This window comes from Alishewanella sp. WH16-1 (genome assembly GCF_001441695.1).
Lineage (GTDB): Bacteria > Pseudomonadota > Gammaproteobacteria > Enterobacterales > Alteromonadaceae > Alishewanella > Alishewanella agri.
Window position 1 is genome coordinate 57,672 of the sequence record NZ_LCWL01000078.1, and the last position, 57,671, is coordinate 115,342.

The 57,671-nt window shown below is 51.8% G+C and carries 39 protein-coding genes (2 of these 39 cut by a window edge); 22 read left to right on the forward strand and 17 right to left on the reverse strand.

Translation table 11 applies throughout. From position 1 onward, the window contains the following. Positions 1-809, forward strand: partial view of an NRAMP family divalent metal transporter gene (locus AAY72_RS07410; RefSeq protein ID WP_369815339.1) — the 3' portion only. It extends 436 nt beyond the left edge of the window; the window shows 809 of its 1,245 coding nt (coding positions 437-1,245); the start codon falls outside the window, past its left edge; it ends in the stop codon at positions 807-809. Positions 810-874: 65 nt separating this feature from the next. On the opposite strand, the gene ilvN is transcribed toward AAY72_RS07410, so the two are convergent. Next, the gene (gene ilvN, locus AAY72_RS07415; protein WP_008606421.1) at positions 875-1,366 is read right to left on the reverse strand and encodes an acetolactate synthase small subunit; all 492 of its coding nucleotides are present in this window, start codon (positions 1,364-1,366) and stop codon (positions 875-877) included. 2 nt (positions 1,367-1,368) lie between these two features. After that, positions 1,369-3,111 carry an acetolactate synthase 3 large subunit gene (locus AAY72_RS07420; RefSeq protein ID WP_082628961.1) on the reverse strand — a complete coding sequence of 581 codons (1,743 nt, stop codon included), beginning with the start codon at positions 3,109-3,111 and terminating at the stop codon, positions 1,369-1,371. Positions 3,112-3,397: 286 nt separating this feature from the next. Between AAY72_RS07420 and AAY72_RS07425 the strand changes: the two genes are divergently transcribed. After that, entirely contained in the window at positions 3,398-4,243 is an 846-nt protein-coding gene (locus tag AAY72_RS07425; protein ID WP_008950522.1) for a tetratricopeptide repeat protein, read from the forward strand. 9 nt (positions 4,244-4,252) lie between these two features. Further along, a complete protein-coding gene (locus AAY72_RS07430) occupies positions 4,253-5,479 on the forward strand; it encodes an SAM-dependent methyltransferase (protein WP_057786448.1) in 1,227 nt (408 codons plus the stop codon). On the opposite strand, the gene AAY72_RS07435 is transcribed toward AAY72_RS07430, so the two are convergent. The 3 genes from AAY72_RS07435 to speA all read right to left on the reverse strand — a co-directional run bounded on the left by AAY72_RS07435 (position 5,450) and on the right by speA (position 9,267). Then, on the reverse strand, positions 5,450-6,382 hold the full coding sequence (locus tag AAY72_RS07435; RefSeq protein ID WP_057786450.1) for an acyltransferase: 933 nt from the start codon (positions 6,380-6,382) through the stop codon (positions 5,450-5,452). The two genes, AAY72_RS07430 and AAY72_RS07435, sit on opposite strands and share 30 nt — an antisense overlap. A 15-nt stretch (positions 6,383-6,397) precedes the next feature. After that, the gene (locus AAY72_RS07440) at positions 6,398-7,291 is read right to left on the reverse strand and encodes an acyltransferase (RefSeq protein ID WP_057786452.1); all 894 of its coding nucleotides are present in this window, start codon (positions 7,289-7,291) and stop codon (positions 6,398-6,400) included. 89 nt (positions 7,292-7,380) lie between these two features. Continuing rightward, on the reverse strand, positions 7,381-9,267 hold the full coding sequence (gene speA / locus AAY72_RS07445; RefSeq protein WP_057786454.1) for a biosynthetic arginine decarboxylase: 1,887 nt from the start codon (positions 9,265-9,267) through the stop codon (positions 7,381-7,383). Between the two features lie 133 nt (positions 9,268-9,400). Between speA and speE the strand changes: the two genes are divergently transcribed. Continuing rightward, positions 9,401-10,261 (forward strand): polyamine aminopropyltransferase, encoded by an 861-nt coding sequence (gene speE / locus AAY72_RS07450; RefSeq protein ID WP_057786534.1) that lies wholly within the window; start codon positions 9,401-9,403, stop codon positions 10,259-10,261. Positions 10,262-10,333: 72 nt separating this feature from the next. Here the strand turns inward: speE and AAY72_RS07455 are convergent, their stop codons facing one another. After that, on the reverse strand, positions 10,334-10,972 hold the full coding sequence (locus AAY72_RS07455) for an OmpA family protein (RefSeq protein WP_057786456.1): 639 nt from the start codon (positions 10,970-10,972) through the stop codon (positions 10,334-10,336). Between the two features lie 178 nt (positions 10,973-11,150). Here AAY72_RS07455 and proB point away from each other — a divergent pair, with 178 nt between their 5' ends. Beyond that, positions 11,151-12,260, forward strand: coding sequence for a glutamate 5-kinase (gene proB, locus AAY72_RS07460; RefSeq protein WP_057786536.1), 1,110 nt, complete (start codon positions 11,151-11,153; stop codon positions 12,258-12,260). A 47-nt stretch (positions 12,261-12,307) separates the two neighbouring features. Here proB and AAY72_RS07465 read toward each other — a convergent pair whose 3' ends face one another. Next, entirely contained in the window at positions 12,308-13,612 is a 1,305-nt protein-coding gene (locus tag AAY72_RS07465; RefSeq protein ID WP_057786458.1) for a hypothetical protein, read from the reverse strand. A 191-nt stretch (positions 13,613-13,803) separates the two neighbouring features. On the opposite strand from AAY72_RS07465, the gene AAY72_RS07470 reads away from it, so the two are divergent. Next, positions 13,804-14,871 (forward strand): glycerol-3-phosphate dehydrogenase/oxidase, encoded by a 1,068-nt coding sequence (locus AAY72_RS07470; protein ID WP_057786465.1) that lies wholly within the window; start codon positions 13,804-13,806, stop codon positions 14,869-14,871. Between the two features lie 17 nt (positions 14,872-14,888). Here the strand turns inward: AAY72_RS07470 and argA are convergent, their stop codons facing one another. The 4 genes from argA to AAY72_RS07490 all read right to left on the reverse strand — a co-directional run bounded on the left by argA (position 14,889) and on the right by AAY72_RS07490 (position 18,562). Continuing rightward, on the reverse strand, positions 14,889-16,208 hold the full coding sequence (gene argA / locus AAY72_RS07475; protein WP_057786538.1) for an amino-acid N-acetyltransferase: 1,320 nt from the start codon (positions 16,206-16,208) through the stop codon (positions 14,889-14,891). 142 nt (positions 16,209-16,350) lie between these two features. After that, the gene (locus AAY72_RS07480; protein ID WP_057786467.1) at positions 16,351-17,502 is read right to left on the reverse strand and encodes a glutathionylspermidine synthase family protein; all 1,152 of its coding nucleotides are present in this window, start codon (positions 17,500-17,502) and stop codon (positions 16,351-16,353) included. Between the two features lie 3 nt (positions 17,503-17,505). Continuing rightward, a complete protein-coding gene (locus AAY72_RS07485; protein ID WP_057786469.1) occupies positions 17,506-18,126 on the reverse strand; it encodes a DUF1190 domain-containing protein in 621 nt (206 codons plus the stop codon). Between the two features lie 22 nt (positions 18,127-18,148). Then, positions 18,149-18,562 (reverse strand): DUF350 domain-containing protein, encoded by a 414-nt coding sequence (locus tag AAY72_RS07490; RefSeq protein WP_057786471.1) that lies wholly within the window; start codon positions 18,560-18,562, stop codon positions 18,149-18,151. Positions 18,563-18,764: 202 nt separating this feature from the next. Between AAY72_RS07490 and AAY72_RS07495 the strand changes: the two genes are divergently transcribed. Beyond that, a complete protein-coding gene (locus AAY72_RS07495; RefSeq protein ID WP_057786473.1) occupies positions 18,765-20,825 on the forward strand; it encodes a M13 family metallopeptidase in 2,061 nt (686 codons plus the stop codon). Between the two features lie 59 nt (positions 20,826-20,884). Here the strand turns inward: AAY72_RS07495 and AAY72_RS07500 are convergent, their stop codons facing one another. After that, positions 20,885-21,460: a porin family protein gene (locus AAY72_RS07500; protein WP_057786475.1), complete on the reverse strand. Its 576-nt coding sequence runs from the start codon at positions 21,458-21,460 to the stop codon at positions 20,885-20,887. A gap of 247 nt (positions 21,461-21,707) precedes the next feature. Between AAY72_RS07500 and AAY72_RS07505 the strand changes: the two genes are divergently transcribed. Further along, entirely contained in the window at positions 21,708-24,128 is a 2,421-nt protein-coding gene (locus tag AAY72_RS07505; protein ID WP_057786477.1) for a prolyl oligopeptidase family serine peptidase, read from the forward strand. Positions 24,129-24,570: 442 nt separating this feature from the next. On the opposite strand, the gene AAY72_RS07510 is transcribed toward AAY72_RS07505, so the two are convergent. Both AAY72_RS07510 and malQ read right to left on the reverse strand, forming a co-directional pair. Next, positions 24,571-26,472: a glycoside hydrolase family 13 protein gene (locus AAY72_RS07510; RefSeq protein WP_231728921.1), complete on the reverse strand. Its 1,902-nt coding sequence runs from the start codon at positions 26,470-26,472 to the stop codon at positions 24,571-24,573. A gap of 111 nt (positions 26,473-26,583) precedes the next feature. Then, a complete protein-coding gene (gene malQ, locus AAY72_RS07515) occupies positions 26,584-28,722 on the reverse strand; it encodes a 4-alpha-glucanotransferase (protein WP_057786479.1) in 2,139 nt (712 codons plus the stop codon). Positions 28,723-29,094: 372 nt separating this feature from the next. Between malQ and AAY72_RS07520 the strand changes: the two genes are divergently transcribed. Both AAY72_RS07520 and AAY72_RS07525 read left to right on the forward strand, forming a co-directional pair. Beyond that, on the forward strand, positions 29,095-31,800 hold the full coding sequence (locus tag AAY72_RS07520; protein ID WP_057786481.1) for a TonB-dependent receptor: 2,706 nt from the start codon (positions 29,095-29,097) through the stop codon (positions 31,798-31,800). Between the two features lie 70 nt (positions 31,801-31,870). Continuing rightward, positions 31,871-33,370, forward strand: coding sequence for a tryptophan halogenase family protein (locus AAY72_RS07525; protein WP_082628962.1), 1,500 nt, complete (start codon positions 31,871-31,873; stop codon positions 33,368-33,370). Between the two features lie 43 nt (positions 33,371-33,413). Here AAY72_RS07525 and AAY72_RS07530 read toward each other — a convergent pair whose 3' ends face one another. Further along, positions 33,414-34,829, reverse strand: a complete 1,416-nt coding sequence (locus AAY72_RS07530) for a hypothetical protein (protein WP_057786486.1) — start codon at positions 34,827-34,829, stop codon at positions 33,414-33,416. 267 nt (positions 34,830-35,096) lie between these two features. Between AAY72_RS07530 and AAY72_RS07535 the strand changes: the two genes are divergently transcribed. Further along, positions 35,097-37,949 carry a TonB-dependent receptor gene (locus AAY72_RS07535; protein ID WP_057786488.1) on the forward strand — a complete coding sequence of 951 codons (2,853 nt, stop codon included), beginning with the start codon at positions 35,097-35,099 and terminating at the stop codon, positions 37,947-37,949. Between the two features lie 54 nt (positions 37,950-38,003). Next, complete coding sequence (pulA, locus tag AAY72_RS07540; RefSeq protein WP_057786490.1) at positions 38,004-41,993, forward strand: pullulanase-type alpha-1,6-glucosidase; 3,990 nt, start codon at positions 38,004-38,006, stop codon at positions 41,991-41,993. Between the two features lie 243 nt (positions 41,994-42,236). Here the strand turns inward: pulA and AAY72_RS07545 are convergent, their stop codons facing one another. Further along, entirely contained in the window at positions 42,237-43,934 is a 1,698-nt protein-coding gene (locus AAY72_RS07545) for a GDSL-type esterase/lipase family protein (protein WP_057786492.1), read from the reverse strand. A 1-nt stretch (position 43,935) separates the two neighbouring features. Continuing rightward, positions 43,936-45,741: a hypothetical protein gene (locus tag AAY72_RS07550; protein WP_231728922.1), complete on the reverse strand. Its 1,806-nt coding sequence runs from the start codon at positions 45,739-45,741 to the stop codon at positions 43,936-43,938. A 139-nt stretch (positions 45,742-45,880) separates the two neighbouring features. On the opposite strand from AAY72_RS07550, the gene AAY72_RS07555 reads away from it, so the two are divergent. The 10 genes from AAY72_RS07555 to AAY72_RS07595 all read left to right on the forward strand — a co-directional run. Next, a complete protein-coding gene (locus tag AAY72_RS07555; protein ID WP_057786496.1) occupies positions 45,881-47,719 on the forward strand; it encodes a carbamoyltransferase in 1,839 nt (612 codons plus the stop codon). 20 nt (positions 47,720-47,739) lie between these two features. Then, positions 47,740-48,147, forward strand: coding sequence for an SxtJ family membrane protein (locus tag AAY72_RS07560; RefSeq protein WP_057786497.1), 408 nt, complete (start codon positions 47,740-47,742; stop codon positions 48,145-48,147). Continuing rightward, the gene (locus AAY72_RS16815) at positions 48,147-48,299 is read left to right on the forward strand and encodes a DUF5989 family protein (protein ID WP_008606468.1); all 153 of its coding nucleotides are present in this window, start codon (positions 48,147-48,149) and stop codon (positions 48,297-48,299) included. The genes AAY72_RS07560 and AAY72_RS16815 overlap by 1 nt, the downstream gene beginning before the upstream one ends. Before the next feature lie 109 nt (positions 48,300-48,408). Beyond that, positions 48,409-49,665, forward strand: a complete 1,257-nt coding sequence (locus AAY72_RS07565) for a DEAD/DEAH box helicase (RefSeq protein ID WP_057786499.1) — start codon at positions 48,409-48,411, stop codon at positions 49,663-49,665. A 100-nt stretch (positions 49,666-49,765) separates the two neighbouring features. Next, positions 49,766-49,933: a hypothetical protein gene (locus tag AAY72_RS16710; RefSeq protein WP_008606470.1), complete on the forward strand. Its 168-nt coding sequence runs from the start codon at positions 49,766-49,768 to the stop codon at positions 49,931-49,933. 212 nt (positions 49,934-50,145) lie between these two features. Beyond that, complete coding sequence (locus AAY72_RS07575) at positions 50,146-52,059, forward strand: alpha-amylase family protein (protein WP_057786504.1); 1,914 nt, start codon at positions 50,146-50,148, stop codon at positions 52,057-52,059. Beyond that, positions 52,059-54,509, forward strand: coding sequence for a TIM-barrel domain-containing protein (locus AAY72_RS07580; RefSeq protein ID WP_057786506.1), 2,451 nt, complete (start codon positions 52,059-52,061; stop codon positions 54,507-54,509). Before AAY72_RS07575 ends, AAY72_RS07580 begins: the two co-directional genes overlap by 1 nt. Before the next feature lie 12 nt (positions 54,510-54,521). Beyond that, a complete protein-coding gene (locus tag AAY72_RS07585; RefSeq protein ID WP_057786508.1) occupies positions 54,522-56,396 on the forward strand; it encodes a glycoside hydrolase family 13 protein in 1,875 nt (624 codons plus the stop codon). 60 nt (positions 56,397-56,456) lie between these two features. Next, positions 56,457-56,870, forward strand: a complete 414-nt coding sequence (locus AAY72_RS07590; protein ID WP_082628964.1) for a penicillin acylase — start codon at positions 56,457-56,459, stop codon at positions 56,868-56,870. A gap of 90 nt (positions 56,871-56,960) precedes the next feature. Further along, positions 56,961-57,671 carry the 5' end (the start) of an MFS transporter gene (locus tag AAY72_RS07595; RefSeq protein WP_057786510.1) on the forward strand. It continues 786 nt past the right edge of the window, so only the first 711 of its 1,497 coding nucleotides appear in the window; the start codon lies at positions 56,961-56,963; its stop codon lies beyond the right edge, outside the window.

The window sequence follows — 57,671 nt, forward strand, 5'->3', positions numbered from 1 at the left end:
ACCGGGTGTCGAAAGTGATTATGCTGTTGCTGACACTCACCACCTTAGTGGCGGCAGCAATAGCCTTTAATAATGGGCCTACCGCGCCGGCAGGTTTTCAGGGCCCCTCTCCCTGGCAATTGGCGATGTTGGGATTCTTGGTGGCACTGATGGGCTGGATGCCGGCACCGATTGAAATTTCGGCCATCAGTTCCCTCTGGCTAAAAGCCAAGCAGCGTCAGCTGCCGGTGAGTCAGCGGCAGGGACTATTCGACTTTAACCTCGGCTACTGGCTGACCACTTTTTTAGCACTGGTGTTTGTGACCTTGGGTGCGCTGGTGCAATACGGTAGCGATCAGCCAATAGCGCTGGCGGGTGCAGCCTTCGCTCAGCAACTGGTGGAAATGTATGGTCAAACTATCGGTAGTTGGGCCAAGCCATTGGTATCACTGATTGCGTTTTTATGTATGTTCGGTACCACCATTACGGTGTTAGACGGTTATGCCCGCACCTTACATGAGTCAGGACGTTTACTGGGCTGGTATCAGGCTGATAACCGCCGGATAGCGGCGTTATGGTTGTTATTGCAAGCGCTGGCAGGTATGGCGTTGATCTTGTTTTTCCGCTCTGCGTTATCGCCGATGCTCACTTTCGCCATGACGCTGGCGTTTTTAACCACTCCGGTCTTTGCCTGGTTAAATTTTAGTTTGTTGCGAGGTCAGCCTAACCAGCCACTGCCATTCTGGCTTAATACCCTAAGCTGGCTGGGTTTGGTCTATCTGTTTGGTTTTGCCCTGTTATATCTGGCCTGGTATCTATTTTGGCGCTAAGCCGCGCTCAAAAGCTAACGGCGACCTGAGTCGCCGTTAGCAGCTGTATCGAACGCGAATGAGGCTCAAAGTGCCAGTGTCTTTTCGCCGCGGGAGATACCAGAGACGCCGCTGCGCACTACTTCCAGGATCTGGGTACCGCTTAAGGCCTGAATAAAGGCATCCAGTTTGTCGCTGGTGCCCACCAGTTGTACGGTATAAGTAGTGGCAGAGACATCGACGATCTGGCCACGGAAGATATCGGCACTGCGTTTCACTTCATCCCTCTGCTCGCCGACCGCTTTCACCTTAACCAGCATCAGCTCGCGCTCGATATGGGCAGCCTCGCTCAAATCCGTCAGTTTTACCACTTCAATCAGTTTATGCAGTTGCTTGGTAATTTGCTCGATCACCTGATCATTGCCATGGGTCACCAGCGTTAAACGCGACAGCGTGGGATCTTCTGTCGGCGCCACGGTCAGAGAGTCGATATTATAGCCACGCTGGGCAAACAGGCCGACCAAACGCGCCAGGGCACCGGATTCGTTTTCCAGTAACACAGAAATAATATGCCGCATGCTTAAGTCCTCTCTGTCTTACTTAAAAACATCTCATTGACCGCACCGCCCGGAATCTGCATCGGATAAACGTGCTCCTTCGGATCGATATGGATATCCAGAAACACCAGCTGATCTTTGAGCTCGATAAAGGCGCGCTGCAGGGCCGGTTGCAGCTCTTCCGGTTTGGTAACCCGGATGCCAACATGGCCATAGGCTTCAGCCAGTTTGATAAAGTCAGGTAACGAGTCCATATAGGAGCTGGCGTAGCGGGACTCATAGTTCATATCCTGCCACTGCTTAACCATGCCCAGATAGCCATTATTCAGGTTAATAATCTTAACCCCCAAACCATATTGCTTGCAGGTCGACAGCTCCTGAATATTCATCTGAATTGAGCCTTCTCCGGTGACACAGACCACATCCGCCTGCGGGAAATTCAGCTTGACACCCATCGCTGCCGGCAAGCCAAAACCCATGGTGCCAAGGCCGCCGGAGTTGATCCAGCGGTTTGGTTTATTAAATTTGTAGTACTGGGCGGCAAACATCTGATGCTGGCCGACATCACTGCAGACAAAGGCTTCGCCTTTAGTGATCTTGCTGACCTGCTCTATCACATGCTGGGGCTTTAATAGTGCAGAGGTGGTGTCATAGCGGCCACCATGTACAGCGCGCCAGTCATTAATCTGCTGCCACCATTGCTCCAGCGCACTGCTATCCAGCTTTTTCTTTTTCTGCTTCACAGTCGCCAGTATTTCTTCCAGCACTGGCTGTACCAGGCCAACAATAGGGATATGGGCATTAATGGTTTTTGAGATACTGGCCGGGTCAATATCGATATGGATAATGGTGGCATCCGGGCAGAATTTTTTGGTGTTGTTAGTGACCCTGTCGTCAAAGCGGGCGCCGACCGCCAGGATCAGATCGGCATGGTGCATGGCCTGATTTGCCTCATAGCTGCCATGCATCCCCAGCATACCGATAAACTGCTTATCCTCACCCGGATAGGCACCCAGCCCCATTAGGGTATTGGTCACCGGCAGGTTCAGGTATTGCGCCAGTTCGGTCAGCTCGGCGGCAGCGCCACCCATAATCACACCGCCGCCCGAGTACAGCACCGGCTTCTTTGCTGCCAACAGGGCGCTAACCGCTTTTTTAATCTGGCCGCTATGGCCTTTTAGTTTTGGCTGATAAGAACGTAGCTTAATTTCGTCCGGATAATGATATGGAAACTTATTGCTCGGAATCGTCATATCTTTCGGGATATCCAGCACCACCGGGCCCGGCCGGCCGCTTTGCGCAATGTAAAACGCCTTCTTAATCAGGTACGGAATTTCCTCGGGGCGGCGCACCGACATATTGTGTTTCACAATAGGGCGGGAAATGCCCAGCATATCGGTTTCCTGGAACGCATCTTCACCAATCAGATGGCTCATCACCTGGCCGGTCAGCACCACCATCGGGATTGAGTCCATATAGGCAGTAGCGATACCGGTTACCGCATTAGTGGCACCCGGGCCGGAGGTAACCAGTACCACGCCGGCCTTACCGGTGGCACGGGCATAGGCATCGGCCATATGGGTCGCGGCCTGTTCGTGGCGCACCAGCACGTGTTTTACTTTATTTTGCTGAAATAACGCATCGTAGATATGCAATACAGCGCCACCGGGATAGCCATAGACGTATTCTACCCCTTCATCGGCCAGCGCACGGATCACCATTGCTGCGCCCGATAACATCTCGGCATGTTTGGATTGGCTTGTCATAGTCAGGTCTCATCATTTTACTGAGGTCAAAGCGCCTGTTTTTCGGGTACAGAACGCTGTTGGCAGCCTAAATGCTACCTTGTGCTACGTGGTTGGCTGAACGGTATTGGCGAACCTTACCGGCGCTTTAGTGGTTAGCTCTGAGGCTTTTATAGTGCGCCTGTTTAATTTACGGTAATGGCCGCGGAAAGTCGATGCCTTTTTCATGCTTTTAGACTTCTTTACTGCTTTGAAAAGCGGCACGTCGCCACCATAGTACAGGAAGTTAAAGCTAAGGAAGTGAAGTATGCAAAACCCTATTGTTGATGTCAGCCTGATGAATGCCCGCGAAGTGCTGGACCGTTCGTTACAGCAGCTGGTGATCTTCCAGTTCTGGTCGGCGCGCAGTGCGCTTTGTCAGCAGTTAAGTCCGGTATTGGAGAAAATTGTGCGCCAGTACCCACAGCAATTGTGTCTGGCCAAAGTAAATTGCGATCAGGAGCAGGACTTGGCGATGCAGTTTGGTGTGCAATCATTGCCTACCGTCATGCTGATTAAAGATGGCCGGCCGGTCGATGGTTTTGCCGGTGCTGAGACCGAGCAGCAAATTCTGACCCGGCTGGCGGCTTATCTGCCAAAACCGGAAGATGAGCTGATTGCCAAAGCGCAGCAATATTTGGCACAGCAGCAACTCGCAGAAGCTTATCCGCTGCTGGCCGAAGCGCTGACGCTGGCGCCAGAGCGGGTAGAAGTTAAACTCTGGTTGGCCGATACCGCTATTGGCCTTGGCCAGTTAACTCAGGCTGAAAAGCTGTTGGCCGAAGTGCGGCTGGCCGATCAGGACGCCTTATATAAAACCGTACTGGCCAAGCTGGAGTTGGCGCAGCAGGCCAGCAATACACCGGAGATCCAAGCACTGGAAGCCCGGCTAGCAGCAGCACCGGCAGATAACAGTTTAAAAGAGCAATTAGCTGTGCAGTACCAGGCCGTATTGCGCTCAGAAGAGGCATTAGCGTTGCTGCTGCAGATTCTGCAGCAGGATCTGAACTTTGGACAAAGCAAAAAGCTGTTTTTAGATATTCTGGCGGCTTTGCCTAAGGGCGATCCGCTGGCCAGCCAGTACCGGCGTAAACTCTATGCACTGCTGTACTAAGGCTGATTTTTGAGTGTCTTTGCCTGCAGTGGCGCTGAGCTGGGGAAGTTGTTTAGCCAGGTTGCCGCTGTGCTTAAGCGTTATCAGCGCTATTGGCAGTTACAGCCGATGGCGCGCTCGGCCTTACCCTTTGACGCTGCACTGAATAGCCTGCTGCAGAGCTTATCGCTTACTGAGCTGGCGGCACTGGAAGATAATCCTGAGCAGCAACAGCAGCTGTTTGGCGGCTTTTTCCCCGAACGCTTTGCGCTACCGGCGACCAGTCAGGCTGAGCCGGCAGAGGCCTTACCCGAGTGGCCATTTTGGCTCACCAATGGTATTGGCGGGCGTAAACTCTCGCAAATCCAGCATTTTTGTCAGCAGCTCGCCCCGTCGGAGCTGCCGCTGTTGGAATGGTGTGCCGGCAAAGGGCATTTGGGGCGATTGTTAGCGGCGCAGGGCCGGCAGGTGACCAGTATTGAATGGCAGGCCGAACTGTGCCGGCAGGGTGAGGCACTGGCAGCGCAATTTCAGTTGCCGCAGCGCTTTGTCTGTGCCGATGTGTTGACGCCGGCGGGACGGGCAGTGTTGTCGCCACAGCAACAGCTGGTCGCTTTACATGCCTGCGGTGATTTACATCTACAGTTAATCAAACATGCGGTTGCCGTCGGCACGCACGCCTTACAGCTGGCGCCTTGTTGTTATCATCTGATTGCCGCTGAACATTATCAGCCGTTATCGACGCTGGCGCAGCAGCATAATCTGCAGCTGAGCCGACAGGATCTGAAACTGGCGGTACAGGCTCAGGTTACCGGCGGTGAACGGGTCGCGCGGCTGCGGCAAACCGAAGTCAGCTGGCGTCTGGCGTATCAGTTATTGCGCACTGAACTGATGGCTGATGCCCGCTATCAGCCGCTGCCATCTTTACCTAAGCACTGGTTTAGCGGTGACTTTAATGCCTTTTTGGCCTATGCGGCGCAGTTGCAACAACTGCCATTACCGACGCTAATCGATGGTGAGGCTTTGTTAGCGAAAGCTGACGAGGCGTATTTACAGCTGCAGCGTATTGATGCGGTGCGGCATCTGTTTCGCCGACCATTAGAGTTGTATCTGGTGCTGGATCGGGCGCTATACCTGCAACAACAGGGTTATCAGGTACAGCTGTCGGTATTTTGTGCTTATCAGATCACGCCGCGAAATTTTTTAATCCGGGCCTGGCGTGATACGTCAGCTTTGGCTGACCGGTGTAGCCTGTAAGCTGCGTTGGTTCTGCTTCAGATAGCACTCAATTTGCTGGTCTTTACGCTGCCAGCGCTGGTTCAGCCACTGCTGGAAGTTATCGCGAAATGCCGGGTCATTAAAATAATCACCAATGACTGCGGCATCGACCGGCAGGATTTCGGCCTGGATCACCACCCGTTTTAACCGTCCCATTAGCATATCCAGCGCAATATGCTGGGTGTTATCCGGGTAAATCAGCGTGACGTCCAGGATGGCATTAAACTGCTCGCCCATACTGGCCAGCGTAAAGGCAATACCGCCGGCTTTAGGTGGCAGCAAATGGGTAAAAGGGCTGTTTTTAGCGCGCTGTTTTTCCGGCGTACAACGGCTGCCTTCTACAAAGTTGATGATGGTGGTTGGCGTATGCACAAACTTAGCACAGCTGTTACGGGTGGTTTCGATATCCTTGCCTTTAAGTTCAGGATGTTTGGCCAAAGTCGCGGCGCTATAGCGTTTCATATAGGGCATATCCAGCGCCCAGCAGCCGGTGCCAAGGAAAGGTACCCACTTTAATTCATCTTTTAAAAAGAATTTTGGCTCCGGGATCAGGTGATAAGCAAAGGTACTGACCACCGGAATATCAACCCAGCTCTTATGGTTGGCGATCAGCAAATACCAGCTGTCTTTATCCAACTGCTGCTGACCACTGATTTGCCAGTCGACATTATTAAACAGGTTAATTAAAAAGGTGTTCACCGCCGTCCAGCCCCGGTAGCAGCGCCGGCCAAGAGCGGCTATCAGCCGGTGCGCAGCTTTAAAAGGTAACAGCAGTTTCAGGATGCCAAGCGGGGTGACCACTATGCCCCAGAATGCCAGATTTAATGCAAACAAACTAAAGCTAATGGGTAACAGTAAAAATCCGGGTAAAAAGCTTAACATCGTTGACACACTCCGTTATTTGCCTGCGCCTGTCTCTAGCCTGGCCAGTTGCTGGTCTTTCTCTAACCACAACTGATTTAACCACTGCTGAAAGCGCTCACGATAAGCCTGATCGTGGTAGTCACCTATTAACTCTTTGGCAATAGGCAGTACCTTAATATTGACAGTTATAGCATGAACCTTGCCGGAAATATAATCCCAAAAGGTGGGAATGCCGCCGGGATAGTGAATGGTCACATCCAGCAATTTATGTAATTGTTCGCCCATGGCCCCCAGTACAAAGGCAGTACCGCCGGCCTTGGGTTTTAACAGATGTTGAAACGGCGACTGCTGGCGATCGTGCTTATCTTGGGTAAAGCGGGTGCCCTCGACAAAATTCATTATTGATACCGGCTTAAAGCGGAATTTAGCACAGGCTTTACGGGTGGTCTCGATATCTTTGCCTTTCAGCTCAGGGCGCTTTTGCAGCAATTTTTTGCTGTAGCGCTTCATAAAGGGGAAATCCAGCGCCCACCAGCAAAGCCCCATAAAGGGCACATACAGCAGTTCTTTTTTCAGAAAGAATTTAATAAAGGGGATCTTGCGGTTAAAAATATTCTGCAGAATTAAAATATCGGCCCAGGATTGATGGTTGGCGATAATCAAATACCAGTCTTTACGCGACAGTTTTTCCAGTCCTTCAACCCGCCACTTGATCGAGGTAAAAATACGGGTCGTCAGGTTATTAACACTGATCCAGGCTACCGCCATCGCATCCAGCAGATAGGTCATCCAGGCTTGCCAGCGTTGGATTGGCAGAAGTTTCAGAATCGCCAACAACATAATGGGTACAAACCAAAACAAAGTATTGACGACATACAGCAGAAAGGAAAGCGACCCCTTTATTGGGTGCGGTAACCAATTTAACATAAGGCACTTATCTCATTTTCAGGTGGCGAAACCACCGGCTAAATGGGGAGGTGTAAGTGGTTACACCTCCGATCAGTGCCTATTCTAGCTTAATCTTCGAAGTAGGTGTAACCATAAACGCCGGCTTTCAGTTCATCCAGCAGCTCATCTTTACGTTCGTCCTGCATGTCCAGTTTAGCCAGTTGCTTGGTGTAAGAGGCAATCAGCTTTTTGGCATCAAACTGCACGTAGCGCAGCACATCGGCTACCGTATCACCCTTGATAATATTGGTCAGCTTGTAACTGCCATCTTCGGTCAGTTCGACATGCACTGAATCGGTATCACCAAACAGGTTGTGCAGATCACCCAGAATTTCCTGATAGGCGCCGACCATAAACATACCGAGCAGATATTGCTGATCGTCTTTGTATTCCGGCAGCGGCAGGCTGGATTCGATACCATTGCCATCAGCATAGCTTTTCAGCATACCGTCTGAGTCACAGGTAATGTCCTGAATAATGGCGCGGTGATTCAGTGGCTCCGTCATCCGCTCCAGTGGCATCACCGGGAACAGCTGATCAATACCCCAGGCATCCGGCATGGACTGGAACAGCGAGAAGTTAACGAACAGCTTATCGGCCAGTTTTTCATTTAACTCATCGTGAATCGCGCGGTGTGAGCGGGCATTCAGATCCAGATTCGCCCGTACCTTATTAATGGTGGCGAAGTACAGCTGCTCTAACAGTGACCAGTCCTGTAAGGTCAGCAGGCCATGCACATACTGGGCATGGGCATCGGTAAAGTAGTGGACAGCATCATGGTAGGACTCGACGGCACTACGTGGCGTAACATTGTTGTAGGCGTCCCACATCCCTAAAATGACCGTCGGCGCGTCTTCGCTTGGCTCTGGCAGATTCACTAAACCAGGCGCCCGTTCGATATCAATAGCATCGGTTACCAGCACCGCATGGTGTGCGGTCATCGCCCGGCCTGACTCGGTAATAATATTCGGATGTGGTAAGTCGTACTCGTCACAAACTTCTTTTAAACCATTAACCACGTTACGGGCATATTCGTACATGGTGTAGTTCATCGAACAGGCAGAGCGCGATTTCGAACCTTCGTAATCGACACCTAAACCGCCGCCGACGTCTACTGTGGTAATAGGCACGCCGAGGGTCCGCAGTTCAGCATAGTGACGGGCACATTCGCGGATCGCATTGTGAATATCGCGGATATTGGCAATTTGCGAGCCGATATGGAAGTGCACCAGCTGCAGCAGGTCTAACTTGCCGGCATCACGCAGAATATCAATGGCTTGCAATACCTGAGTGGCGGTGAGGCCAAATTTGCCTTTTTCCCCACCGGTATTTTGCCATTTGCCTTTGCCGACCGAGTTTAAGCGAATACGAATACCAATACGCGGTGCCGCACCCAGATTATCGATTTCGCGCAGCAGGGTTTTTAGCTCTGACAGCTTTTCAACGACCACATAGACAGTATGGCCCATCATTTGGCCAATGGTCGCCAGACGCAGGAATTCGCTATCTTTATAACCGTTGCAGACGATTTGCAGCGGCTGCTCGGTTACACCGAGGATCGCCATCAGCTCCGGCTTACTACCGGCTTCCAGACCCACTTTACCGCTGTCGTGGCTAATCAGGCGTTTAACTACTGAGAATTGCTGGTTTACCTTGATTGGATAGACCGCGGTATAGTTACCCTGATACTCTTTTTCGGCTTTGGCGCGTTGGAAAGACTTAATTAAGGTATCTACCCGATGCTGCAGAATATCGGTAAACCGCACCAATACCGGCAGCGTCAGGCCTTCTTCCTTAAAGCGTTGCGTCAGCTCAGGAAAGCTAATACCTGGCTTACTGTGATCCTGATCCGGGTAGGCAATCAGGTCGCCGTCCTTATTCACATCAAAATAGCCTTCGCTCCATACGGCTACGTTGTAAATAGAACGCGCCTTCTCAAAACCCCAGTCTGCCATTGTCTTTCCTCAAAAAAATTAACTGCTATAGTTTAAAGCCATTAGCCGCAAGGTGCAGCAAAAAAGCCGAAAAATTTGTATGTCAGCGCTGTCGCAGGCAAAATACGCGCCTTATACGTTGCAGGGGGTAAAAATGTCAGTATTTGATGACAAAAAGTGGCTAACCGAGGTGTTTGCCGACAGCGGTAGTGTGTTTGGTCTAGCCATTACCAGGAAACTGGACGAAGTTCAGTCACCCTTTCAGAAAATTGCCATGTATGAAACCACTCATTTCGGCAATTTAATGGTGATTGATGATGTGATTATGCTTAGCAGCCGGGATAACTTCCTGTATCACGAAATGCTCAGTCATCCTGTGCTGTTTACCCATCCGAACCCGAAGAATGTGGTGATTATCGGCGGCGGTGATTGCGGTACCCTGCGCGAGGTGTTAAAGCATCCTGGCGTAGAGCGCGTAACGCAAATCGATATCGACGAGCAAGTGACCCGGATGGCAGAAAAGTACTTTCCGGAGCTGTGCGCATCAAACAATGACCCGCGCGCAACGCTGAAGTTTGAAGACGGTATTAAATTTATGCGCGAAGCTGCGCCGGGTTCTATCGATGTGATTATTGTCGATTCGACTGATCCTATTGGCCCGGGCGAAGGCCTGTTTAACCGCGCCTTTTATGCCAGCTGTGTCGCGGCCTTAGCCAACGACGGCATTCTGGTGCAGCAGAGTGAATCACCGCTGATCCATATGCCGCTGTTAAAAGCGATGCGTCAGGCAATGAGCGATGCCGGCTTTGCCAGCCTGCAAACACTGAATTTCCCGCAAATGGTGTATCCATCAGGTTGGTGGACCTGTACGCTGGCGAAGAAAAGCGGTGAATTTAACGGTTTCCGCGAAGCCGATGCGGCGGCTGCGCCCTTTAGTACCGAGTACTACAATGTTGAGGTACATAAGGCGGCCGGCGCCCTGCCAAATTTTGTAAAAAAAGCCTTTGCTGAATAGTCAGCGGTAAAATAGACAGCTGTAAAACACAACGCCCGGCTTAGCCGAGCGTTTTGCCTTTAGCACAACAAATTACTCGACGACCGGTTCAATATGGATTTCTACCCGGCGGTTCTGCGCACGGTTAGCGTCAGAGGTATTAGGTACCGCCGGATAATCCGGGCCATAACCAACCGTTTCAATCCGGATCGGTTGTACCCCTTGGGCTACCAAATAAGTTTGTACTGATTCGGCGCGGGCTCGCGATAAATTCATATTGTACTGGTAAGGTCCGGTATCATCGGTATGGCCAGCTACCACCAGCATGGTTTTCGGATAATCACGCAGTACCTTAGCGATATCGTTTAACACCGGATACAAGCTGGCGCGGATATCCGAGCGATTGATATCAAAGGTGAGCTGCGCCGGAATATCTAACATCAGCTTGTCGCCGTTACGAATCACTTTCACGCCAGAGCCGGTCAGCTCCTCGCGCAGTGCTTTTTCCTGCTTGTCCATATAGCTACCGACAGCGGCTCCGGCTAAAGCACCCACCGCAGCGCCAATAACCAGTCGCTTATTCTTGTGGTTACCGGTAGCCTTACCAGCGATGGCACCAGCTACCGCACCAATGGCAGCGCCTCGGGTCGTATTTTGATTATCGGTAGTAGCACAACCGGCTAATACCAAACTGCCTGACATCAGGGCGACTATCGCAACTTTTGTTTTCATCTCAATTCTCCATTTCGCCGATGGCGCTTAGTATAGAGTAGTTTAGCTGTGACGTATGAATCATTGCTGAATTACCGGAGTCTGACCAGACAAATAGCATTAGACATATAGACTGCCAAAGCTTAAGCTTTGCGCAAAATCTAATTCAGCATGGCGGTTGGAGCGGCGGGTACCTGATATGGCAGTATGTGGCTGGAAACGAATCGTATTAAAGGTGGGCAGCGCACTGATTGCACCGAATGCAGCCGGTTGCTCGACGCGGTATCTGTTGTCGATTGCCCGTTTTATCGCCGAATGCCGGGCAGCAGGAACAGAGGTAGTGTTGGTGTCGTCGGGCAGTGTCGCCGCAGGTCGCAATGCCATTAGCTATAAGCAGTTGCCGTTGCCAATTAATGTGAAACAGGCAATGGCGGCGGTAGGTCAGAGCCGGATGATGGCAAGCTGGGCACAATTATTTGATTTTGACTGTGCGCAAATCCTGCTCACTCACGATGATTTAAAGGATCGTCGTCGTTATCTGAATATCGACAATACCCTGCGCACTCTGCTGGCGAACCAGGTGTTACCTATTGTTAATGAGAACGATACCGTTGCCACAGCTGAATTAAAGGTCGGTGATAACGATAATCTGGCGGCGATGGTGGCGATTCTGGCCGATGCTGATGCCTTATTAATCTGTTCAGATATTGATGGTCTTTATACCGCCAATCCACGCGCTGAACCTGATGCGGTATTGGTGCCGCAGGTTGCACAAATTACGCCGCAGATTTATGCGATGGCCGGTGGCAGCCACCATGCTATTGGCACCGGCGGTATGCAGACAAAAATTCAGGCCGCCGATAAAGCTACCCGCGCCGGTATTGATACGCTGATTATCAATGGCCAGAAAGCGGCAACCTTTGATGAATTACTGGCCAACCGGCATTGTGGCACGCTGTTCCACAAGCAACAGGAAAGAGTCAGTGCTAAGAAACACTGGTTACGCCACAGTCTGAAGCCGCGCGGTCAACTGGTCATTGATGAAGGGGCCGGGCAGGCGTTACTGAGCCGCGGCGCTTCGTTATTACCGTCTGGGATTACCGCTATTAATGGCGATTTTGAAAAGGGTGATGCAGTACTGGTGCAGAGTACTACTGGCCAGACGTTGGCTCAAGGTATTAGCCAGTATAGTAGCCCTGAACTGAACAAAATTCGTGGCGTTCATAGTCAGCAAATAGCCAACATCCTGGGATATTGCCCCAGTGAAGTGGCTATTCACCGCGATGATTTAGTACTGTTTCGGGACTAGTTCTATACTGGTCCCGCTGGTGTCGATTTTTTAAATTATATGGCGCTCTAGGGGTCAAGTTGTGCGAGTAGTTGACTCTCGCGACCCAGGATACTGTGCTGCTCATGGATCCGTCGTTGCAGTTGGTCGATACGCTGGCGTAATTCGTTGAGCTGGTGATTATTATCGGCTAGCAACGCTTGGTGTTTGTTGCGAGCGCTTTGTAATTCGCTTTGCTGATCGCTGCCGGCCTGTTGTTGTTGCTGCGAAGCTTCGCTGCGAGCAGCTGTTAGCTGTTCATTTTGCTCAGCCGATAGCGCATCCACTTGTTGGCGATAGGTCGTAGCGAGCGCAGCAAGGTCTGCGCGACGTTTATCGGTGACAACTTTTTCAGCCGCGGCAATTTCCTGTACCCTGGTGTTATGGGTCTGGTCGATCTGTTGATATTCAGCCCGCAGCTTTTCGTCAGCTTGAGCTTTAAAGAGGGTATAGTCTGCTCTTTGCATAGTACTTCTGGCGCTCTGAGTTTCAGCCGCATGTGCTTTGCGGGCAGCATTACGTTGTTCAGTACGAAGATCCTGAGCTTTGGTGCGAGCCGCTTTAAACTCGGCAGACTGCAGGCGATACGCACTTTCAATTTCAGCAGCCTGCTTATCATGTATTTGCCTGAATTCCGCCGCTTTAGCTTGTCGTTGCTGTTGCAACTGATTGCGTAACTCGACGTTCTGACTACTTAGCTGTTGTGCCAGCTGGTCCCTTTGCTGATAGCTTTGTTGCTGCAGGGTATTTAGTTGCTCGCTGGATTGTTGCGCTTTAGTTTGCAGCTCCTGCTGTAGTTTGTTGTACTCAAGCAGCAGCTGCTGAAATTGTTGCTCGTCGGTGGCAATCTGCTGCTCAATTTTTTGTTGCGCTTCTTTGGCTGTTTTCAGCAGCTTTTTATAATCACTGCTGCCAGCTATCACATGTTTGTCGGGAAAGCGACTCAGAGGCATGCCGAAAGAGATGGGTTGCACCAGATTCAGATCCATACCAACCTGCCATTCACCGTTATAAAGCGCAGAATTTGCCAAACCGTTCAGTTTGAACTTCTCATTTTTCTTCTGCGTCACCTCCAGAATATCCACTTCCTGTAAACGACCAATTCGGTGGTGCATTGCTTCTGTTGGGGCAATTTCCGCATTAAAGCGGTATTGCCAAACAGGGCTGACTTTAGTCCCGGTTTCTTCCTCAGCCTCTACGTTAAAGCTGGTGACTTGCCATTGCTCGGGTATTTCTGCTTGCAGTTGTTGTTTGACGGCTGCCAGTTGTGGTGCATCACTGCAGGCAGTAAGCCACAGCATCGGTAGCAAGATTAGGATTAATGAATACTTCATTTGTATGACTCCGGTTAGTAACCGGGCGGCAGCTTAGCCGGTCGCCGGTTGGTTATTGAAATCAACCCGAAGTCGCGTGCACGGCGTTGCGACCCACAACAGAGTTATGGCTGTTATAGTGTAGTTGGTAGCGAGGGAGAGTGGTAAGCTGTTAGTGTAAAAAACAGGCAGAAAGCGCTCGGGGAGACAAGATGCAAATTGCGGTTGTGGGGGGTGGCATTAATGGCCTGTGCAGTGCCTGGCAGCTGGCCCTGGCTGGTCATCAGGTTACTTTGTTTGAACGCGACCAGTTAATGCAAGCCACCAGTGCGGCCTCATCTAAATTGTTACACGGTGGCTTACGCTATCTGGAGCAAGGTGAGTTCCGACTGGTGCGTGAAGCCTTGCAGGAGCGACGCTGGTGGCTAAAGAAAGCGCCGCAGTTGACCCGCCGCTTACCCATCCTTTATCCACTCTATCAGGATTCGCAACGAGCGCGCTGGCAGCTGAAAATCGGACTCTGGCTTTACGATAGCTTTGCCGGTAAAAAACGTATAGGCCGGCATCGCTGGTTAACGGCGGCGCAGACGCTACGCTGCTCACCGCAGCTAAAAGCCGAAGGGTTATTGGGGGCTTATTTGTTTTTTGATGGTCAGATGGATGATCAAAAACTTGGGCTCTGGATGGCTGAGCAGTGCCGCAAAGCGGGTGTTAAAATTGTTGAGCACAGCCCGGTAATAAAGATTCAGCCAGATGGCGAACTACAGCTCGGCAGTGGCAAGCTGAAATTCGCCAAAATTATCAACGTTGCCGGTCCCTGGAGCAGTGCTCTGTTACAGCAATCCGGCCTGTCCGCGGCGCCCCTTGATCTGGTGCGGGGTAGTCATTTGTTGCTGCCAGCGATTAGCCGCTATGGCCATATGCTGGAAGTGCCGGGCGAGCGGCGTATCGTGTTTGCTTTACCTTATCAACAACAGTGTTTGCTGGGCACGACCGAGGTGCGGCAGCAACTAGATGAACCTGTACAGTGCTCACCAGCTGAACGCGACTATTTACTCGATGTTTACGCACATTACTTTACGCCAGCCGTTGCGCCAGCGCAGCTCTTAGGCAGCTTTGCCGGCGTCAGGCCGTTATTGGCGGGAAGTGCGGATGCCAGTCGCGCCAGCCGCGAATATCAGTTTCACTGGCAGGGCAACATTCTGACGGTCAGTGGTGGCAAATGGACCACAGCGCGGGCTTTGGGGCAACAGCTGGCGGCTGAGGTCAACCGCCGCTGATAGCCTGGGCTCCGGACTTACAGATCCAAAGCCAGGATTTTTGAGCGGCGCTGATAGTTATACAGCTGCTTTTTCTGGGCCGGCAGATCATCGACGGTCACCAGTTCAAAACCCTGCTCTAAAAACCAGTGAATGCTGCGGGTCGTTAATGCAAACAGCCGGTCGTACTTACGCTGCCGGGCCTGCTGGATGACGCTTTTGAGCAGGGTAGTACCACGATCGGCATCGCGGTAATCCGGGTGTACCGCTAAACAGGCAAATTCGCCAACATTTTCTTCCGGAAACGGATAGAGCGCGGCACAGCCGATCACCAGACCATCACGCTCAATCAGCGTAAAGTAGTCGATTTCCATCTCCAGTTGTTCGCGCGAGCGGCGTACCAGTAAACCTTGCTGCTCCAGCGGCCGGATCAGATCCAGAATACCACCGATATCGCTGATTACCGCGCGGCGTAGTTTTTCTGCCGATTCAGTAACGATCTGGGTACCGATACCATCGCGTGAGAACAGCTCCTGCAGTAATGAGCCATCTTCGGCATAGCTGACTAAGTGACAGCGTGGCACGCCGGCGCGACAGGCGGTAACAGCTGCGCGTAAAAACGCCGCTGTGCCGACGCAGTGGTCCTCCTGCTGCTCCAGTTCATACAGAATATGTTCTGCCATATTCGGCATCAACTCTGCAGTGATTTCGCCATTTTCGCCGACAATACCGCCAACATCGTTAAAGCCAATCATCTTGTCGGCTTTCAGCCGAATCGCGACCTGGGTGGCAATTTCTTCCGCCGTTAAATTAAAGCTCTCCCCAGTGACCGACGCGGCTATCGGCCCCATTAGCACGATACCGTTATTATCAAGCTGCCGGCGGATACCAGCAGTATCGATACGGCGCACCTTACCGCTATGGAAATAATCCACGCCTTCATCGACGCCGAGTGGCTGAGCAATGACAAAGTTACCGCTGACCACGTTAATCTGTGCGCCCTGCATCGGCGTATTGCTTAAGCTCATCGATAAGCGGGCGGTAATATCCAGCTGTAAAGCACCGGCAACCTGTTTGATCAGCCGGAACGAATCATCATCAGTGACCCGGATCCGGTTATGGTACTGCGGCTCCAGCCCGGCATTGTGCAGCGCCTGATTGATTTGTGGCCTGGCGCCATACACCAGTACGACTTTGATCCCCAGACTGTTCAGCAGCGCAACATCATTGATAATGCTGCGAATGCCGGGTTGCATAATGGCTTCGCCCCCCAGCATCACCACAAAGGTTTTGCCACGGTGGGCGTTAACATAGGGGGCAGATTGGCGGAAACCGCTGACGAGTTCAGTTGTACGCACGGGCGAATGTTTTCCTTGCACGGTATACAGATAAGATAAGTCTGGCAGTTTTCCGGGAAAACTGCCAGACCAGCGCAAAAAGTTGCGGGATTTTAGCAATAAAGTGGTTTTATATCCAATATTTCTGCATAAATATTCCTGTTTAATCCAGAATAATATGCGGTAAGAAACGCGAACTGTCCTTAGTGATCAGACTGTTATCTTCACGAATGCCGATCCCTGCTGCTAAATCACCGACCACCCAGCTGCCAATCAACGTATAGCTGTCACCAAAGCGTGGCAACGGCGCAAAGGCTTGCCGGATATAACCGCTATCGGTATAGGGTCCACCTTGTTGCAGCTTTTCACCTTGTGGTGTAATCAGTTCTACATTGGCCCCTTCACGCGAGAACAGGGGTTTACGCACCCAGCCAGGGTTCAACGCTGTTTTGCCGTCATCAAAAAACGCCGGCAACAGATTAGGATGGCCCTGATACTTTTGCCACAATAACGGCAGAATCCCTTTATTGGAGAGCAGTAACTTCCATAACGGCTCTAAAAAGCGAGTGTCGGAGCTTAAAATGGTGCTGGCGAATTCTTCCTGCAGCATAAACTCCCAGGGATAGAGTTTAAACAGGCCCTGGATCGGATAACCTTCCAGATCGACCAATTGACCGTCGATATCGCCAATCTGCTCCAGTTGGATATAGCGGCTGTCCAGGCCACTTTGCAGCGCAATATCCATCAGATAATCAGCAGTGCCCTTGTCTTCCTGGCTTTCTGTCACGCTACTGAAATAGAAAGGACGCGGTAAAGGCAGCTCGGCGAAGGCCTGCTCCAGTTTATCCTGCAGCGAGTTAAACTGATCGGCGCCCTCAGGCAACAGGCCGCGCATTTGCTGATCTTCCAGCCAGACCCACTGAAAAAAGCCGGTTTCATATAACGAGGTTGGCGTATCGTAGTTCAGCTCCAGCAATTTTGCCGGGCCCTTGCCATCATAAGCAAAATCCATTCGGCCATAAAGATGCGGCTCGGCGCGCTGCCAGCTATCTTTCACCGCATCCCAGAACGGCTCCGGGATGCCTAGCTGGCTCAGTTGCTGTTCGCTGCGGATAATATCCGGGATCAGATCCAAGGCCATTTGATGCAGCTGCTCGGTCGGTGCTTCCAGATCCTCTTCAATCTGTGCCAGACTAAATTGGTAATAGGCAGACTCGTCCCAGTATGGCTCGTTATCAATAGTATGGAACTGAAAACCAACGCTTTCAGCAAACGCCTGCCAACCCGGGCGAGGGGCAATCGGAACCTTCTTCATCGTTTAGCCGCCATAAGTCGCCTGCCGTGGTGCTGTAGCCGCACGTTGTTGCGCTTGGGCACCAAAGCCGCCACGGCGGGCCAGGGTTGCTGGTTTTGGCTGTACGGCGGAAGGGCGAACCTGGGTTGGTCCAGGCTGACTGGCCACCGGGGTATTGGTTGCGGTGCGGAACGTACTCTGATCATCGCGCGCTTTGTACAACGGCTGGTTTGGCACCGTATTGCGGCCAGCAGCTGCGGCTGCAGTTTGCTGCTGTTGTTGTGGTGCCATGCCACCGCGATTGAGCATTTGACCGGCTAAAAAGCCCATCATCATCGGCATAAAAAAGCTACCCTGTGCATGTTGTTGCGGGGCTGTTTCACATTGGCCAGTACCAAAGTCCGCTTCGCATTCCTGCTTATTGGCGTATTTGGGGGCGACCTGTGGATGCAGTGCTTGTGCCTCGGCAAATGCCGACTGACATTGCGCCGGTGGATTGTAGAAGGCCGCACATTCATCCGGGGTATTAAATACCTGGGCTTCAACCGCTTTTTCAGCACCACAGCCCTGTAGTACCAGGGTTGCGGCGGGCACCATAAAGATCAGCGCCGCTTTGCGGCTACGCTTAAAGGATTTTTTTTGCATCTTAAGCTCCTTGGGACATAGCTTAGTAGGTCATACAGGCAGCATTGAGCATACCCACGCTAACTGAGCAGCCAGCGGAGAAAATACCGGCGGCGATATCACCCTGGGCAATACGTTGCGATAGATTTTTTAGTGCCAGTTGGCTGATAAAAAAGGTCAGTACTTGCACCAATAACGCCACCAGGCCCCAAATGGCACAATCAAGCAGGGACATAGAATGAGTAATAGCGCTGGAAAGTGGTAGGGCAAAACCAATTAACGCGCCGGCAAAGGCCACTGCAGCTGCCGGGTTATTATCACGGATTAAGCCAAATTCATCATGCGGCGTAATCCAGCTATACAAACGAACAAAGATGAGCACTGACAGCACTGCCACAGCGAAGTAAGCCAGAAAAGACGGTAAGCCGGCCAGTGAGGTTAAAGCAGTATCAAGCATGGTGAACTCCCGATAACGAAACTACGCAGATCCTGCGGAAATTTATGGCTAATTACAAGTAAAACCGCACGCGGTTGCCTGCAGCAAAACCGCAGTCTGACATTTATCGCATCTGACAGGGTTAATATCCTGTTTGCAAAGCAGCAAGCAGGCAGATTTTCTACACTCGAGCCGATTATAAAAACAACTGAGGTACCACGATATGACTAAGATCTCTGCTCTGGCGCTGGGTGTTGCGCTGGCGCTTGGTGTGGCCGGCTGTAGCAGCCAGTCTGGCACTGAGCAAGCGGTAGTCAGCCCAACTGCCAACAGCCAACAAGCGGGTTTTGAATTAAGTAACTTTGATAAAAGTGTCGCTCCGCAACAGGACTTCTTCCGTTTCGTAAACGGTAACTGGTTGGGTAAAACCGATATTCCGGCCGATAAAGCGCGCTGGGGCAGTTTTGACGAACTGCGTGAAAACGCTGAGAAGCAAGTACTGGACATTATTCAGGAGCTGGCCGCCACTGAGCATCCGAAAAACTCCGATGCGCAGAAGATGGCCGATTTATACAAATCATTTTTAAATGAGCCGCTGATTAATACGCTGGGCCTGAATCCACTGCGTGGCGATATTGCCCGTATTGAGCAGGTGCGCAACCATCAACAGCTGGCAGTGCTATGGGGTGAATTACAACGCTACCGTTTCGGTACCCCGGTAGCGGTGTTTGTCGGTCAGGACCAGCGGCAGTCAGATCAATATATTACCGGTGCCAGTCAGGGTGGCTTAGGTTTACCGGATCGCGACTATTACCTTAAAGATGACGAGCGTTCGCTGCAGTTACTCGGTCAATACCGTGACTTTATCGCCAAATTGTGGCAACTGGCAGGTTGGGAGCAACCAGAACAAGCGGCTGAACAGGTGATTGCGCTGGAAACTCAGCTGGCTAAGGCGCAGTGGAGCCGGATCCAAAACCGCGATCGTAATGCGACCTATAACAAGCTGAACCGTGCCGAGCTGGCTAAACTGGCGCCGGGTTTTGACTGGCCGGCGTTTTTACAAGCCGCCGAGCTGGGTCAGGTGCAGGAACTGGTGATCCGTCAACCGTCATACTTTACCGAGTTTGCCAAGCTGCAGGCCCAGGTGCCGGTTAGCCAGTGGCAGACGTATCTGAAGTTTCACCTGCTGCGCGCTAATGCCGCTAACCTGAGCGAGCCTTTTGCGCAGGCCAGTTTTGATTTCTACGGTAAAACCTTAAGCGGCCTGCAAGAGCAGCGCAGCCGGGAAAAACGCGCGGTAAATCTGGTTGATAGCAATCTGGGCTTTATGGTGGGTAAGGAGTATGTTGCCCGCCATTTCAAACCCGAAGCCAAGGCGCGGATGGATGAGATGATTGAAAATCTGCGTGGCGCCTTTAAAGAAGCCATTAACGAGCTGGAGTGGATGAGCGAGGCGACCAAGGTCGAGGCTCAGGCCAAGCTGGCGAAGTTTAATACCAAAATTGGTTACCCGGATGTTTGGCGTGACTACGATTGTTTAACCATCGATGCTAACGACTTAATTGGCAACTTACGCCGCAGCAGTGAATGTGAGTATCAAAGAATGGTTAACCGCTTAGGCCAGCCGGTAAACCGTGATGAATGGGGCATGACGCCGCAAACGGTTAACGCTTACTACAGCTCCACCATGAATGAAATCGTGTTCCCGGCTGCGATCCTGCAACCACCGTTCTTTAACGTCGATGCTGATGATGCGGTAAACTACGGCGCGATCGGTGGTGTCATTGGCCATGAATTTACCCATGGTTTTGATGACCAGGGCCGACGTTCTGATGGTAACGGTAACCTGCGCGACTGGTGGACGCCTGAAGATGAGCGGCAGTTCCGTGAGCGTGCGCAGCGCATGGTCGATCAATATAATGCGTTTAACCCGATCGATAACCTGCATCTGCAGGGCGCCTTGGGTCTGGGTGAAAATATTGCCGATCTGGGTGGGTTAACGGTGGCGTTCCGCGCTTACCAGAACGCCACCAAAGATCAGCCACAGCAAACCCTTGCTGGTTTTACCCCAGAACAGCGTTTCTTTATCGGCTGGGCTCAGGTCTGGCGCATTAAGTTCCGCGATGAAGCCTTGCGACAGCAGGTCATTACCGGGCCACATTCACCGGGCATGTACCGGGTGTTAGGTGTGCTGTCGAATATGCCAGAGTTCTATGAAGCCTTTGAGGTAAAACAGGGCGATGGTATGTATCGCGAAGAAGATGTGCGGGTAAAAATCTGGTAATACGCACGGTGTGCTAACAATAAACCCCGGTCAACTGACCGGGGTTTTTCGTTGCCAACTCAGAACTGGTAGTTTAAACCCAGCGTCAGGTTGTTGGTTTTCAGCTTGTAGTTATAGGGACCATCTGAGAACTTTTCATCTGGCAATTGCAGATACTCAAGCGTTGCGGTTAAGCGCGGTGTGATTTTGACTCCCGCGCCTATGCCCCATGCCAGACCGTCCAGAGTTTCAGTGTCAGAAAACGAAAAACCGGTTGCTCGTTCCTGATACTTAAACTTGGTTGAGGCATAACCTGCGACACCATATAGCGATATGATGTCGGTGACCGGCACAGTGCCTTTTAACAGCAGCATACTTTGCATCTCAACGCTGAGTTTCTCGGAGTAATCAAGCTCACGATAGCTCTCGCCTTTTACACCCGTACCCAGACGCACCTCCGCAGCAATATAAGGCGTAAAATGGTAGCCAGCTAATGCCGACAAGGTAGTAAAGTCAAAGCTGGCCGAATTACCCGCTTCTGATTCTTTTAATTCGGTCGCGCTAATCTGGGCTCCGACATAAAACGGAGAATCAGCAGCTGTTGCAACGGTAGAACAGGCAGCAATAACCAGCACAGAGAGATATTTTTTTAACATGTCGCATTCCTTATACGATGAGTGACAGCCTAATAATCGGCCGATAAAGCTGAATTCGGCCTTAATAGCTAAATGCAGCGAGAGTTTGTCAGAAATAATGATGACATTAAATGTTAATTTTGTAATAAAAAGTTAGCGTTATACTGAAGCTTATCTCAGTTTTCGCCGAAATGGTCGCTTTCCTGGGGGCGAACAGCAGAAAACGTGTTACAAAAATCTGTTACAAAACACAACAGGGAACCTGATAATGAAACTGATCCTCCGCGCAGCGCTGCTCGGAAGCCTAATCTGCTGCAGCCCGCTAACGCTGGCGACTGCAGTTGATATTGGCTATCAGCAGCCAGTAAAAGAAATTGTTGATATTGTGGATGCGGCTCCCGCTCCCGGCGCTATGTTGAGCCCGGATGGCAAATTGCTGTTAAGTACCGGTTTTGCCGCCTTACCTGGCATTGCGGATTTAGCCGCGCCGGAATACCGGCTGGCCGGGGTGCGTTTTAATCCGGCGAATAATGGGCCGGCGCAACCGCGTTATGTATCATCGTTACAACTGATTGTACTGGATAGCCAACAAACGCAAACCATCAGTGGTTTGCCGAAAAACCTGAAAGCGGTCAATCTGAATTTCTCACCTGACAGCCGTCATTTAGCCTTTATTCAGTTGGAAGACAATGAAGCCCAGCTGTGGAAAGTGGATCTGGAAAAGCTGCGCGCCAGTCGCTGGAGTAAACTGAGCTTAAATGCGATTTGGGGCGGTTCATTACAGTGGTCAGCGGATAGCAAAGCGATTTTTGCAGCGGCAGTGCCGGCAAAACGCGGCGCTGAGCCAGCCGAGAGTAAGGTACCAACCGGCCCGGTCATTACCGAAGCGCGCGGTCGTACAGCACCGGCCCGTACCTATCAGGATTTGCTGAAAAATAAGCATGATGAAGCGCTGTTCAGCTATTACTTTACCAGTCAGCTGGTAAAAATTGGCTTAAATAACAAAGTGACGACTTTGGGTAAACCACAGTTATTACGTGGCGTCGAAGTATCACCGGATAATAATTTTATTCTGGTTAACCGGATTGAACAGCCATTCTCCTATGCGGTACCGGTGTTCCGTTTTGCTTATACCACTGAGGTGTGGGATGCCAGCGGCAAGCTGCAATATCAGGTAGTGCAGCAACCGGTGGCCGATAATTTACCGATAGCCTTTGATGCGGTGGTGACCGGCCGGCGCAGTGTTGGCTGGCGCCCGGATCAGGCTGCAACCCTATATTGGGCGGAAGCTGCGGATGGTGGCGACCCGGCGAATAAAGTCGCGGTACGGGATCAATTATTCCAGCTGGCAGCGCCTTTTAATGCTGAGCCGGAAAAGCTGCTGGATTTAAGTTTCCGCTTCTCTTATCTGCTTGCTGCAGCCGACGGTAGTTTGCTGGTATGGGAGCGTTGGTGGCAGGATCGCAATGAAAAAGTCTGGTATCTGGACCCGGCCAAACAAGCGCGGCTATTCTGGGAACGCTCTTCTGAAGACCGTTATAATGACCCGGGCAGTCCGTTATTAACCACTGCTGCTAACGGTCAACGCTTATTACGGGTAGATGATGGCGCGATTTATTTAACCGGCGTTGGCGCCTCACCAGAGGGTAACAGACCTTTCATCGATAAACGCCCACTGACAAGCGGTGAAACCAGCCGTTTATGGCGTTCAGAAGCGCCATTCTATGAGTTTCCTTATACGGTGTTACCATCAGGTAAGTTGTTAACCCAGCGTGAGGCGCCGGATCTGCCGCCGGATTTCTACCTGCGCGATCTAAGCAGCGGTGAATTGACAGCCTTAACCAAAACACCACACCCGATGCCACATACCCAGGGTATCAGCCGCGAACTGATTAATTATCAGCGTGCTGATGGTATTCCGATGTCAGCGACACTGTTGCTGCCAGCCGGCTACGATAAAGCCCGCGATGGCGCGCTGCCGACGGTGATCTGGGCTTACCCGCGCGAGTTCCGCAGCGCTGACGCCGCTGGTCAGGTCAGTGATTCGCCGTACCGTTTTAACCGCATTAGTTACTGGACACCGCAATTCCTGGCAACTCAGGGCTATGCGGTATTGGATAATGCCACCATGCCAATTGTTGGTGAAGGTGAGCAGGAACCGAACGATACCTTTATTGAGCAACTGATCCTCAATGCAGAGGCAGCGATTGGTGCGGGCGTCGAGCGCGGCGTAACAGACCCGAACCGGGTGGCGATTGGCGGCCATTCTTATGGTGCCTTTATGACGGCAAACCTGCTGGCGCACTCTAACTTATTTAAAGCGGGTATTGCCCGCAGTGGCGCTTATAACCGCAGCTTGACGCCGTTCGGCTTCCAGATGGAACAACGCACCCTGTGGGATGATCCGGAGCTGTATAGCCGGATGTCACCGTTCTTCCATGCCGAAAAAATCAAAACACCATTGTTGTTAATTCACGGTACCGATGATAACAACTCAGGTACCTTCCCGATGCAGAGCGAGCGCTTATATCAGGCGATTAAAGGCAATGGCGGTACCACCCGCTTAGTGATGTTGCCACTGGAGTCACACGGCTACCGCGCCCGTGAGTCTGTGCTGCATATGCTATGGGAAACTACGGCCTGGCTGGATGAGTTTGTGAAAAACGCTAAGGCCGATAACGCCGAGTAAGTTGTGTTGCAATAAAGTTAATCTATAATAAAAAGCGCTGCTAAACCCAGCGCTTTTTCTTTTTCGGAGGTAAGCATGACATGGAGTAAGAAATTTGCTTTAGCTTTGCTGAGTTTGCTGGCGATAGTGGTGGCTTATCAACTTGGTAAGCAAATTGGTGCCTGGATAATCCGTTCTGGAACGATGATTGGCTAGCTCACCACATGTTCATCGAATTTCTGCTTAAAGTGACAGTGACATCGATAGGCGCTGGTTTTGGTCATAAGCTATGCTGTCGTTTAGTCAATGGAACCAAAAAACCTGATGAAAACAGGCAGTCAGTTTATTGCGCTCTGGTTACGGCTCTGTCTTACCTGTTTTTTTCAGTGTTATTCTGCTTCATGAAGCTGGACGTGGCCGGATTTGCCACGCCTTTTTGTTTGTCGGATTAATGCGCTTTACGTCACTTTGCAACCAGTACAGCGCCCCATTTGGCCGGAATCGTGAGTTGTATGGTGTCGCCGTTTTGGCTGATTGCCAGTTGGCTTAGCACATCCTGCCAGTTGGTCTGATCTTGTGGTAGTGTGATCTGCTGTGGCTGCTCGCTATTATTTAACAGCACCCGTACCCGTTGCTGTTGGTGACGGCGTTCAAAGCCGTACAGCTCACGCTGGTCATCAACTAACAGGGTCTGATAATCCCCCAGCCGCAACGCCGGCAGTTGCTGGCGCAGTTGGATCAGTTGCCGGTAGTGCTGTTGTAACTGACGATTTACCGCGACCTTGTCAGCTGGCCGTAAACTCCCATCCGGGTTAGTGACTTCGTCTTCATAACGAATATCGTCCCAGATCATTGGCTTACGATCATCAGGGTCGTTAGCGCCCCACATCCCGACTTCATCGCCATAGTAGACCATTGGCGCCCCGACATAGGTCATTTGAAAAATAACAAACAACTTTTGTAACCGCAGTTCTTCGGCGTTAGGTTTGCGCACCTGATACTCTGGATTCTGGCTAACTTGCGACAACTGAAAATAGGCACCCCAGTCGCGGAAGTTACCGATGCCACGGTTCACAATATGTGAGCCAATCCGGTTCGAATCGTGACTGCCAAATAAATTCTGGGTGACGTAAGCCACGCCCTTGGGGTACAGCGCGCGCATTTCGGCCAGCCTGGCGTCAAACTCGCTGGCCTTAATCCGTTGTGGCGCCGGGTTAAACATAAACTCCGCGGCGGTGAAGGCAAAGTTATAGTTCATTTCACCGTCAAACTCATCGCCCTGAAAATAAGGTTTTACCAACTCCGGCGGCATCACCAGTTCAGCGGTGATATAGGCGTCAGGGTTCAGTGTTTTTACATGCTGCCGCCAATCTTTCCAAAAGCCATGGGCGACACAGAAAGCGACATCTAATCGCCAGCCATCAATACCGAACTCGCGGCCCTGACCTTTTGGGTTCATCCAGCGCGTAGTGGCGGCAAATACATAATCCCGTGGTCCGGCCACCAGACCCTGGGCATCCTCTTTAAACTCGGGTAAGGAGGCGACACCAAACCAGCCCTCATACCGAAATTCACTGCCGGTTTTTTCATCCCGAAAGCTGTGTACGGTAAACCAGTCTTTGTAGGGCGATTGCTGCTGATGCTGTTGCAGATGCTGAAAGGCAAAACTGTTAATGCCCATATGGTTAAACACACCATCAAAAATCACCCGGATACCGCGTTGCTTCGCTTGTTTGATCAGTTCCAGCGCCAGTTCGTCGGCTTTGGTCCAAACCCAGGTGCTGGGATCTAATGGATTTTCGGTGGCAATCAGTGCCCGGTCACCGGCCGGATCCGGACCGAAATTCGGGTCGATATGGTGAAAGCTGGCCGCATCATATTTATGCAGCGAGGGGGCAGTAAAAACCGGGTTTAAATAGATCGCATTGAAACCCATGTCTTGAATATAGTCGAGCTTGTCAATCACCCCCTGCAGATCGCCACCGTAGCGGCGGCGTAACAGATGCTGCCATAACTCAGATTCACCGTTGGTCACTTCATAGGGTTGGCGTTTGTACCAGTCGCTGCCCCATGGATGAACCTGCCAGACTTTGGGAGGCTCGGCCGGATCGGCACCGGCAATATCCTGTACCGTCGGGTTATTGCTGGGATCGCCATCACGAAAGCGCTCCGGAAACACCTGATACCAAACCGCACTCTTTGCCCAGTCCGGCACGAACTCACCTTGTTCGTTTAATGCGATCGGACCTCTGGGTGTGGCATCGGATGTTTGCGGGCAGTAAGCCTGAGTCGTCTGCGGATAACACAAGATAATGCCAGTGAAGGCGCTTGCCAGCATTATAGCCAGGGATTTTCTTAACATCATGTTCTCTCAGTTATTGTTAGAAAAACGCCACCGTCTTGGGTGGCGTGGCGTTCTGCTGGCCGCTGCACGATAGCATTAAGCCCGCGTTTAATCTTAACCTGCTGTCAGCGCTTAACTGCGCGCCTGCTTAATTTCTTGCATCAGCTGCAGCACCTTGTCATCGCTTAGAATCGTCTCAATATTGTGCGGCAATTTGCGTTGCCAGTTCGCATATTCAGTACTGGTACCCGGTATATTGACTGGAGTTTCCAGCAGTACTAGATCTTCCAATTGATAGGCGAATAAACGCGCCGGCGTCGCTGCGGTATACAGATGACAGGCGCGAACCAGCGTTGCTGCATCCGGCTGCGCAATGCCAAGCTGCTGTTGCAGAATCTGCTTTTCGCTCTCTCGCAGCTGGTGCAGGCTGTCGGCCACGGCTGGACTGGGGAATAAATCCAATTGATGACGTAGCGCTAAGTCCAGTTCCTGCCAGAAGCCGACCAGCGTAGGCATATCGTGGGTGGTAACTGTTGCCAGTGCCTGCGGTGGATAGGTGAGATCCCGGTGTTGATAACTGCCAGCCTTTTGCTCCAGCATAAATACCCGGTAAGACAGCACCTGATAATGCTGCATCAACTCACTGATTTCCGCCGGTACCGTGCCCAGATCTTCCCCAATCACCACGCAATGATTACGCTGGCTTTCCAGTGCTAAAATGGCAAACAGCTCTTGCGCCGGCATCCGCAAATAACAGCCGGCAGTGGCATCGGCGCCGAGCGGGCAACACCAAAGCCGCAGTAATGCCATCACATGGTCCAGCCGTAAGGCGCCGGCATAGCGCATATTAGCGCGGATCAGTTCAATAAAGGGTTGATAGGCTTTTTGCCGCAGTGTCACCGGGTTGTACGCCAGCAAGCCCCAATTCTGGCCTTTTGGTGCCATAATATCCGGCGGTGCACCGACACTTAAATCTAATAAAAAATCATCTGGCGCGCCCCAGCTCTCGGCACTGCTGCGGCTGGTACCGACGGCGGCATCGCAATACAAACCAATAGCCATACCTTGTTTGCGGCACTCGGCTTTCACCTCTGCCAGCTGCAGCTGTGCTAACCACTGCAAATACAGCTGCTGTTCGATAGCGCTGGCATGCTGCTCGGCAAAAGCCGCCACTGCTGCGCTGTGTGGGTCTTGTAGTTCCGACGGAAACTGCTGCCAGGCGGCGGTTTGCAGATCTTGCCAGAACAATTGGCCCTGTAGTACCGAGAATACAGCCCACTGATACAGACTCACACCGGCCTCTGCTACGAAAACCTGAAACGCTTTGGCCCTTTCACTTTGCAGCGCCAGTTCATGTTGCTGAAAATGTTGAAACAGTAAGGTCGCGACCTGCTGTTTTAAGGCGGCAACAGCCGGATAATCAACATTCGCCGTGGCGCGACAGGCGGCGAGCTGCTGCTGAAAATCGGCACTGGCGACTAGCTGTTGTGCTGCGGTGCAGGCTTGATAATCCGGCGTTTCATCCAGCGCGACATAAAGCGTGTTTAACCATAAGCGGCTGCTGGGGCTGTATGGGCTGCAATCCTGTGGCAGCATCGGATAGAGCGCATGCAAGGGGTTTAAACCGATAAAATCGTTACCTGCCGCTGCTAATGGGGCAACCATAGCTTTTAAGTCAGCAAAGTCACCCATACCCCAGTTGCGGGCAGAGCGCACCGCGTATAGCTGTACGGCTGGGCCCATGGTTTTATGCAAAATGGCGCTGTCGTGCAGCTGAAAACAGCGTGCCGGTGTAACAATCAGTTGCTGACTAAGACTTTGCTGACCATCGCTTAGCGTTAGCTGGTGGTAACCCAGCGGCAAATCCAGCTGGAATGGTAGGTTAAAGGCCAATATTAATCGGCCATCCAGCTCATTTTGTTCGACAATGTCTTTCGCCTGCAGCAGCAAGTTACCGTTCAGTTGTTGGCCATCTTCAAGCTGTAGCTGCCATTGCCAATGACTGTTAGCCGTATCCGCGGCGAGTTGCAGCCTTACCTGAAAAGGTTGTTGTTGCTCCGCAACCGTGACAGGTGCCAGAGTTTCAAACCAAGGGGCATTGCGTAGTTGCTGGCTTTGTGCGGCAATCTGCTGCTCATCCGATAGCGCGAAGCCCATCGCGGTTAAAATCGCAGCCTGCACTGCAGGGGCGATATGCTCCAGATGCCCATTGGCATGCACATAGCTGTCTTGCAAGCCGGCGAGGCTGGCAAGCTGTTTAAGTTGTTCCATAGACCACCTGTTATAAGGGTGTGGTATTTACGACAAGCATAAACAGCGTGGCCTGAATAAGAAATATGCTGCATACGTATGCAGTTACTTATTAAGCCACACTTATTGTCCCCGGACATTATTCCACCGCTCTGCCTTGCTTAACCATAATAAATCAGCGGTTTGGCAATCCGTATGGTGCACAACAATAGTGCAGCTTGTGGCCAGTTGCACCCTGGCAGTGCGTCTTTTGCACTATGAATACGTATTCATATTGAGCTACCGCCCGAATAAGTTTAATAAATGACCATGGCAAAACTGCTGCTGACGGATTTCAGCAGGACTTTCAGTTTCGCAGCGATAAAATAACAACGCACCGGGGTAGGTAGGAATATGAATAAATTTAAACTCAGTATGCTGACACTGGCGCTGGCAGCAGCTGGTAGTAGCGCAGTGGTGTTTGCTCAGGAAGCGGACACCCAAACGCCGCAGGCACAGGAAGAAGCGGTTGAAGTGATCGCCGTGCGCGGTTTCCGTCGCAGTCTGCAGGAATCACAGAACATTAAAATGTTCAACAGTTCGATTGTCGAGGCGGTTTCGGCAGAAGATATTGGTAAACTGCCTGACGTCAGTATTGCTGAATCATTAGCCCGCTTACCAGGTTTAACCGCACAGCGCTTAAATGGCCGTAGTCAGGTCATCAGTATCCGCGGTCTGGCGCCGGATTTCTCAACTGCACTGTTAAATGGTCGCGAGCAGGTTAGCTCCGGTGATAACCGTGGCGTAGAGTTTGACCAATATCCGTCTGAACTACTGAGTGGTGTGGTTGTTTATAAAACGCCGGACGCTGGTTTAATTGGCCAGGGCCTGGCCGGTACTGCCGATATGCGTTTGGTTAGCCCGCTGGCACACGGTGAACGCACTGTAGCGGTGAATGCCCGTTACGAGTGGAGCCAAATTAGTGCGTTAAATGCTGGTGCAGATGATAAGGGCAATCGTTTTAGCATTTCGTACATTGACCAATTCGCCGACAACACCATTGGTGTAGCTTTAGGTTACGCCACTATGTCTAACCCAATGCAAATTGAACGTCTTGAAGCCTGGGGTTATGCCGACACAGCTGATGGCGATAAAGTGATTGGCGGTGCTAAAGTCTTTGCGAACTCCAACTTGCTGGAGCGCGATGGCTTTATTGGTGTATTTGAATACAAACCAACTGATAGCTTTAGCAGCGCGGTAGATTTCTATTACTCTAAGTTTGATGAAACTCAGCGCACCAGCTTTATCGAACTACCGCTGTTCTGGGGTGGCGCACCGCTGGTGAACCCAACAGTAGAAAATGGTTTAGTGACCTCTGGTGGTTACACTGGAGTTAAAGGTATCGTCCGTAACCATGGTAATTTCCGTGAAGCAGATCTGTTCTCTGTTGGTTGGAAAACCGAATTCAAATTATCAGATAGCTGGGATGCCACTTTGGATCTGAGCCACTCTTCGCTGGATCGTACTGACCTGATTCTGGAATCTGATGCCGGTACCGGCCCAGCTGGTTCAGGCGCGCTGGACAATCTGTCGTTCGCGATGAGCGACCGCGGCCCGATTTTCAATTCTACACTGAACTATGCTGATCCTAGCTTAATCCTGCTAACCAGCCCGCAAGGTTGGGGTGGTGATATTATTCCTGGTGGTCAGCTGGGTTACTACAACTCACCGTCGATTACCGACGATTTAAATCAGGTACGTTTAAGTGCCAAAACCATGCTGGATAATGACAACTTCGATTCACTGGAAGTGGGTTTAAACTACAGCAACCGCGAAAAAGACAAGAAAGCCGATGAATTCTTCCTGGCGCTGCCCAATGGTGCCTTGTCAGCACCTATTCCAAATATCGCCGGTACCACCAGCCTGGCGTCTTTTGGTATTCCGGGCATGGTCAGCTATGACCCACGTCAGCTAATCGATACCGGCGCCCTGGTACGGGTACGTAACCCGAATGCTGACGTGCTGATCAAAGACTGGAACGTGGCTGAAGATGTGGTAACGGCTTATGTAAAACTGGGGATTGTCAGCCGCGTGGGTGAAATCCCGGTGACGGGTAATATCGGTACGCAGATCGTCCATACTGACCAGTCGTCTTATGCGTTAGCGGCTTCAGGTACCGGTATTAATGTGTCGTCATTCCGGATTGATGGTGGTGATAAGTACTGGGAAGTGTTACCCAGCCTGAACCTGAACTTTGAAGTCGGTACCGGTAAATACGTACGCGTTGGTTTAGCCCGTACTATGGCCCGTGCCCGGATGGATCAGCTGCGAGCCAGTCAGGATTATAGCTTCAACCCGGCACTGAACAACTCGCAGGCAACACCAGAGCAGAACTCGCCATGGAGCGCGTCTGGCGGTAACCCGGCGCTGCGGCCGTGGATTGCGAATGCACTGGATGTCTCTTACGAGCAGTACTTTGAAGACAGCAAAGGCTATGTGGCGATTGCGGCTTTCTATAAAGACCTGGAAAGCTATATCTACGACCAGCAAGTGATTCAGGACTTTACCGGCTTCCCATCTGGTGGTGAAGTACCAGTGATTAACCAGGGTGTCGCAACCACACCACAAAATGGTAAGGGTGGCCGCATCAATGGCGTGGAATTTACCCTGTCTGCCAGTGGCGCGATGATTATGCCTGAACTGGAAAGCTTCGGCGCCATTCTGACCGGCTCCTGGACCGACAGCAGCATTCAGTCTAACCCGAACGATCCTTCTACCCCGTTACCAGGTTTATCTGAGCGGGTAGCTAACCTGACGTTCTATTACGAGAACGATGGTTTCTCTGCCCGGGTCAGCAGCCGTTACCGTTCTGATTTCCTCGGTGAAATTTCAGGCTTTGGTAATGGCCGTGACCTGCGGATGATTGAAGCTGAGACCGTTGTTGATGCACAAATCAGCTACAGCTTCTCGGGTCGTTATGAAGGCTTAACCCTGTTACTGCAAGCAAATAACGTAACGGATGAGCCTTTTGTGCGGGTTGAAGGTGATGACAGCCGCCGCGTGATTGAGTATCAGCGCTATGGCCGTACTTATATGGCAGGTTTATCCTATAAGTTCTAATCACACCTGACGTGAGTAAAGGCCCCTGTTACTATCGAGCATAGACAGGGGCCTTTTTGTTGGAGGCAAGGTGAAGAATACAGATTTAAATCAGGTGCGCCGGGTATTGATAGTCGGCGGAGGTACTGCTGGTTGGATGACCGCAGCGATGCTGGCGCGCATTCTCGGCGAACAAATTGACTTACAGTTAGTCGAGTCCGATACGATAGGCACAGTCGGTGTTGGCGAGGCGACTATTCCGGCGATTCAGCATTTTAATGCTGCCCTGGGGATTAACGAGGCCGAGTTTTTACGCGAAACCAAAGGCAGTATTAAGCTGGGTATTCAGTTTGAAAACTGGGGCCGGCAGGGTGATAGCTATATGCATGCCTTTGGTCCGGTTGGCCGCCAGCTTGGCATGGCATCCTTTCATCATTTCTGGCTGGCCGCGCAGGCCAAAGGAGATAACAGTAGCTTTTGGGATTATTCCCTGAACTATCAGGCGGCGAAAGCCGGTAAATTCAGCCCGCAGTCGCAGCTGCCGAATTCCCCTTTACCTGGCTTACAATATGCCTATCATTTTGACGCCGGGCTCTATGCCGCATTTTTACGTCGTTACAGCGAGCAGCGCCGGGTAAAGCGGATTGAAGGCTTAATTGCCAAAGTTGAGCAAAAGCCCTCCGGTGACATCGCTACAGTGGTACTGACCGATGGCCAGGTATTGAGCGCTGATCTCTTTATTGACTGTTCCGGCTTAAGGGCTTTGCTGATTGAACAAACCCTGGCTGCCGGTTATGACAATTGGCAACACTGGCTGCCCTGTGACAGTGCGCTGGCGGTACCTTCAGAAGCCCGTTATCCGATAGTGCCATACACCCGCTCTATTGCGCATGGCGGTGGCTGGCAATGGCGGATCCCATTGCAACATCGCACCGGTAATGGCTTGGTATATAGCAGCCGTTTTCTTGACGATGAACAGGCGAAACAGACCCTGCTCAGCAACCTCGATGCCCCTGCGCTGGCCGAGCCGCGCAAAATCAGTTTTGTTACCGGGCGGCGCAAGCAGCAATGGCGGCGTAACTGTGTGGCCATTGGCTTATCCAGTGGTTTTCTGGAGCCGCTGGAGTCAACCAGTATTCATCTGATTCAAAGTGCGGTGGTGCGGTTAGTGCAATGCTTCCCGGCAACACAGGATATGACAGCGCTCAGCAACGAATTTAATCGTCAGTCGCAGCAGGAATTTGAAGCGATCCGTGATTTTATTATTTTGCACTACCACTTAAATCAGCGTACTGATCATCCGCTTTGGCAATATTGCCGGGAGATGGCTTTGCCTGACGCTCTGGCGCAGCGGCTGGAGTTATTCCGTCACAGCGCGCAAATCTTCCGGCAACAGGATGAGCTGTTTACCGAAGTGGCCTGGCAACAGGTGCTGTTAGGACAAAATCTGTTGCCTGCCAGCTATCATCCGCTGGCGGATAGCCTTACTAAGGCGCAACTCACAGGCTTTTTTGCTGACCTTAAGCAGGTCGTTAGCAAAACGGTCACGGCCTTGCCAAGCCACCAAAGCTTTTTACAAAGTCAGAGTTAACAGGATGACGGGCGATGTCCGTCATCCTGCTGTTTAACAGTGGCTAATTCTGCCGCTGCTGTGCGCTGTGCCACAGATTTTGATGCTCCGGAACACTGAAAAAGTTCTCCGGCTGCCAGCATTTAGGTACTAAGCGGCTAAGGTATTTCGCTTCGCCATCCTGATACAACATATTGAGCAGTTCTTTCAAGCGTTGCTCTGGCAGCGTTTTTAAGCGATCTCGAGCTGGTTTAAAATACAGGTTGAGTTCGGTACTCAAGCTAATGTTATAACCGGTATTTCGATACTGCTGATTGCGGCTGACTACCCGGCACAGCGGTTGTTCGGGTTTTTCCGGATACAAAGAATTGACGATCGCAAATTCATATTTTAATTGCGGTTTACCATCATCGCCCAGCGGGGTAAAGACCATGCCATAGCCCTGTGGAAACAGACCGACAATGCGGAATAAGCAATCCACCAGCAAGCCATTGTAGTCGCCCCTTGCCGCAGCTTCACGCATCAGCAGGGCAGCTCTGGGTAGGGCGTCGTAGTTATACCGGCTGCGCCCCGGTAAGACGATTGACGTATATGCCTGCGGGACTTTAAACAGACTACCCAGCGGTGTATCTGCTTTGGCGGTAATAAAGCGCTGCAATTGCTGCTGTAAGAACTGTTGCTGCTGCACATGGTATTCGCGCTGCTCTTTATTGCCGCGGCTAAATGGCAGCTGCCCTAAACCTTGCTGCAACAGTTGCAAACTGCCTTGTAACGTTAACGCCAAAAAATGTTCGCGCTCCTGTGCGCTAAAGGCTTTTTCCGGTACGTTGTCCGATGCTGCTGTTAACAGGAACTGAGCATCAGGATCAAGCTGTCCAAAATGCTGCAAAAAGGTGGCCATTACCAGGGGCAGTTGTAATTTTTGCCGATACTCACATTCTGCTGGTTGCGTTATATCACGATGCAGGTACCAGGCCTGCCACTGCGGATCTTTCAGTATTTGCTGTTCCAGCAAGTGTTCCAGCAAGCGTAGACTTAAAAGCGCCCGGTACAGGGGTTTGTAAGCATATTCGAGCAGTAGGAGTTTGCGTTTATTGCTGGCAGAGGTGATCAATAACCCGCCTAACAACCGGGCGCTAAGCATCTGACTATCGCTGGCCTGACTACCTTCGCTTAACTGTAACAGCGCTTCTGCCGCCTGCAATAAACTTTGCCAGCGGGCAATGCGTTGCTTTTCATCCACAAACTGCAAATCTGTAAAGGTTTTTCGCGTTTGCTTCAGTACGTCAGCATTAGTACCTTGCTGCGCCTGTTGCCAGCGCTGCTCTGCTAGGTGTAATTCTTGTTGCCGGGTCTGTCGCTGTTGGAAAAAGTCTAGTGCTTCCCGGTAAAAACAGGCGTGATTCGGACTATACAAAAGCCCCAGCAATTGCTCCAGATTACGTACAAATACCGATTTTTTGACAAAGGCCAGATTCAATCCTTGGCTCCGTAGTCCACTTAACTGCGCACAACATAGCACTGCTGCAGTCGCCAGCAAAGAATTGCTACAGGTTTTTTTGAATTGAAAAGCTTGCGCTATCAGTGAAGTTAATTTTTTGTGTTAGTAACCGCTTTATGAATACGTATTCATCTTGCGGAAATCGCTAAACCGGTCAATAACTAAACAGGAAAAAAGTTAGCAGCATCAGCCCATTTTGCGGTTAAGGCTGACTGATAAAAAACAACAAAGACGGGGAAATAAGGTATGGCAAGGTACAGGCTTAGCCTGCTGTCAGCAGCGATGATGACAGCGGGTGTCAGCTCGTTTGTGCTGGCGCAGGAAACAGCGCCGCAACCAGCGGAGCAGACAACAGAAGAACAGGTTGAAGTAATACAGGTGCGTGGTTTTGCACAAAGTTTATTTCGTTCGCTCGACAGTAAACGCTTTGGTGATGTGGTATCTGAAACCATTTCTGCCGACGATCTCGGGGCCTTACCCGACGTCTCGATCGCTGACGCCTTAACCCGTCTGCCTGGTATTTCTGCAGTGCGAACCGGCGGCCAGGCGGCTGAAATCAACATTCGCGGTATGTCGGGTGGCTTTGTGTTCTCCACGCTGAATGGACGAGAACAGGTCTCTACCAGTGGTAAGCGTAATATTGAATTTGATCAGTACCCGTCTGAATTAATCTCCTCTGCTGCGGTGTATAAATCGCCGAAAGCTTCACTGATTGAAGGGGGTGTTGCTGGTACCGTTGAGCTACAAACGGCGCGAGTACTGAGTAACGATAAAACCCATACTTTTACTGCCAACTTGCGTGGCATGCAAAATGACCGTGCCAACGAGGTTCCGGATGGTGAAGAGTTTGGTCATCGTTTTAGCCTGTCCTATCAGGGCAAGTTTCTGGACGATACCCTGGGCTTGGCACTGGGCTATGCGCGCTTGTATCAACCCAGCGTGGCGACACAGTTCATTGGCTTAGCTTACAACGTGAGCCGGGATTTGAATCAGGATGACACGCCGGAATATATCAGCGAAGGTTTTGAGATCCAGCATCTGGGTGGTGAGGAAACCCGTAACGGCTATCTGGGCTCGTTACAGTGGCAACCCAATGAGGCCTTTAGTCTGACCGGCGATGTGTTTATTTCGCAGTTTGACCGCGAAGCCTTTGCCCGTGGTTTCCGGGTTAAATTTGAAGGCGCGACAGCTAATATCAGCAACCCGATTTATAATGGCTCATCGCTGGTGGGCGGTAATATCAGTCGTACCCGCAATGGCTTTACCCGGGTAGAAGTGGTGAATGATGACAACCGCGACGCTGATGAAGTCCATAGCTATGGCATGAAGGCTGACTGGGATATTAACGACCGGGTTAATCTGGTGTTTGACCTGTCGCACTCCAGAGCCAGCAGCGATTTCCGTAACGGCTTACTCTGGTCGTTAGTGGCACAGGACGCTACCGTGGCCAATCCGGTGCTGGACCCGAATGTCTCTATTAACTATCAACTCAATGGCCTGAATTTACCGGCGATCGGCCTGAGTCAGGCGGATGCTTTTAGTGATATTAACCGTCTGATGGTCAGTAAGTACGGTATTTATCCGTTTGTAAATACTGATGAAGTTAATGCTGCCCGGTTGGATTTGAGTTTTGATCTGGAACTGCCGGTTATCCGCTCTGTGGAATTTGGTGTGCGCTACTCAGCCCGTCGTTACTCAAATGACCGCTCGGTATTTGAATACGGTAGTGATGGTATGTTCTTAACCGGCCAGCCACCATTACGTCTAACCGCTGATATGGTAAAGCAAGTTGATTTTAAAGGTAAATTTGCAAGCTACCCCAGCTATCTGGCTATTGATCTGGATAAAGCCCTGGCGGCCTGGTTCCCGCAGGGTATTCCGCAGCCGGTGCAAACCTGGGGTGCGGGTAACCCAGATGTGATTAACCGCGATCCTAACGCTACAGCTAATACTGCCTGGTCGCTATTAGAGAGCGGCCGGGTGTATGAAGATGTGCTCGCCAGTTATCTGATGGCGAATCTGGATACCGAATTATTTGGCTTACCGTTAACCGGTAATATCGGGGTACGGCGGGTAACCACCGACCAAAGTGCCACTAACCTGTCAGATGTCGGTGGCGACCCTTTGCGTGGTGCACAGAATATCGCCGATGAAGTCGGGTTAATCAATACCCGTTATGCCGCAGGTATCGTAGGTGACAAGTACACCAAGCATCTACCCAGCTTAAACCTGAATCTGGCGCTGACCGATGAGTGGCAATTACGTTTTGCCAGTGCCAAAGTGATCTCCCGCCCACCGATTAACCGTTTGGCGTCGGTCACATCCTTTAATATCAGTGATACCGGTGAAATTACCGGTAACAGTTCCAACAGTCCTTTCCTGCGGCCGTTTGAAGCTAATCAGTATGATCTGTCACTGGAATATTATTTTGGCAGTGGTGCCTTAGCGGCAGCGCTTTTCTACAAAGATATCCAATCTTTTATTCAGGATGATGTATTACCGGAATTTGATTTTAAAGCGGCCGGTTTCCCGGTACCGGATTTTATTATCCCGGATCCGGAATCGGGTGTACCGGTGGCAACCCGCAATGGCTCGCTATTTACCGCAGTAAACAACAGTAATGGCGGTTATATCCGTGGTGCTGAAATTGCGTGGACTCAGGTATTTAAAGCCCTGCCAGGCGCCTTATCTGGCCTGGGCGCGCAACTGAGTTACTCCTACACCGAGAGTGAAGTATCACTGATCAATAGCCTGGGTGGCGAACCGATTGAAACGACCTTTGAGGGGCTGTCGAAAAATGTCGTTAATGCCACGCTGTTTTGGGAATACGAAGGTATCGATACCCGGATTAACGCCCGTTATCGCTCACCCTTTGTCTCATCACAAGTCGGGATTAACGAGCAGATCACCAACTTTGATAGCGAAATGGTGGTGGACTTTCAGTTTGGCTACCAGTTTAACGACAATCTGAAGATGCTGTTCCAGGTGAATAACCTGACGGATGAGCCAACCAAGAGCTATTTTGGCCAGCAAGCGATGACCGGTACCTTGCAATTCTTCGGTCGTCAGTACTTCCTGGGCGCAGTGTACTCATTTTAATGCCGCGGGCATTCGTGCCTGTTGCTGGTAACACAGAATTGGAGTAAGTAAACCATGTTTAATCTGTTCAAAATGCTAAAACTGAGCAGTCTTGCGCTGTGCGCTTTACTGTTATACGGTTGTGGTGGTGGCGGAGACTCCACCAGTCCCGGCAGCGCTTTGCTGACCTGCACCCTGCCACAGATCCCAAACCCAACCAATACTGCCTGTATTGATCCACCGCCGTTCTCCTGTCCAAAAGGTCAGTTCCCGAACGAGACCAATGATGGTTGCCGGGTCGGTAAAGATCCTAACGCACCAGCCCCGGTAGTAACAGCCGGACCGGATCAGGCGGTGTTGTTCTACAAACGGCCACAAGATGGCGCTTATGACGGTTACCGTTTACATACCTGGAATAACGAGACCTGTGACGCTTACCAGCCCTCTTCCGTTGCCCCGTCCTGGGATAATGGCTTGCAGTATAACGGTATCGATCCGAACTATGGTGCCTACTGGATCGTAAATCTAAAGCCAGGCTATGCTGGTACCGAAGGGGCTTGCGGTAACTTTATTATCCATATCGGTACCGACGATGCGGGTAAAGACCCCGGTCCGGATATGCAGATGCCACTGTCACAGGATGATCCGGATTTTGCCCGCATGAACTGGGTATTTTCAGGTAATGCCAACGTTTATGAGTTTCCGATTGTTTCACTGGGTGTCAGTATCCAGGGCGCTGCTGCCCATTGGTTAACAGCCAATACCTTTGTCTGGAATACGCCGGTAGCCGATACCGCGCCAGTGGTGAAGTTGTTCTACTCTACCGATGCCAGTTTAACCGTGAATAATAGCGATGAAATCGAAGGTGGCAGCAGTATTGAACTGACGCCGGTGGCGGCTGATGACAGCCTGACTCAGTTAGTGCCACACCTGGCCAATGCAGCGGTATTTAGTGCAAACTTTACCGCAGAACAGGCAAAAGCCATGGCCAAGAATCAGCTGGCACTGGCGGCTTACAATAGCGATAACGAGCTGATTAGCGCCAGCTATGTGCAGGTTGCCAAAGTGCTGGATGACCTCTATGCCTCTGGTGACAACAGTGCCCTGGATGCGCAACTGGGCGTGCGGTACAACGGCAATGATGTTAGCGTCGCAGTCTGGGCACCTACTGCCCGTAGCGTGAAGTTAAAACTTTATAATGCCAGTAAAGCCGCAACTGCAACGCATAATATGACGGCGGATGCCACGACCGGTGTTTGGCGTTACAACGGCAGTCGTAGTGCCCTGGATCGCCAGTTCTATCGCTTTGAAGTTGAGGTGTATCATCCGTTAACCCGCAAAGTCGAAATGATTGAAGCGACCGACCCCTACTCTGTTAACGTCTCAACCAATGGCCGTTACAGTCAGTTTGTTGACTTAAATGATGCCGAGACTAAGCCAGAGGGCTGGGATAGCCGTGAAGTACCGGTAGTAGCCAACCCGACCGATATCGTGATCTATGAAGGCCATGTGCGTGATTTCAGTATTCGTGATCAGAGCACGCCGGCAGCACACCGCGGTAAATATCTGGCCTTTGCCGAGGCCGATTCTGCGCCGGTACGTCATCTGCGTAAGCTGGCAGAAAATGGCTTAACCCATTTCCACGTGCTGCCGCTGAATGATCAGGCGAATATTAATGAAGATGCCAATCGCCGGATCAATCTGACCGATACCATCGGTCGGTTATGCCAGTTAAACGCACAGGCGCCGGTGTGCGGGGTAGAAAATGCCAATTCCACTATTGAGTCTGTGTTGCAAAGCTATTTGCCATACGAATCGAAAGCCCAGGAGTTAGTGCAGTCAATGCGCGCCATTGACGGCTTTAACTGGGGTTATGATCCGCATCATTTTATCGCCGTCGAAGGCAGCTACGCCTCTAACCCGGAAGGCATCGCGCGGATTAAAGAAGTGCGGGCGATGAACAAGGCACTGAACGACTTAGGGCTGCGGGTGGCGCTGGATGTGGTATATAACCATACCAGTAGCTCAGGCCTGTTTGATAATTCAGTGTTTGATAAAATTGTCCCTGGCTACTATCACCGCTACAACGAGACCACCGGTAATATCGAGCGTTCGACCTGCTGCGAAAATACCGCCACTGAACACAAGATGTTCGATAAGTTTGTCAAAGACTCGCTGGTGATCTTATCGCGCGACTTTGGTTTTAACGATTTCCGCTTCGATATTATGGGCCACCATCCAAAAGAAGGTATTTTGGCGGCTCGCGAAGCGGTACGTGCCATTGACCCGGATGTTTACTTCTACGGTGAAGGCTGGAACTTTGGTGAGGTTGCCAATAACCGCTTATTTACCCAAGCCAAGCAGCAGGATATGGCGGGTACTGAAGTAGGCACCTTTAACGACCGGATCCGCGAAGCCGTGCGCAGTGCTGCCTTGTTTAGCGGAGTAAATAACGATGGTAACCTGGCACAACAGGATTTTGTGCGCATTAGCTTAGCCGGTACCTTAAAAGACTTCGTGTTTAAAAACTACCGCGATATCACCGGCCCGGCCAGCAGTGCCAATTGGAATGGTCAGGCGGCAGGTTATGCGGATAGCCCGGCTGATATTATCAACTATGTATCGAAACACGATAACGAAACCTTGTGGGATAATCTGCAGGCTAAGTTACCGGAGTCGATGGCACTGACCGAACGGGTGCGGGCGCAGAATGTGGCAATTGCCATCCCGTTAATGAGTCAGGGTATTCCGTTCCTGCAACTGGGCGGTGATTTCCTGCGCTCCAAATCCATGGACCGCGACAGCTATGATTCCGGCGACTGGTTTAACTTTGTCGACTTCACCTATCAGACTAACAACTGGGCTGTAGGTTTACCGCTGGCAGAGAAAAACGAAGCGAGCTGGGAAAATATTGCCCGCTTATTCCTGAATCGTGAAACCAAAGCAGAAAGCGAAGATATTCAGTTTGCTACAGCCGTGTTTGCCGAATTCCTGAGTATCCGTAGTGGTAGTCCGTTATTCCGCTTGCGCACTGCGGACGACATTACCGCTCGTTTAGGCTTCCACAATATTGGCCGTAACCAGCAGCAAGGTCTGATCGTGATGAGTCTGGATGATGGACTTGGTGTACCGGATCTGGACCCGATGTACGATGCGATGGTGGTCGTCATTAACGGTACTTCGGGTGAATTATCCCACACTGTACCCACAGCTGCCGGTTTTGAGTTACATCCAACCCAGCAGGCATCAGTGGATCAGCGGGTACATAGTGCCAGTTTCACTCAACAAGCCGATGCCGGTACCTTTACCGTACCGGCAAATACTATCGCCGTCTTTGTTAAGCCTCAAATGGGTGCCCAAGGTCCGGGTTTAGCCGCTGACGCTACCCTGGGAGCACCGGATATTCCACCTTATGCCGCAACCGATGTCTTTGTGCGTGGTGGTTTTAATGGTTGGGGTGAAGCCGATGCCTTTAGCTATGACGGTGCCGGTATCTATACTGCCAGTATCAATATTGACCAGGGTAGCTACGAGTTTAAAGTCGCCTCAAGTGATTGGTCGACTGTAAATCTGGGTGCAGGCGCCGCCGGTAATCAGGTTGTAGTTGGCACGCCGCTGGTGATCCAAACCAGTAACGACAACTTACGGATTGATATCGCTAAGAGCTCAACCTATGTCTTTACGTTAAACGCCAACGATGCTGCAGCGCCTACGCTGACTGTGACCGAATATGTGCCTTATGGCCCAACCACCATCTTCCTGCGTGGTGGCATGAACGGTTGGGGTGAGGCAGATGCGTTCAGCTATATTGGTGCCAATAAGTACAGTGTGGATATTAATATCACCGCCGGTAACTACGAGTTTAAAGTGGCTTCCAGTGACTGGGCTACAGTGAACATGGGGGCCGGAGCAGCGGGTAATACCTTGACGTTGGGAACACCGAAGATTATCGAGACCAGTAACGATAACCTGCGGATGGACTTTGCAGAAACCGCGACCTATAACTTCCTGTTGGATGCGACCTTTACTGCAGAGCCGGAGCTAACGGTGACGAAGAAGGAATAAACAATACCAAGTATCAGAGCCTGCGGCTCTGATACGGTACCTTGACCGTCGGGAATGAGCGCCCGAATGAGATAACATCTAAAAGCTGCAGCTGGTCTGCAGCTTTTTTATTGCTAATAGCTGCCAACGAATAAGAGGCATCATGTCAAATAAGTCCGGCAAACGATGCCCGTTGTTGTGGCCTGCAGCTAGCGACATACTCCAGGCTCAACCAGACTATGTCACGGGTAAAGGTTAATCGGTTCAATTTAGCTGCTGCATCAGCTTTTGTGCTAACTCCGGTATCGGGTCGGTAAGCAGTGCCCGCTGCAGATAATGTTTCGCTGCTGCTTTTCGCCCCGCCTGCAGCAGAATTTGTGCCGCCTGCAGGTTGGCCTTGCCATCATGCGGCAGGGCATCGGCAATAATCAGTAAAGTTTTTAACAGCATATCGCCGTTACGTTGCTGATGATAATGTTCGGCCAGGCGGTTTTGCATACTTAACCAATCCAGCTTACCCTGCACATGTAACAGCGCCAGCTGCTGACTAAGATCATTGGGTGTTGGGAAAGTCACCGCTGTGGCAGTGGCTTTAAACGGATAGTCGGACGTTAATTGCAGAATACGTAAGTAACCAGCATATTCTTCGGCCGGGGTGAGCGGGCGCTCTTGCCAGGCGAGCTCTGCCGGTACCGGCCCTGGCCATACGCCAAAAGCACTGCGCTGATAGAGTGCGCGGTAAAAGCTGTCAGCCAATAAAAAATAGCCCTGCACATTCGGATGCAGATGCTCCAGCATCAGGTTGCTACCTATTAAGCCACCCGGCGAGTTGGCAACAAAGGCGGCCTCGGTATCCACTAACACCGCACCATAGTCCTGAGCCAATGCTTTAATCTGTTCATTGATGGCCAGCGGCGCCCGAAAACGCAGCAAATCGTGCTCGCGCGCCTGAATAAACTGTACTTTAGCCTCGGCAAATTGCTGTTGCTGCCGGTACCATTGCCCAAGTTGATAGTGCAGCAGGGCATGGCCGGTTGTGGCTGCCGTTTGCTGCAGCTCTGCTGCCAGCGCCTGTTGTGCCGCAGGCTCGCGCAGTTGGCTAAGTTGCAGTAACTGTTGCTGTTGTTGTGCAGTTAAAGGCTCGCTTTGAAAAGGTGGCTGATCTGCCAGATTGCTGGCTAGGGTACTGAGATAAACCGGGATCCCCGCCGCACGATAGCGCGCCAGTAAGCGGCTCATATTGGCCTGAAATTGCGTTAGCCCGGCTTGGTAAGTCGGCGAATCCAGAGCGATGGCTTTGTCGCGCGCGACCTGCGCCATAAAAGTACGGCTGTTGCCGCTTAGTTGTGCTGGCGGTCGCAGCTGCAGATAGCCCTGTTCCAGCAATTGAAAGCTGCGCAGTTGCCGTAAGCTGAGTAGCCAGCGGCTGAGTCGCGGCGAGCGTGCCGCCAGATAATTAGAGCCGACACCTAACAAGCCCAGGTACTCGTTATGACCGGCGTAAATCAGCACCGCATCGGGCTTAAGCGCAATAATTTCGTCGGCAAAATCCAGTAGGGTGTAGCTGTTTACCGCCGATAAGGCGGTATTGACTACCTCTACCGGCCGCTCCGGAAAGGTGCGCCTTAAACGTTGTTCCAGCATACCGGCCAGGGCCGCGCCCATACCATAAGGATAACCCGCTGCGGTCGAGCCACCCTGTACCACTAAGCGGAGTCCATTAGCTGGCTTTTGTGCCAACACAAAGCTGGGTTCCAGCTCAACCCTTGGTACAGCAGCGCCAGCTGGAAAGTAGCGTTTGACGATCTGGGTTTCGGTTACCAGATAGGCCGGGTTTGCCGGGTAGGGTTTAAACAAGGGTAAAGGCTGGGCCGGAAACAACAGCCGTACCGCGCCTTCCAGCAACAGAAACAGCAGTAGCGGTAAGCTGAGGGCAATAAGCCAGAACAGGGTACGTTGCATGTTAAGGGCGTCCGGGGGCTTGAGTTGGCGCTAACTGCTGCCGCAATTGGGCTTGTTGGCGCAACGCCAGCGCATGAGTCGGGTCGAGGGTCAGAATGTGTTCTACCTGCTGCAGCGCGGCGGTTAGCTCACCAGCATAATAGTAACTACGCGCCAGCATTAGGCGATAGGATATATTTTCTGGCGCCAGATTGACGGCGCGCTGCTGATAATACATCGCGAGTACCAGATCCTGACTATCAAAATACAACTGACCAGCGACATAGGCTGCCTGATGCTGGTTAGGCAAGGCGTCAAATAATAAGGCGGCCACCTTCGCCGCTTTCGCGGGTTGTTGCTGTTGTTGGTAGTAATCCAACAGCTGCTGGTTGCTTTGTAGCCAGCTGAGTCCCTGTGCCCTTTGCCAGGCAAGCTGCTGCTCCGGGTTTTGTCGTGGGCCAAAACTGATCTGCTGTGGCTCGGTAGTAAAGGGGTAATCGGCAGTCAGCTGGCGGATCTTGTAATCGGCCAGTTGCAAATCCACGGCAGTCAGTGGCATATCCGCCCAGGCCTGGGCCAGGCTAACCGCGACAGCCGGCGGCCCCAAATAGCGCTCCAATAGTGGTAACCAGGTTTCGGCAATCAGAAAATAACCACGGGCATTCGGATGCAGATGCTCCAGCATCAGCTGATAATCGATAATGCCATTGTTGCTGGCCTGGCGTAGCTGCGCTTCAGCATCTGCCAGGGGCAGCCTAAAGTCAGAGGCCAGCTGTTGCAGCTGCTGATTGATCGCCAGCGGTGCCCGAAAACGCAATAGATCATGCTCCCGCGCCAGTTGAAAATGTTGCAGCGCTACGCGCTGCTCACCGGCGTCGAGCAGCAGCTCGGCCAGCTGAAAATGCCAGCTGGCAACATCGGGGTTCTGTTGTAACGCTTGTTGTAATTGCTGGCGTGCTTGCTGCGGCTCCGGCGCCAGGGTTAATGCCGGCTGGCTGGAGCTAAAGGGGGGTTGGCGTTCATTACTGGCGATACTGCTTAGTACCACCGGTACCCCGGCTTGCTGGTAGCGGTGTAGCAGCGCCTTGAGATTAGCCTGAAATTGCTGTAATCCGGCCTGGTACAGTGAGCTATTTAGCGGGATCTGCTGTTCGGCGGCAATCTGCGCCATCATGGTGCGCTCCGCCAACGCTGGCGCTGGTGTTGTTCTAAGCGCACTATATAAGCGTTGTCCGGCCTGGAATAAGGCCAGTTGCCGTAATTGTAAATACAGCAGCTTACTCAGGTGGTTGCCGTCTCCAAGAAGCGCTGAGCCGACACCCATCAGGCCCAGATATTCATTATGGCCGGCATAAATCAGGATCAGATCCGGCTCAATCGCCAGAATTTCGGCACTAAGATCCCGCAACGTATAGGAATTTACCGCTGACAGTGCGGTGTTGAGCACCAGAATATCCCGCTGCGGATACAGCCGCTTTAACCGTTGCTGTAACATTGCCGCCGGCGAGCCAAAACGGCCATAAGGGAAACCGGCAGCACTGGAGCCACCTTGCAGCACGATGCGAAACTGGCCGGCTGGTTTCACTGCCGGAAAATACTGGGTATCAATGGCCAGATCCGGCGCCTGCTTGGGATTGGCAAAATAACGTTTTATTAAATCCGGATTGGTTTGCAGATAGCCCGGTAAGGATTCAGAGGCGATAAACAGCGGATAGCGCTGATACCAGGGGCTGACACGCAACAGCATTTCCAGTACCAGTAACAGTAATACCGGTAGTAGCAGCGCGATCAAATAAAAGACTTTGCGTGGGGGCTGTGGTGTTGCCAACTTTGCTGCAACCTGATTCAAAAAGCATCAGATTACGTTACCTTAAGCCCTTGTTAGCAGCAAGTTTTCTGATACCAGCTCTATCGGCTTTTTAAAAATCAGGTTAAGTTAAGGCAATAAGTTTTCAGTTAATGGATTTATGCGTTATATCCTCGGTATTTCCTGCTATTACCATGATAGTGCCGCCTGTGTGCTGCGCGATGGGGTGATAGTCGCGGCAGCGCAGCAGGAGCGTTTTAGCCGCCTGAAACATGACGCTGGCTTCCCCGCCGACGCCATTCGCTATTGTTTGCGCGAAGCAGGGATAGATCTCAGTGAGCTAAGTGCCGTAGTGTTTTACGATAAGCCGTTACTGAAATTTGAACGTTTGCTGGAAACCTATCTGGCACATGCGCCGCGCGGTTTTCGCTCGTTTTTAATGGCGATGCCGGTTTGGCTAAAAGAAAAACTGTATTTAAAAACCGTATTAAGGCGTGAGCTTCGGGCGTTAGCCGGGCTGGATCGCAAAACGCCACTACCCAAATTGTTGTTTAGCCAGCACCATCAGGCGCATGCTGCCTCGGCGTTTTATGCAAGCCCCTATCAGGAGGCGGCGGTGATCTGTCTGGATGGGGTTGGCGAGTGGGCGACATCCACTATCTGGCATGGCCAGGGTAATCAGCTAAGGCCTTTAGCGGAACTGCATTTTCCGCATTCATTAGGTTTACTGTATTCGGCCTTTACCTATTACTGCGGCTTTAAGGTGAATTCCGGCGAATACAAGTTAATGGGGCTGGCGCCTTATGGTGAGCCTAAGTATGTTGAGCTGATTTATCGCGAATTAATTAGCGTGCGCGAGGATGGCAGCTTTGCACTGAATATGCGCTATTTTGCTTACCCGGTTGGCTCACGCATGATTAATCAGCGTTTTGCCGCTTTGTTTGGCGCACCACCGTTAACAGCAGACGCCGAACCCGGTCAACTCTATCTCGACTTAGCCGCTTCCATTCAGCAAGTGACCGAAGAGATCGTACTGAAAATTGCCCGTCATGCCCAACAACTGACCGGCGCCAGCAAGCTTTGTCTGGCGGGTGGTGTCGCCTTAAATTGTGTCGCCAATGGTCGCTTATTGCGCGAGGGGCCTTTTCAGGAGCTTTGGATCCAACCGGCTGCCGGCGATGCCGGTGGTGCTCTGGGCGCGGCCTTACTAGCCTGGTATCAGTATTTTCAGCAGCCACGGCACAGCGATGAGCAGCAGGACCAGATGCAGGGGAGCTATCTGGGGCCAGCCTATAGCGACAGCGAAATCCAGGCGCTGTTACAGGCAGAGCAGGCACCCTATCAGTACTTGAGCGAGCCGCAGCTGTATCCGGAAGTGGCACGGTTACTAGCGGCGGGTAAGGTGGTCGGGTGGTTTCAAGGGCGGATGGAATTTGGACCGCGGGCACTCGGGAATCGCTCCATTCTTGGTGATGCGCGCAGCCCGGTGATGCAAAGTATCCTGAACCTGAAAATTAAACAGCGCGAATCTTTTCGCCCTTTTGCACCGGCGGTGCTAGTCGAGGATTTGCAGCAGTATTTTCAACTTAACCACCCCAGCCCCTATATGTTGTTAGTAGCCAAGTTGGCCGCAGAATTACAACTTGAGGTGGCGCCGGGGTTAAGCGGTTTAGCCCGGCTGGCGCAACAGCGCTCCAGTCTGCCGGCCATTACGCACATTGATTACAGTGCCAGAGTGCAGACGGTCAGTGCCGATACTAACCCACGTTTTTATCAGCTGTTGCAGCACTTTAAAGCTCAGACCGGCACCTCAGTGCTGATTAATACTTCGTTTAATGTCCGGGGCGAGCCACCGGTTTGCAGCCCGGCTGATGCCTTGCAGGGCTTCTATGCGACCGATATGGATGTACTGGTGCTGGGCAACTGCCTGCTACATAAAGCTGACCAGCCTGCTGTGAAACTACAGGCGGCGCGCCAGCGCGTCTTTGCCGCAGATTAGTGCCGGGGAGCAGATAACAGATGAGTGCGCTGTTACTAAAAAAAACTGACCACAAGGGGCTGCGCCAATTTGGCCTGCAAATGGCGCTGGTGATCCCAATACTATTTGGTCTCTTGCTACCCTGGCTTTTTGGCTGGTTTTGGCCACTCTGGCCTTGGATGGTCGCTGCAGGATTTTTATCGCTGGCGCTGGCTTATGCGCCAGGTTTATATTATCCCTATCGGGTATGGATGGCTTTTGCGGCGGTTATGGGCTGGCTGAATACCCGACTGCTGCTTGGCGTGGTGTTTTATCTGTTGATGGCACCACTTGGGCTACTACTCAGGTTAACCGGTAAGCTGCAGTACCAGCTGCACCCTAAAGGTAACAGTTATTGGCGCATGCCCGATAAAGAGCCAACGGCAAAAGACTTGGAGGATCCATTCTAATGCAGGAATTTTTAACTGATTTATGGGCCTTTTTGCGAGTGCGCAAAAAAATCTGGTTGTTACCCATTATTTTGGTGTTGGCGTTGTTAGGCGGGCTGATCGTTGTCAGTCAGCAGTCTGCGCTGGCGGGCTTTATCTATACCTTATTCTAAGCGCCAAATTCGCTAAAGCTGAGTAAATGCTGTATGCTGCGCGCCCTTCCTTTTGAAGGGCACTGCAGCTGCGGGCAGAGATTTTCGCAGCACCACTGCGGGAATACGCATGCAATTTACTGATTTACCTTTAGCGGTTGAGCTGCTCAAAGCGGTAGCTGAAAAAGGCTACACTACACCTTCACCTATTCAACAACAAGCTATCCCTGCGGTACTGGCGGGGCGCGACTTGATGGCCGCCGCCCAAACCGGTACCGGCAAAACGGCTGGCTTTACCCTACCTTTGCTGCAGCGTTTAAATGACAGTCGCGAGCAAGGCCGTAAAGTACAGCCAAATCAAGTACGGGCCCTGATCTTAACCCCAACCCGTGAACTGGCCGCGCAAGTGGCCGAAAGTGTGCAGCTGTATGGTAAGCACTTACCGCTACGCAGTACGCTGGTATTTGGTGGCGTTAAAATTAACCCGCAGATGATGGCGCTGCGTAAAGGCGTTGATATTCTGATTGCCACGCCGGGCCGGTTGCTGGATTTATACCAGCAAAACGCGGTGCGCTTTAATCAGCTGGAAATTCTGGTGCTGGATGAAGCCGACCGGATGCTGGATATGGGCTTTATCCGCGATATTAAGAAAATTCTGGCGCTGTTACCGCCGAAGCGGCAGAACCTGTTATTTTCGGCCACCTTTTCTGAAGAGATCCGCACCCTGGCCAAAGGCCTGCTGCATGAACCGCTGGAAGTGACGGTAACGCCGCCCAATAGCACGGTAGAGCGGATTGAGCAGTGGTTATACCCGGTTGATAAAGGCCAGAAAGCCAATTTACTGATCCAGCAAATCAAGCAACATAACTGGCAGCAGGTGCTGGTGTTTACCAAAACCAAACATGGCGCCAATAAGCTGACCTTATTGCTGGAAAAAGCGGGCATCAGCGCCATGGCTATCCATGGCAATAAAAGCCAGAATGCCCGCACCAAAGCACTGGCTGAGTTTAAAGCCGGCGGCATCCGGGTGTTAGTGGCAACGGATATTGCTGCTCGTGGCCTCGATATCCAGCAATTACCGCAGGTCGTCAATTATGAGCTGCCAAATGTTGCTGAAGACTATGTGCACCGCATTGGCCGCACCGGTCGTGCCGGTGCCGCTGGTTTGGCGGTATCGCTGGTCTGTGCTGAAGAGATGAAAGAGCTGAAAGGTATTGAAAAGCTGATTAAACAGCTGTTACCACGCAAAGTTATCGAGGGTTTTGCGCCGCAGCAGTCGTTGCCCGAGACGATGTTAAGTACTGCACCGGTTAAGCCGAAGAAACCGAAAAAGCCAAAAACCTACGCTCAACCCAGAGCCTTAGTTAGCGCGAACACGGCGCGCTAAAGCAACACAAGCCGCCGGTTCGAAATATCCGGCGGCACTCTTGTTTCAACCGCAGATCGGCTTATACTCCCGTACAGGTCGTACTTTGGAGTTAGCTGGTATGTACGGGTATATTGCGCGGCAACCCATCTTTAACGCAGCAAAAGAGACCATCGGTTACGAGCTGCTATTTCACGATGGTGAGGTTAATTCCTTTCCGAAAATAGATGCCGACGAAGTTTTTGCCCGCCCGGAAATGCTGAAGCATAAGCAGCTAAGTTCTAATTAAGCGAACTTACTGCAGTCGTTTGCATTATTACCTCTAGTTTTTCTTAACAATATGCCAGCAGCGTTATGCACTCAATATTTCTATGTCTGTGGCGTCGCAGCAGCCATAAATCGCTGCTTTGCATACGTATGCACCAAAAAAAGGCATAACCTGACACGGAATCTGCGGTAATTTAATCAACATAACCAGATCAACAGACAAGGTAATCGCTGATGCAAATAAAACACGCCACCCTAAGCGCTCTGGCGCTGTCGATGTTGCTTGCTTGTGGTAAAGCACCTGCGCCGGAACAGGCTACGCCGGCAGCCGCCGCAAATCCTAAAACAGACGCCGCTGCAGAGCCTGCCGGTAAGCCCGTGGTGTATCAGGTATTTACCCGCCTATTTGGTAATACGAATACCACTAACAAGCCCTGGGGTACACTGGAAGAAAATGGTGTCGGTAAGTTTAGTGACTTTAACGATGCTGCGCTCAAAGGTATTAAAGCCTTAGGTACAACCCATATCTGGTATACCGGCGTGCCGCACCATGCGGTGATCCGTGATTATACCGCCTATGGCATCAGCAACGACGACCCTGATGTGGTAAAGGGTCGTGCCGGTTCACCCTATGCAGTGAAAGACTATTACAGTGTGAATCCGGATCTGGCTGACGACCCGGCCAATCGGCTGGAAGAATTCCAGGCGCTGATCGCCCGCACCCATCAGCATGGGATGAAGGTATTGATCGATATCGTCCCTAATCATGTGGCCCGGCGTTACGAGTCACTGGCTAAGCCGGAGGGTGTGCGTGATTTTGGTGCGGATGACGATACCAGCGTGGAATATGCCCGTGATAATAATTTTTACTATGTTCCGGGTTCCGCCTTCCAAGTTCCGACCTGGCCTGCAGATTATCAGGTGCTGGGTGGTGACGCTCACCCGCTTGCCGATGGCAAATTTGCCGAAGTGCCGGCGAAATGGACCGGTAATGGCGCCCGTTCGGTGCAGCCGGCTTTTGACGACTGGTATGAAACGGTAAAAATCAACTTTGGTGTGCGTCCGGATGGTAGTTACGACTTTGACAAACTACCGGCCGACTATGCTGAGAAAGATTGGCAAGCGCATTATCAGTTCTGGCAAGGCAAAGAAGTGCCCAACACCTGGATTAAATTCCGTGACATCGTGTTGTACTGGACTGCGATGGGCGTTGATGGCTTCCGCTACGATATGGCCGAGATGGTACCAGTGGAATTCTGGAGCTATTTAAATTCGCATATTAAACAACAAAACCCGGACGCCTTTTTATTGGCCGAGGTGTATCAACCGCATTTATACCGCGACTATATCAAGCTTGGTTTAATGGATTACCTGTACGATAAAGTCGAGTTTTACGACAGCCTGAAGCTGGTGATGCAGGGTAAAGGCCCGACGTCTGAGCTGGTGACCATTCAACAGCGGATGGCCGATATTGAACAGCATATGCTGCACTTTCTGGAAAACCATGACGAGCAGCGAATTGCTGCCCCGGAATTTGCCGGCGATGCACGCAAAGGGATGCCGGCGATGGTGGTGTCAGCCTTGATCAGCACATCCCCGACCATGCTTTATTTTGGCCAGGATGTCGGCGAACCCGGTGCAGCTGACGCTGGTTTTGGTAAGGCCAGCCGCACCACCATCTTTGATTACTGGGGCGTACCCCATCACCAACGCTGGATGAATGGTGGTAAATTTGATGGCGGAGCGTTAAGTCCGGCAGAGCGTGAGTTGCGGCAATTCTATGAAACCTTAATGCAGTTTAGTGCCAAGGCGCCGGCGTTAAACGGTGCCTACCGTGAGTTGCACACTGACAACCTGGCTGCCGGCAGTGCTTATTCAGAGCAGCAATTAGCATTCGCCCGTTATAACCAACAGCAGCAATTGTTAGTTGTTAGCCATTTTAACCCGCAACAGGGCATTGAATTCAGTCTGCAACTGCCGGCAGATTTAATCACCGCCTGGCAATTGAGTGATGGTAAATATTTACTGCAAGATCAACTGACGGGTAAAACTAATGAATTAGTCGTCACCGCCGGTAAGGGGGAGGTGCAAGTCAAGCTGGCAGCGCTGGGCTCTGTGGTGTATCAACTTAATCGGCAGGGGGAGTAATGTGCAAAGTGTTTAGTTGGGCCCTCACTACTGCGAGTGCCCTAACCTTATCGCTGGCGCCATTATTTGCACTGGCAGTTGAGCATTATCAAAGTCACCGCATTACGCCGCAAGGAGTGGTATTAACCACTGATCAGGGCGAAGTGAGCGTTGAGTTCTATAACCCGCACAGTGTCGCAGTTTGGTATCAGCCTGCCGGGGTAACTCAGTTACCCTCGCTGCTGATCGGTAATCCGGCGCAGCCGGTTGAGCTGGCGCTAGCCAGCTCCGAGCAGCAATTAACACTGCAAAGTGATGCCTTGCAACTGGTGATCAACAAAAGCCCGTTAAGTATTGCTTTTTACCGCGATGGCGAGCTGTTAACCCGGGATCAGGCCGGCCTAATTCAAGCAGATGGTCAGCTGGGTTTTGATTTTAGCCTTGCCGAGCAGGAAAAATTAGCTGGTGCCGGGCAGCGAGTGCTGGGCATGGATCGCCGCGGTCATAAGTTACCGCTCTATAACAAGGCACATTATGGCTACAGCACCGAATCGAGCCAGATGTACTTTAGCCTGGCCGGTATTTTATCCGATAAAAACTATATGTTGCTGTTTGATAATGGCGCCACTGGTGAGCTGGATCTGGGCCATAGCCAGACAGATCAGTTACGTTTTCGTGTTCAGGGCGGCCGCAGTAGCTATCTGCTGGTCGCCGCTGATACGACGCCTGAGCTGATCCAGCAGTATCTGGCGGTCAGTGGCAAACCGCCATTACCCGCGCGCTGGACCTTAGGCAACTATGCCTCGCGCTTTGGTTATCGCACCGAGGCAGAGGCGCGGGCGGTGGTGCAAAAATTCCGCGATCTTAAGCTGCCACTAGATGCCATTGTGATCGATCTGTACTGGTTCGGGCCGGATATTCAGGGCCATATGGGTAATCTGGACTGGGATCGTGAAGCTTTCCCGAATCCAGAGCAGATGCTGGCTGATTTTGCCGCCGATGGCGTTAAAACGATCCTGGTGACTGAGCCCTTTATTCTGACTAGCTCCAAGCGCTGGGATGAAGCGGTTGCAGCGGGGGCTATCGCACCGGGACCGGATGGTCAGCCAAAGACCTTTGATTTTTACTTTGGTAATACGGGTCTGGTTGATGTGTTTAATCCCAAAGCCGCCGATTGGTTCTGGCAGCGTTACCATGAGTTATTATCGCAAGGTGTTGGTGGTATTTGGGGCGATCTGGGCGAGCCTGAAGTGCACCCGGCCGATACCTATCATTATCTGCCGGGCATTGGCTTACAGCCTGCCGATGCAGTGCATAATGCCTATGGCCATCGCTGGGCTGAGTTGGTGCATCAGGGCTATCGCCGTGATTTCCCGGCACAGCGGCCCTTTATTATGATGCGCGCCGGCAGCTTAGGTTCGCAGCGCTTTGGTATGGTACCCTGGACCGGTGATGTCGATCGTAGCTGGGGCGGATTAAAGCCGCAGGTCGAACTGGCGCTGCAAATGGGCTTATTTGGTTTTGGTTGGATCCACTCTGACTTAGGTGGCTTTGCCGGTGGTGAAGTCTTTGATCCTGAGCTGTATATCCGCTGGCTGCAATATGGCGTGTTTCAGCCGGTGTACCGGCCACATGCCCAGGAGCATATTGCGCCTGAGCCGGTATTCCATAGCGACGAAGTGATTAACACCCTGCGCCCCTGGTTGGAGCTACGCTACCGACTGCTGCCATATAACTATACGTTGGCCTATCAGCATAGCCAAAGCGGGATACCGCTAATGCGGCCGTTGTTTTTCCTGGATGAGCAAAACGCCGCGCTACGCGATGAAGCCAACAGCTATTTATGGGGCGATGCCTTTTTAGTGGCGCCGGTAACGGAACCAGGCGTAACAAGCTGGCCGGTAAATCTGCCACAAGGTGTCTGGTTCGATTTCTTTAGCGGCGAGCGGCTGGAAGGTGGTCAGGTGCTACAGCGCCCGGTAACGATCGACACCATTCCGGTGCTGGTAAAAGCCGGTAGCTTTATTCCGATGACCGACAGCTTGCAACGCACCGCGGATTATCAGGGCAAGGCGTTAACGCTGCACTATTACGCCGATCAGAGTGTCGCTGCCAGCCAGTACAGCCTGTTTGAAGATGATGGCGTAACGCCGGATTCGGTTGCTAAGGGCCAGTATGAGCTGCTGCATTTCGCGGCCACGACGGAAAACAACAGGCTAACGCTGAACTTTAGCCGCGAAGGCGGGGAGTATCAGGGCACGCCGGCCAGCCGCGATTTAACGCTGGTGCTGCATAACCAACGTGGCAAGGCGCGCAAAATCTATCTGGATGGCCGTTATATCCCGATTGTTGCCCAGCCGCAGCGCTTTGCCCGCGGTGAAAATATCGCCTGGTATGACAAAGCGAATAAGCAGTTAAAGATTAAGCTGCCACTTACCGCAGAAACTAAGCAGCTAAGGTTGCACTACTAAACGGAGGTGGCGATGCGCTTAGGTTCTTTCAGGCTATTAAGTGTTATTGCATTAATGCTAGGTTGTTATAGCGTTTCGCCGCTTGCCGCTAGCATTAAGCGGGTTGAGCCACTGAACTGGTGGGTTGGTATGCAGCACCCGACTGTTGAGCTGATGTTGTACGGGGATAAGTTAGCAGAGCTGACACCTAAGCTCAGCTATCCCGGGGTTAGCATCAGCGCGGTACATCGTACCGATAACCCGAATTATCTGTTTGTCGAGCTGACGCTGTCTGCTGATGCGGCAGCAGGCACCTTGCCACTGCAGCTTTGGCGCGACGCACAGGCCGTACAGCAAGTCGATTACCCGTTATTGGCACGAAGTGACGGTTCGGCACAGCGTCAGGGCTTCTCACCAGCCGATGCGATTTATCTGATTACGCCGGATCGCTTTGTAAATGGCGACCCCAGTAACGACAGCGTACCCGGGATGCTGGAGCAAGCGAACCGGCAGGATGACAACGGCCGTCATGGTGGCGATCTGGCTGGGATGCAACAAGCATTACCGTATTTACAACAGCTGGGAGTGACTGCGGTTTGGCCAACGCCACTAACCGAGAATAATCAACCGGCTTTCTCTTATCACGGCTATTCTGCCACCGACTTTTACCGGGTAGATCCCCGCTTTGGCAGCAATGCGCAGTTCCGCGACTTTGTTGCAGCCGCCAATTCGCTCGGTATTAAGGTGATTCAGGATATTATTGTGAACCATATAGGCAGTAATCACTGGTGGCTGCCGGACTTACCGGCTAAAGACTGGCTGAACTTCCCGAGCGGCGATGGCAATGGCAACTTTGTGCCAACCAATCATAACCGCAGCACCATTCAGGACCCTTATGCGGCCGATATTGATCGCGAGCTATTTACCGATGGCTGGTTTGTTGACACCATGCCGGATCTGAATCAGCGTAACCCCAGATTAGCGACCTATCTTATTCAGAATAGTATCTGGTGGGTGGAATACGCCGGGTTGTCCGGTATCCGGGAAGATACCTATTCTTATGCCGATAAAGCCTTTTTAAGCGAGTGGGGCCGGCGCATTATGCAGGAGTATCCTCAGTTTAATATTGTGGGTGAAGAATGGAGCCCGAATCCGCTTATCGTCTCGTACTGGCAGGCCGGCAAGCAGAATAAAGATGGTTATGTTTCGCATACTCCGGCGATGCTCGACTTCCCGCTGTATGACGCCCTGCTAAAATCACTGGCAGAGCCGGAGAGCTGGAATAGCGGCTGGATCCGGCTGTATGAAATGCTGAGCAATGACCATGTCTATGCCAACCCCTTCAATTTAGTGATCTTTGAGGGTAACCATGACACCGCCCGCTTATTTTCAGTGCTGGGCGAAGATCAAGACTTGTTCCGGATGGCGCTAAGTTACCTCTTTACCATGCGCGGTATTCCACAGCTGTTTTATGGCACTGAGCTGGCGCTGACCAGCCCGCCACAGCGTGATGATGGCAAAGTACGGGCCGATTTTCCCGGCGGTTGGGCGGGCGATAAAGTCAATGCCTTTACCGGCGTGGGGTTAACGGATACCCAGCGCATGGCGCAGCAACTGGTCAGCCGGCTGCTAAACTGGCGTAAAACTGCCAGCGCGATCCATCAGGGTAAGCTACTGCACTTTGCGCCGGATCGCGGCACCTATACCTATTTCCGCTATAACGAGCAGCAAACGGTGATGGTGGTGCTGAATAAGCAGCCGCATCCGGTAACACTGGAGCTGGCGCGTTTTAGGCAGGTACTGCCTGCAGGTGTGCAGGCAACAGAGGTGCTAACCGGTGCGAAATTGCAGCTTAAGCAGCAGCTAACCGTGCCGGCGCGGGGCGTATTGGTATTAGATATTCGCTAAACTGCGACTGTTCTGCCATAGTTAGCAGTGATTTTTTCATTGTTTAACAGGGACTTTCCAATGCGAATTAAAGAACTGCTTGCTGTAGCCTGCTTGGTCGCGCTACTGCCATTGGCAGTAAGCGATGCCTGCACCCGGGCTGTCTATAAGGGCCCGGAGCAAACCATTATTACCGCCCGCTCGATGGACTGGAAAGATGAAATTCCGGCGAATCTTTGGTTATTTCCGCGCGGTATCGATCGCCGGGGCGAGGTCGGTCCCAACTCGGTACGCTGGACCGCCAAATATGGCAGTGTGTTGGCCAGTGTCTTTAGCGTGATTCGCAATGCCTTGGTGCCCTTTGGTATTTCCTCCGAAGCCGAACCCAATATTCCCTCGACCCGCTGGCGCAGTCTAAACCGGCGCAGCCGTTTGTGTTTGCCGGTCTGTAAAACCTATCAATCGCGGTGCCTTCGCGGCGTTGCGCCTTGCTGAATACGTATTCATCTTGTTCTTGCCGCTAAATGCAGGTATCAAACAGCCTGACAGGTAAATAATTATAAAACCGCAACAGAGACCATCATTATGCAAACCAAACCAAACCTTGGCTTTTGGCAGATTTGGAATATGTGCTTTGGGTTTTTTGGCATTCAGTTTGGCTTTGCCCTGCAAAATGGCAACGTCAGCCGAATCTTCCAAACCCTGGGCGCCGACATGGAGCAAATTCCGATCCTGTGGATCGCCGCCCCGCTAACCGGCTTATTGGTTCAGCCGATCATTGGCCACTTTAGTGATAAAACCTGGACTAAGCTGGGCCGGCGCCGGCCGTTCTTTTTATACGGCGCTTTAGCCACTACCGCTGCGCTGGTGATAATGCCAAACTCGCCGACCTTGTGGATCGCCGCCGGTATGCTGTGGATTTTAGACGCCGCCATTAACGTGACGATGGAGCCGTTTCGCGCCTTTGTTGGTGATAACCTGAATAAACAGCAGCGGCCGACCGGCTTTGCCATGCAATCCTTTTTTATCGGTGTCGGTGCGGTGGTCGCGTCTGCCTTACCCTGGATTATGACCAACTGGTTTGGTGTCGCCAATACGGCTGCCGAAGGCATGATCCCGGATTCGGTGGTGTACTCTTTCTATGCCGGTGGTGTGGTACTGTTTTTAGCGGTGGGCTGGACCATTATCTCCAGTAAAGAATATAGCCCGGAGCAACTGGCTGCCTTTGATGCCGCTGAGCAGGCAGCACACCCTAGTGCCCCTATGGCAACCCCGGCTCAGGATTACTGGCGTAGT

What these genes read in the sequence shown, in the direction of transcription:
- AAY72_RS07545 (WP_057786492.1), bottom strand. Translation starts at nt 43,934, where the DNA reads ATGCAACGTACCCTGTTCTGGCTTATTGCCCTCAGCTTACCGCTACTG.
- AAY72_RS07560 (WP_057786497.1), top strand. Translation starts at nt 47,740, where the DNA reads ATGAGTGCGCTGTTACTAAAAAAAACTGACCACAAGGGGCTGCGCCAA.
- AAY72_RS07495 (WP_057786473.1), top strand. Translation starts at nt 18,765, where the DNA reads ATGACTAAGATCTCTGCTCTGGCGCTGGGTGTTGCGCTGGCGCTTGGT.
- AAY72_RS07555 (WP_057786496.1), top strand. Translation starts at nt 45,881, where the DNA reads ATGCGTTATATCCTCGGTATTTCCTGCTATTACCATGATAGTGCCGCC.
- AAY72_RS07535 (WP_057786488.1), top strand. Translation starts at nt 35,097, where the DNA reads ATGGCAAGGTACAGGCTTAGCCTGCTGTCAGCAGCGATGATGACAGCG.
- AAY72_RS07565 (WP_057786499.1), top strand. Translation starts at nt 48,409, where the DNA reads ATGCAATTTACTGATTTACCTTTAGCGGTTGAGCTGCTCAAAGCGGTA.
- AAY72_RS07505 (WP_057786477.1), top strand. Translation starts at nt 21,708, where the DNA reads ATGAAACTGATCCTCCGCGCAGCGCTGCTCGGAAGCCTAATCTGCTGC.
- AAY72_RS07440 (WP_057786452.1), bottom strand. Translation starts at nt 7,291, where the DNA reads ATGTTAAATTGGTTACCGCACCCAATAAAGGGGTCGCTTTCCTTTCTG.
- AAY72_RS07470 (WP_057786465.1), top strand. Translation starts at nt 13,804, where the DNA reads ATGCAAATTGCGGTTGTGGGGGGTGGCATTAATGGCCTGTGCAGTGCC.
- AAY72_RS07590 (WP_082628964.1), top strand. Translation starts at nt 56,457, where the DNA reads ATGCGAATTAAAGAACTGCTTGCTGTAGCCTGCTTGGTCGCGCTACTG.
- proB (WP_057786536.1), top strand. Translation starts at nt 11,151, where the DNA reads ATGGCAGTATGTGGCTGGAAACGAATCGTATTAAAGGTGGGCAGCGCA.
- AAY72_RS16710 (WP_008606470.1), top strand. Translation starts at nt 49,766, where the DNA reads ATGTACGGGTATATTGCGCGGCAACCCATCTTTAACGCAGCAAAAGAG.
- AAY72_RS07480 (WP_057786467.1), bottom strand. Translation starts at nt 17,502, where the DNA reads ATGAAGAAGGTTCCGATTGCCCCTCGCCCGGGTTGGCAGGCGTTTGCT.
- AAY72_RS07510 (WP_231728921.1), bottom strand. Translation starts at nt 26,472, where the DNA reads ATGATGTTAAGAAAATCCCTGGCTATAATGCTGGCAAGCGCCTTCACT.
- AAY72_RS07575 (WP_057786504.1), top strand. Translation starts at nt 50,146, where the DNA reads ATGCAAATAAAACACGCCACCCTAAGCGCTCTGGCGCTGTCGATGTTG.
- malQ (WP_057786479.1), bottom strand. Translation starts at nt 28,722, where the DNA reads ATGGAACAACTTAAACAGCTTGCCAGCCTCGCCGGCTTGCAAGACAGC.
- pulA (WP_057786490.1), top strand. Translation starts at nt 38,004, where the DNA reads ATGTTTAATCTGTTCAAAATGCTAAAACTGAGCAGTCTTGCGCTGTGC.
- AAY72_RS07580 (WP_057786506.1), top strand. Translation starts at nt 52,059, where the DNA reads ATGTGCAAAGTGTTTAGTTGGGCCCTCACTACTGCGAGTGCCCTAACC.
- ilvN (WP_008606421.1), bottom strand. Translation starts at nt 1,366, where the DNA reads ATGCGGCATATTATTTCTGTGTTACTGGAAAACGAATCCGGTGCCCTG.
- AAY72_RS07455 (WP_057786456.1), bottom strand. Translation starts at nt 10,972, where the DNA reads ATGAAAACAAAAGTTGCGATAGTCGCCCTGATGTCAGGCAGTTTGGTA.
- speA (WP_057786454.1), bottom strand. Translation starts at nt 9,267, where the DNA reads ATGGCAGACTGGGGTTTTGAGAAGGCGCGTTCTATTTACAACGTAGCC.
- AAY72_RS07490 (WP_057786471.1), bottom strand. Translation starts at nt 18,562, where the DNA reads ATGCTTGATACTGCTTTAACCTCACTGGCCGGCTTACCGTCTTTTCTG.
- AAY72_RS07500 (WP_057786475.1), bottom strand. Translation starts at nt 21,460, where the DNA reads ATGTTAAAAAAATATCTCTCTGTGCTGGTTATTGCTGCCTGTTCTACC.
- AAY72_RS07485 (WP_057786469.1), bottom strand. Translation starts at nt 18,126, where the DNA reads ATGCAAAAAAAATCCTTTAAGCGTAGCCGCAAAGCGGCGCTGATCTTT.
- AAY72_RS07585 (WP_057786508.1), top strand. Translation starts at nt 54,522, where the DNA reads ATGCGCTTAGGTTCTTTCAGGCTATTAAGTGTTATTGCATTAATGCTA.
- AAY72_RS07420 (WP_082628961.1), bottom strand. Translation starts at nt 3,111, where the DNA reads ATGACAAGCCAATCCAAACATGCCGAGATGTTATCGGGCGCAGCAATG.
- AAY72_RS07465 (WP_057786458.1), bottom strand. Translation starts at nt 13,612, where the DNA reads ATGAAGTATTCATTAATCCTAATCTTGCTACCGATGCTGTGGCTTACT.
- speE (WP_057786534.1), top strand. Translation starts at nt 9,401, where the DNA reads ATGTCAGTATTTGATGACAAAAAGTGGCTAACCGAGGTGTTTGCCGAC.
- AAY72_RS07435 (WP_057786450.1), bottom strand. Translation starts at nt 6,382, where the DNA reads ATGTTAAGCTTTTTACCCGGATTTTTACTGTTACCCATTAGCTTTAGT.
- AAY72_RS07425 (WP_008950522.1), top strand. Translation starts at nt 3,398, where the DNA reads ATGCAAAACCCTATTGTTGATGTCAGCCTGATGAATGCCCGCGAAGTG.
- AAY72_RS16815 (WP_008606468.1), top strand. Translation starts at nt 48,147, where the DNA reads ATGCAGGAATTTTTAACTGATTTATGGGCCTTTTTGCGAGTGCGCAAA.
- AAY72_RS07520 (WP_057786481.1), top strand. Translation starts at nt 29,095, where the DNA reads ATGAATAAATTTAAACTCAGTATGCTGACACTGGCGCTGGCAGCAGCT.